The organism is Clostridium transplantifaecale, from assembly GCF_900626075.1.
GTDB classification, from domain to species: Bacteria; Bacillota; Clostridia; order Lachnospirales; family Lachnospiraceae; genus Otoolea; species Otoolea transplantifaecalis.
On record NZ_UYZY01000009.1, the window covers coordinates 57,672 to 107,392 of the forward strand.

General features: G+C 49.1%; 39 protein-coding genes and 1 tRNA gene (1 of these 40 only partly in view). 34 read left to right on the forward strand and 6 right to left on the reverse strand.

All coding sequences use genetic code 11. The features are described 5' to 3' along the window. The 12 genes from EJL91_RS23785 to aspS all read left to right on the forward strand — a co-directional run. A protein-coding gene (locus tag EJL91_RS23785; RefSeq protein WP_125144468.1) for an aspartate aminotransferase type Ic crosses the window boundary here: on the forward strand, window positions 1-963 show its 3' portion. The gene continues 327 nt to the left of window position 1, outside the view; only the last 963 of its 1,290 coding nucleotides appear in the window; its start codon lies beyond the left edge, outside the window; the stop codon is at window positions 961-963. A gap of 288 nt (window positions 964-1,251) precedes the next feature. Continuing rightward, window positions 1,252-1,686 (forward strand): GtrA family protein, encoded by a 435-nt coding sequence (locus EJL91_RS23790; protein WP_125144469.1) that lies wholly within the window; start codon window positions 1,252-1,254, stop codon window positions 1,684-1,686. A gap of 16 nt (window positions 1,687-1,702) precedes the next feature. Continuing rightward, the gene (locus EJL91_RS23795) at window positions 1,703-4,918 is read left to right on the forward strand and encodes a YfhO family protein (protein WP_125144470.1); all 3,216 of its coding nucleotides are present in this window, start codon (window positions 1,703-1,705) and stop codon (window positions 4,916-4,918) included. Window positions 4,919-4,979: 61 nt separating this feature from the next. Next, complete coding sequence (locus tag EJL91_RS23800; RefSeq protein WP_125144471.1) at window positions 4,980-5,504, forward strand: adenine phosphoribosyltransferase; 525 nt, start codon at window positions 4,980-4,982, stop codon at window positions 5,502-5,504. Between the two features lie 211 nt (window positions 5,505-5,715). Continuing rightward, entirely contained in the window at window positions 5,716-6,780 is a 1,065-nt protein-coding gene (locus tag EJL91_RS23805) for an ISL3 family transposase (protein ID WP_243125548.1), read from the forward strand. Next, window positions 6,728-7,528: a transposase gene (locus EJL91_RS23810; RefSeq protein WP_164516771.1), complete on the forward strand. Its 801-nt coding sequence runs from the start codon at window positions 6,728-6,730 to the stop codon at window positions 7,526-7,528. The genes EJL91_RS23805 and EJL91_RS23810 overlap by 53 nt, the downstream gene beginning before the upstream one ends. A 757-nt stretch (window positions 7,529-8,285) precedes the next feature. Beyond that, window positions 8,286-9,260 carry a D-2-hydroxyacid dehydrogenase gene (locus EJL91_RS23815; RefSeq protein WP_125144473.1) on the forward strand — a complete coding sequence of 325 codons (975 nt, stop codon included), beginning with the start codon at window positions 8,286-8,288 and terminating at the stop codon, window positions 9,258-9,260. Between the two features lie 497 nt (window positions 9,261-9,757). After that, a complete protein-coding gene (locus EJL91_RS23820) occupies window positions 9,758-12,043 on the forward strand; it encodes a RelA/SpoT family protein (protein WP_125144474.1) in 2,286 nt (761 codons plus the stop codon). Between the two features lie 86 nt (window positions 12,044-12,129). After that, window positions 12,130-12,780 (forward strand): MBL fold metallo-hydrolase, encoded by a 651-nt coding sequence (locus EJL91_RS23825; protein ID WP_341467055.1) that lies wholly within the window; start codon window positions 12,130-12,132, stop codon window positions 12,778-12,780. After that, window positions 12,777-14,240, forward strand: coding sequence for a coproporphyrinogen dehydrogenase HemZ (gene hemZ, locus EJL91_RS23830; protein WP_125144476.1), 1,464 nt, complete (start codon window positions 12,777-12,779; stop codon window positions 14,238-14,240). Before EJL91_RS23825 ends, hemZ begins: the two co-directional genes overlap by 4 nt. A 195-nt stretch (window positions 14,241-14,435) precedes the next feature. After that, window positions 14,436-15,695 carry a histidine--tRNA ligase gene (gene hisS, locus EJL91_RS23835; protein WP_125144477.1) on the forward strand — a complete coding sequence of 420 codons (1,260 nt, stop codon included), beginning with the start codon at window positions 14,436-14,438 and terminating at the stop codon, window positions 15,693-15,695. 216 nt (window positions 15,696-15,911) lie between these two features. Beyond that, on the forward strand, window positions 15,912-17,708 hold the full coding sequence (gene aspS, locus EJL91_RS23840) for an aspartate--tRNA ligase (RefSeq protein WP_125144478.1): 1,797 nt from the start codon (window positions 15,912-15,914) through the stop codon (window positions 17,706-17,708). Window positions 17,709-17,833: 125 nt separating this feature from the next. Here the strand turns inward: aspS and EJL91_RS23845 are convergent, their stop codons facing one another. After that, the gene (locus EJL91_RS23845; protein WP_125144479.1) at window positions 17,834-18,304 is read right to left on the reverse strand and encodes a hypothetical protein; all 471 of its coding nucleotides are present in this window, start codon (window positions 18,302-18,304) and stop codon (window positions 17,834-17,836) included. Between the two features lie 386 nt (window positions 18,305-18,690). Between EJL91_RS23845 and EJL91_RS23850 the strand changes: the two genes are divergently transcribed. The 6 genes from EJL91_RS23850 to EJL91_RS23875 all read left to right on the forward strand — a co-directional run bounded on the left by EJL91_RS23850 (window position 18,691) and on the right by EJL91_RS23875 (window position 25,611). Next, window positions 18,691-19,545, forward strand: coding sequence for a MurR/RpiR family transcriptional regulator (locus tag EJL91_RS23850; RefSeq protein ID WP_125144480.1), 855 nt, complete (start codon window positions 18,691-18,693; stop codon window positions 19,543-19,545). Between the two features lie 641 nt (window positions 19,546-20,186). Further along, entirely contained in the window at window positions 20,187-21,461 is a 1,275-nt protein-coding gene (hisD, locus tag EJL91_RS23855; protein WP_125144481.1) for a histidinol dehydrogenase, read from the forward strand. A 17-nt stretch (window positions 21,462-21,478) separates the two neighbouring features. Further along, complete coding sequence (locus EJL91_RS23860; protein ID WP_125144482.1) at window positions 21,479-22,255, forward strand: SDR family NAD(P)-dependent oxidoreductase; 777 nt, start codon at window positions 21,479-21,481, stop codon at window positions 22,253-22,255. Window positions 22,256-22,277: 22 nt separating this feature from the next. Next, window positions 22,278-23,267, forward strand: coding sequence for a zinc-dependent alcohol dehydrogenase (locus EJL91_RS23865; protein WP_125144483.1), 990 nt, complete (start codon window positions 22,278-22,280; stop codon window positions 23,265-23,267). Between the two features lie 151 nt (window positions 23,268-23,418). Beyond that, entirely contained in the window at window positions 23,419-25,020 is a 1,602-nt protein-coding gene (locus EJL91_RS23870) for a sodium/proline symporter (RefSeq protein WP_125144484.1), read from the forward strand. Between the two features lie 72 nt (window positions 25,021-25,092). Then, window positions 25,093-25,611 carry a hypothetical protein gene (locus EJL91_RS23875; protein ID WP_125144485.1) on the forward strand — a complete coding sequence of 173 codons (519 nt, stop codon included), beginning with the start codon at window positions 25,093-25,095 and terminating at the stop codon, window positions 25,609-25,611. Window positions 25,612-25,764: 153 nt separating this feature from the next. Here EJL91_RS23875 and EJL91_RS23880 read toward each other — a convergent pair whose 3' ends face one another. Further along, entirely contained in the window at window positions 25,765-26,673 is a 909-nt protein-coding gene (locus EJL91_RS23880) for a MerR family transcriptional regulator (protein ID WP_125144486.1), read from the reverse strand. Window positions 26,674-26,980: 307 nt separating this feature from the next. On the opposite strand from EJL91_RS23880, the gene mscL reads away from it, so the two are divergent. Further along, a complete protein-coding gene (gene mscL, locus EJL91_RS23885; protein WP_125144487.1) occupies window positions 26,981-27,460 on the forward strand; it encodes a large conductance mechanosensitive channel protein MscL in 480 nt (159 codons plus the stop codon). Between the two features lie 176 nt (window positions 27,461-27,636). Here the strand turns inward: mscL and EJL91_RS23890 are convergent, their stop codons facing one another. Both EJL91_RS23890 and EJL91_RS23895 read right to left on the reverse strand, forming a co-directional pair. Next, window positions 27,637-29,877, reverse strand: coding sequence for an ATP-binding cassette domain-containing protein (locus EJL91_RS23890; protein ID WP_125144488.1), 2,241 nt, complete (start codon window positions 29,875-29,877; stop codon window positions 27,637-27,639). Between the two features lie 4 nt (window positions 29,878-29,881). Further along, on the reverse strand, window positions 29,882-31,255 hold the full coding sequence (locus tag EJL91_RS23895) for an MATE family efflux transporter (protein ID WP_125144489.1): 1,374 nt from the start codon (window positions 31,253-31,255) through the stop codon (window positions 29,882-29,884). A gap of 235 nt (window positions 31,256-31,490) precedes the next feature. Between EJL91_RS23895 and EJL91_RS23900 the strand changes: the two genes are divergently transcribed. Together EJL91_RS23900 and EJL91_RS23905 are read left to right on the forward strand one after the other, a co-directional pair. Then, window positions 31,491-32,354 carry an AraC family transcriptional regulator gene (locus EJL91_RS23900; RefSeq protein ID WP_125144490.1) on the forward strand — a complete coding sequence of 288 codons (864 nt, stop codon included), beginning with the start codon at window positions 31,491-31,493 and terminating at the stop codon, window positions 32,352-32,354. Window positions 32,355-32,395: 41 nt separating this feature from the next. Further along, window positions 32,396-32,956: a YdeI/OmpD-associated family protein gene (locus tag EJL91_RS23905; protein ID WP_125144491.1), complete on the forward strand. Its 561-nt coding sequence runs from the start codon at window positions 32,396-32,398 to the stop codon at window positions 32,954-32,956. A gap of 160 nt (window positions 32,957-33,116) precedes the next feature. Here EJL91_RS23905 and EJL91_RS23910 read toward each other — a convergent pair whose 3' ends face one another. Then, window positions 33,117-33,311 (reverse strand): GNAT family N-acetyltransferase, encoded by a 195-nt coding sequence (locus tag EJL91_RS23910; protein WP_125144492.1) that lies wholly within the window; start codon window positions 33,309-33,311, stop codon window positions 33,117-33,119. Between the two features lie 289 nt (window positions 33,312-33,600). Further along, a complete protein-coding gene (locus tag EJL91_RS23915; RefSeq protein ID WP_125144493.1) occupies window positions 33,601-34,935 on the reverse strand; it encodes an IS110 family RNA-guided transposase in 1,335 nt (444 codons plus the stop codon). A 699-nt stretch (window positions 34,936-35,634) separates the two neighbouring features. Between EJL91_RS23915 and EJL91_RS23920 the strand changes: the two genes are divergently transcribed. From EJL91_RS23920 to EJL91_RS23980, 13 genes are all read left to right on the forward strand, one after another. After that, window positions 35,635-36,312, forward strand: coding sequence for a response regulator transcription factor (locus EJL91_RS23920; protein ID WP_125144494.1), 678 nt, complete (start codon window positions 35,635-35,637; stop codon window positions 36,310-36,312). Beyond that, window positions 36,309-38,000: a sensor histidine kinase gene (locus EJL91_RS23925; RefSeq protein WP_125144495.1), complete on the forward strand. Its 1,692-nt coding sequence runs from the start codon at window positions 36,309-36,311 to the stop codon at window positions 37,998-38,000. Before EJL91_RS23920 ends, EJL91_RS23925 begins: the two co-directional genes overlap by 4 nt. Before the next feature lie 280 nt (window positions 38,001-38,280). Beyond that, window positions 38,281-40,371, forward strand: coding sequence for a glycogen debranching protein (locus tag EJL91_RS23930; RefSeq protein ID WP_206429547.1), 2,091 nt, complete (start codon window positions 38,281-38,283; stop codon window positions 40,369-40,371). Between the two features lie 129 nt (window positions 40,372-40,500). Continuing rightward, window positions 40,501-40,998 (forward strand): hypothetical protein, encoded by a 498-nt coding sequence (locus EJL91_RS23935; RefSeq protein ID WP_125144496.1) that lies wholly within the window; start codon window positions 40,501-40,503, stop codon window positions 40,996-40,998. Between the two features lie 25 nt (window positions 40,999-41,023). Beyond that, complete coding sequence (secF, locus tag EJL91_RS23940) at window positions 41,024-43,180, forward strand: protein translocase subunit SecF (RefSeq protein ID WP_125144497.1); 2,157 nt, start codon at window positions 41,024-41,026, stop codon at window positions 43,178-43,180. Window positions 43,181-43,352: 172 nt separating this feature from the next. Beyond that, window positions 43,353-44,066, forward strand: coding sequence for a C40 family peptidase (locus tag EJL91_RS23945; RefSeq protein WP_125144498.1), 714 nt, complete (start codon window positions 43,353-43,355; stop codon window positions 44,064-44,066). A 252-nt stretch (window positions 44,067-44,318) separates the two neighbouring features. Next, window positions 44,319-44,546 carry a hypothetical protein gene (locus tag EJL91_RS23950; protein ID WP_125144499.1) on the forward strand — a complete coding sequence of 76 codons (228 nt, stop codon included), beginning with the start codon at window positions 44,319-44,321 and terminating at the stop codon, window positions 44,544-44,546. Window positions 44,547-44,717: 171 nt separating this feature from the next. Further along, window positions 44,718-45,026: a rhodanese-like domain-containing protein gene (locus EJL91_RS23955; protein ID WP_125144500.1), complete on the forward strand. Its 309-nt coding sequence runs from the start codon at window positions 44,718-44,720 to the stop codon at window positions 45,024-45,026. 135 nt (window positions 45,027-45,161) lie between these two features. Further along, window positions 45,162-46,328 (forward strand): THUMP domain-containing class I SAM-dependent RNA methyltransferase, encoded by a 1,167-nt coding sequence (locus EJL91_RS23960; protein WP_125144501.1) that lies wholly within the window; start codon window positions 45,162-45,164, stop codon window positions 46,326-46,328. Then, complete coding sequence (locus tag EJL91_RS23965; protein ID WP_243125549.1) at window positions 46,318-48,042, forward strand: lectin like domain-containing protein; 1,725 nt, start codon at window positions 46,318-46,320, stop codon at window positions 48,040-48,042. Before EJL91_RS23960 ends, EJL91_RS23965 begins: the two co-directional genes overlap by 11 nt. After that, window positions 48,032-48,655 carry an RdgB/HAM1 family non-canonical purine NTP pyrophosphatase gene (rdgB, locus tag EJL91_RS23970; RefSeq protein WP_125144502.1) on the forward strand — a complete coding sequence of 208 codons (624 nt, stop codon included), beginning with the start codon at window positions 48,032-48,034 and terminating at the stop codon, window positions 48,653-48,655. Before EJL91_RS23965 ends, rdgB begins: the two co-directional genes overlap by 11 nt. Beyond that, window positions 48,633-49,133 carry a metallophosphoesterase family protein gene (locus EJL91_RS23975; RefSeq protein ID WP_125144503.1) on the forward strand — a complete coding sequence of 167 codons (501 nt, stop codon included), beginning with the start codon at window positions 48,633-48,635 and terminating at the stop codon, window positions 49,131-49,133. Before rdgB ends, EJL91_RS23975 begins: the two co-directional genes overlap by 23 nt. Before the next feature lie 156 nt (window positions 49,134-49,289). Then, a tRNA-Pro gene (locus EJL91_RS23980) sits at window positions 49,290-49,364 on the forward strand. Window positions 49,365-49,721 lie beyond the last annotated feature (357 nt).

Below are 49,721 nucleotides of genomic sequence, written 5' to 3' on the forward strand. Positions count from 1 at the left end.
ACAATTTCACGTTCCATGACTCACGGCGTAATGGGGAACACTCCGTGGTGCAAGCTTGATAAAGTGAAATTCTTATGTCCCGTACCTGGTTATGACAGACATTTTGCCATTACCGAGTATTTTGGCATCGAGATGATTAATGTACCGATGACGGAAGACGGACCTGATATGGATATGGTTGAGAACCTCGTGTCCACTGATGAGACGATCAAAGGCATCTGGTGTGTCCCGAAGTATTCTAACCCAACCGGTAATTCCTACTCGGATCAGACGGTCCGCCGTTTTGCAAGATTGAAACCGGCTGCAGCCGATTTCAGAATTTACTGGGATAATGCATACAGCGTGCATCATTTATATGACGATGATCAGGATAACCTGATTGAAATTCTGGCTGAGTGCAAGAGAGCGGGAAATCCGGATCTGGCATACAAGTTTTCCTCCACATCCAAAATCAGCTTCCCGGGTTCCGGTATTGCGGCGATTGCAACATCCCACAATAACCTGGAAGATATCAAGAAACAGTTGAGAATGCAGACAATCGGCCATGACAAGGTGAACCAGCTCCGTCATGTCCGCTATTTCAAGAATATCCACGGCATGGTAGAGCATATGCGCAAACATGCCGAGATTTTAAGACCGAAGTTTGAGGCGGTGGAGAACATTCTCGCCCGCGAACTCGATGGACTTGGAATCGGTACCTGGACCAGTCCGAAAGGAGGATATTTTATTTCTTTCGATTCTCTGGACGGCTGTGCTAAAGATATCGTGGCAAAATGTAAGAAAGCAGGCGTTGTGATGACAGGGGCAGGCGCTACCTATCCTTACGGCAAGGATCCTCATGACAGCAATATCCGTATTGCACCGTCCTATCCGCCGCTTCAGGATCTTATCACTGCTACGGAACTGTTTGCTCTCTGTGTGAAGATTGTCAGCGTAAACAAATATCTCAATGGGACGAAATAAGCTGCTTCTGAGCAATATGTGATATGATGAGATTGTATGGGCATTGCCATGCCGGCGGCCCATACAATCTTTTTCGTTATCGGCACCCCATTAAATGATAAACCGTTCCTGTAACCGTAAATCTTACAAATTTCGTCAGGAAGCGGTGTAAACCTTTACAAGAGAGACAGGCTAATATAGAATAAAGATAATTGTCCGGAGGGCGGCATTTAGCTGCGAACCGCCTCGCAGAAAGGCAAAGCGGTTGCGTTAATTGGTATAAATAAGGGAAATTATGAGGAATCTGATATGTTAAATGGAAAACTGGGAAAACTGTGGGCAAGGTTTGTAAACCGTGAGACGGTCTCCTACTTTATTTTCGGCGTCCTTACGACGGCAGTGGACTGGCTTGTTTATCCGCTGATGAGATGGTTCGGCCATTCGGTTGCACTGTCTTCTATCGCATCCTGGGCGGCGGCAGTCATCTTTGCATTTGTGACAAACAAGCTTTTTGTATTTCAGAGTTATACATTCCGTCCGAAGGAGCTGGGCAAGGAATTTGTTTCCTTTGTCTCATGCCGTGCGCTGACCGGAGCATTTACCGTGGCTGCCATGGTGGTAATCGTGGATGTGATGGGATGGAATGAATGGATTGGAAAAGTCGCAGTGTCGGCATTATCGCTGGTACTGAATTATATATTCAGCAAGTTATTTATATTTAAAAAGACAGCGGAGAATAACTGACGTTTTGGAGGAACCTATGGACAGGGATGAAATATCCGGAATTTCCAAAGAATTTGATGAAGTGCTGGAGCAGGTGTCGGCGGGAAGGCAGACAGCGCGGGAGAAGACGGAACAGCCCGCGGCGAACCGGAATATAAATGGACAGAACACAGGAGAATTGAATATAAGGGATAGAAATGCGGGAAAACGGAACATAGGGGACCAGAATATGAACGACCGGAATAGGAGGGGACGGGAACAGCAGGAACCGTCTCAGCAGAGTTCTGCAAAAAAACAGGAAACAGGACGTCCCGGCACGGGCAGGGTAAAAGCCTGGAAACAGCCGCGTGAAACGTCGGAGGAGGAATTTCTCTATATGGAAGAAACACCGGAACAGAAAAACCTGCCGGAGTCTCAGCAGACGTTTAAAATAGAAGATGAACGCAGAAGGCAGGAAGAACCGGGAATACGGGAAGCAGCAGCCACCCGTGAAGAGATAGGAACACAGGAAGAAACCGGCTGCGAAGAGAACCCCGAATATACAGAAGGACCGAAAGAAGATCCGGAAGAAGGTCCGGATGAAGCGCCTTCTCAGGAGAGTTACCTGTTTGAGGAAGATCAGCAGGACGATTACCCGGATGGGGAGCAAGAGGATCAGGATGATTTTTCCGATGAATATTCCGACGGAAGGGATGAGGAGGAAGAGGAATTCCGTCCAGCCGTTTCCGGCGGGATTCTGCATCCTTCGGATGGACTGATTGCGGCATTTTTTATTCCGGTCATTATCCTGGTTGTCATCTTTGCCCAGAGAGGGATATTCCCGTTCGGGCAGGAGAGCTTTCTTCGGACGGATATGTATCATCAGTATGCGCCGTTCTTTTCGGAGTTCCATCATAAACTGAGAAGCGGCGGCAGCCTGCTTTACAGCTGGGATATCGGCATGGGCGTCAATTTTGCGGCCCTCTATGCCTACTATCTGGCAAGTCCTCTCAACTGGCTTGTGATTCTTTGTCCGAAAGAATATATTATAGAATTTATGACGTACATGATTGTGTTTAAGACCGGTTTATGCGGCCTCAGTTTTTCCTATTATTTGAAAAAACACAATCGGACCTCGGATTTCGGCGTGGGATTTTTTGGGATTTTCTATGCCCTCTCGGGATATATGGCGGCCTATAGCTGGAATATTATGTGGCTGGACTGCATCCTTCTGTTCCCGCTGATTATGCTGGGGCTGGAACGGCTGGTAAAGGAGAAGAAGGGCATGCTTTACTGTGTGACCCTGGGCCTTTCCATTTTGTCCAACTACTATATCTCCATCATGATCTGCCTGTTTATGGTGATTTACTTTATCTGTCTTTTGATTCTGGAGGGAAAGAGACGGGTAAAAGATTTCTTTATCAGTCTCGTCCAGTTTGGCGGCTATTCACTGATTGCCGGAGCGCTTGCGGCGTTTGTGCTGCTGCCCGAGATTGCAGCCCTTCAGACCACGGCCTCCGGGGATTTCAATTTCCCGAAGACGTATGAGATGTATTTCTCCATCATTGATATGCTGGCGCGCCATATCGGGAATGTGCAGACGGAGATCGGGCTGGACCACTGGCCTAATATCTACTGCGGCGTCGCCGTTTTTCTGTTCTTCCTTTTATACCTGGCGTGCAGAAAGATTCCGGTGAAGGAAAAGGCGGTCTACTGCGGGCTTTTGCTCTTGTTTTTTGCCAGCTTTTCCATCAATGTGCTGAATTTTATCTGGCATGGCTTCCACTATCCCAACAGCCTGCCGTGCCGTCAGTCCTTTATTTACATTTTCCTGATACTGTCCATGTGTTACCGGGCTTATATGTATCTTGACGAGACGCCGAAGAAACATGTTGCCATTGCCTTCTGGGGTTCGGTCGGTTACGTGCTGCTGGCACAGAAATTTGTAAAAGACGAAGCCTACCATTTCATCGTATTTTATGTGGCAATCCTGTTTTTGGCGGTGTATGCGGGACTGATTTACTTTTATAAGAATCCCCGGCGTTCCCGGACCACGGCAGCTCTCCTTACGCTGGCTGTCGTGGCTGTGGAATCAGCGGTCAATACAACGGTGACCAGTATTACGACGACGAGCCGTTCGGCTTATAAGTCGGACAATGAGGGCGTCATCGAACTGACGGAAGATCTTAAGACGGGAAATGGATTTTACCGCGTGGACAAGGTGGACGGAAAGACGAAGAATGACGGGGCGTGGATGAATTTTCCGTCCGTTTCGCTGTTTTCCTCCGTGGCCAGCGCCGATATGACTTCCTTCTTTAAGAACGTCGGCTGTGAGGGCTCGACTAATGCATACAGCATTGTCGGAAGCACCCCGCTGATCGACTCCCTGTTTTCGGTCCGATATGCGCTGTACAACAACAGACAGTTAAATCCCAGAATCCAGCTTAAGGATTTTTCAGGGGAGACTTTCCTCTATGAAAATCCGTATACGCTGCCGCTGGGCTTTATGATGCCCGATATCATGGAGACGGGATGGAAACTGGATCTTCCGAATCCCATCGACGTCCAGAACGACCTCTGTGACGCCCTGGATACGCCTCCTGTGTTTGAAACGGTGATGGGAGAGAATGACGGCGGCACGTTCAGTTTCACGCCTGAAAAAGACGGGGAATACTATATTTATGTTATGAACCATCAGGTAAAGTCCGTAAAAATGGCGGCCAGGGAGGATATTAAGACCTTTGACAGCCTGAACCGCGGATATCTGGTGGAGGTTGGCTACTGTAAAGCAGGAGAAACCGTCACGCTTGAAAATAAGGATAATTCGGACGGTCTGAATGCGGAGGCATACCTGTTTAAGGAAGAAGGGCTCAAGGCAATCTACGAGCGCCTGAATGCAAATCCGTTTATTCTCGGGGTATGGGACGACGATTACCTGGAGGGAAATATAGATGCCGGGGACGGCGGAACCATGTTCATGTCGATTCCATATGATAAAGGCTGGACAGCCCTGGTCGACGGCAATCCTGTGACAATAAAACAGATTTACGGAACCTTCTCGGGACTTGAACTTTCGGCCGGACGCCATACGGTGGTCCTTAAGTACATGCCGGAAGGGCTGAAGCTGGGAGCGGTTATCAGCGCCTCGGCTCTGCTGCTCCTGATTCTCCTGGCAGTGGGAGGTTGGATGTTCAGGAAGAAATGCAGGAAACCGACGCCGTATGACAGACTGGATGAAGAATGGCACGGCGAGTCATTTCCAAACCGGAGATAAAAAAACAGAAGAGAAAATAAAAGAAAAGATAGAAGAGTATATAAAGAAGAGAGGCAGACAGATGAAAAAGTTAGAAGAATATGTGAGAAGCATTCCGGACTTTCCGGAGCCGGGAATTATTTTCAGGGATATTACAACAATTCTCCAGGATCCGGACGGACTCCACATGTCGGTAGACAGGATTCTTAAAGATTTAGAAGGCGTTGACTTCGACGTCGTCGTGGGACCCGAGTCCAGAGGATTTATCTTCGGAGTTCCGGTTGCCTACGCGCTTCATAAGGGCTTTGTACCCGTAAGAAAAAAGGGAAAACTGCCATGCAAGACAGTTTCCATGGAATATGATTTGGAATACGGCAGCGCGGTGATTGAAATGCATGAAGATTCTATAAAACCGGGACAGAAGGTAGTTATCGTAGACGACCTGATTGCCACCGGGGGAACGACGGAAGCGATCATCAAACTGATCGAAAAACTGGGCGGTGAGGTTGTGAAAATCTGTTTTGTAATGGAACTGGCAGGTTTACACGGCAGGGACCGTTTGGAGAACTATCAGGTGGATGCGTTGATTACGTATGAAGGAAAATAGGGGATTTGATTGAGAAATGAGGACGCCGCCGTCAGGCCGGGGGCCGGGATGGTGAGAGGGATCGATGAGTCTTTCGTCCCGGGTGTCAGATTGTTGCGGGCGGGGAATCCGGGCAGAAAAAGTTCCTGCGGGAAACGCTTGCGCTCGTTGGAGGCTCTTCCGCAGCTATGGACAGCCGTGGTATAATGGTGGTAGAAAGAAGGGATCTTTTATGATGAAATATAAGGAACTGGAAAACTGCCCCCTAAAGTTTGACGAAAACCACTTTATCTATGAGTGGCACGACGATGGCTCCACCCTGCACCTCTACCTAAAATCCAGGTCCCACCCTTGTGCCTGCCCCGATTGCGGCGCCCTGTCGTCTACCCTAAATTCGGCTTATACCCGGACCCTTCAGGATACGCCCATCCGAGGCAAGCACACACTCCTTCATGTCAAATCTTATAAATATAAGTGTACTAATCCGGACTGTCAACGGAAGGTCTTTGTAGAACCCCTTCCCTTCGCAAGACATTCCCAAACCAGGACGGACGCCCTGAACGCAATGATCCTGGACGCCTTTCTTGCCGGAAATGCCGAAGGCAGCAGCCGCAGGCTGGCCCAAATCGGGGTAAAGGTCAGCGGGGATTCCATCTTGCGGCTTGGCAGCCGGTTTCAGCTGCCGGATGATCCGGAGGTGACTTCCATCGGAGTGGATGAGGTCGCGATCCGAAAAGGGCAGACCTATGCGACGGTTATTTATAACGCGCAGACCCATCTGCCGCTCGCTCTTTTTCCAGGGCGTGACGGAGCCTCTTTGAGGGAATGGCTTCTGGCCCATAAAAAAGTAAACAAGGTGGCCCGGGACCGGGCGAGCGCTTACTCGGAAGCAATCCGCCTGGCCCGCCCGAACTGTATCCAGATAGCCGACCGTTTTCATCTCTTGCAGAACCTGAGTACCGCTCTTTCGAAACTTGCTAAAGACGAAATACCGGACCATCTTTATCTAAAGGACGGAGAGATTCTGAAAAAACGGCCTGAAAAGATCTGGGTTGAACGGACCATCGATCCGGCTAAAATGGCCTCTCTGCACTATGATAACGCCTGCCCCTTAAAAACGTACGGGACGGAGCTTGTTTTCGACAGCCAATTCCATCGTCTGAGCGACGCGGTTCGGAAAAAACAGGATGAAGCCATTAAAAAAAAGCGAACGAATCCGTGCCGGACAGGAGAGGTGGGCCCAGATGGAAGAAAAGAAGATCCGCCCTCTGATGGACGAGTTCCACATGAAATATGAGACAGCAAACCGATATATCCATATGACAGAGGAAGAAATCATGCGCCTGGGCCGGAGAGAAATCCGGAAGGAAGGTTCGAAGGTAGCCGCCTATTCCAACCTGATTTACAAGATGATCCAAAACGGTGAAAGTGATCTCACGATTTATCAATACATCAGGTATCAAGGATACAGTGGGAGCCTGAACACGATATGGGATTACATTCACTGCCTAAAGGAAAATAACTTTCCCGGCTGGAAACAGAGCAACGCGATCTGTGCGTATCGCTCTTCTGAGGCAGAAGGGGTGATCCGTCTCAGCCGGGGACAGGTGGTAAGGTACTTGTTGACGGTCAATGCGAAAACCAAACGGGATAAAACAGTGCAGAAAAACAGTTCTGCCATCCAACAGGCCTATCCCATTACATCAGAAATCCATACCATGTACCAAGAATTCCATAAAATCCTGATGGGATCCAATGAGAAAGAATTAGCCCCGTTCATCCGGAAGTATGAGAAGAGCCGGATCCAGCCCTTTTGTGAAAGCATAAAAAAAGACATAGACTCAGTGAAAAATGCAATCAGGAATCCGGAAAGTTCCGGATTTGTGGAAGGGGGAAACAATCAATTCAAACTCACGAAACGGAATGAATATGGAAGAATGAAACTGGAAAGCCTGTTTAAAAAGTTTTGCCTGTCCTTTCTAGAAAAACGGCCCGGTTTCGATCTCAACCAGCTACTGCTGACTCGTTTTGGTTTTAAAGCTTAATGTCCATAGCTGCGGAAGAACCTCGTTGGAGTACATAGTGGTACTAACCTCGAAAAGACCTCGGTAAGTACCAATGGACTCCAGGTTCCCTCCGGAATCTTTTTCTCCCTTCTTCCCCGCAGGAAGGTTATGGCCGGGACGAAAGACTCAGCCAAGATAGTGGCCCGGCCCCCAGCCTGCGGCGGCTGATTTGTCCTTTTTCTTCAATGGGGGAGGCACTTGCCGCTGCCACTACGTTTCTCTGGATGCCTGAAAACTACATCCTGTTCACTATGACACTATGTAAGCTTATAAGCTTAAAGTGTTTATTCTGATACTCTTTTTATGCAGCCCAAGGTGTTATCAGAATGTAAAAGAATCACAACAATATAGTGGACGCAACAATACCACCTCCCCACTTGACGAAAGAGACAATCAGCCCCTGAAGCCGGCGGACGGGGCAACAACCTTCCCTGAGTCTTCAGTCCCGCCGACAACCTGCCTGGGGAAGGAAGGAGAAAACTTTCCGAAGGGAGACCTTGGAATCCGCCGGTGCTTGCTGAGGTTTCTCACGAAGCTAGCATCCGCTGCGCATTCCACAAGCGGAAGCGAGTCCCCGTAGGAATTTTTTCTCCTGGATTCCCCCTCATGACAACTTACAAACCGGGGCTGAAGACTCATATACAACCTCCCACCACCCCGTCCGCCATCTTACAGAGGCGTCCTCGCATCTCAACTAAACCCACATAATATCAGAAAGGCCCAAAGGTATACAAAGATGAAGAAAATCCTGGTAACGCTCCCGGTGACGGCGGAGCAGAAAAAACGGTATGCAGATACGGCTCCCGAAGCTGAATTTATCTTTTGCAGGAAAGAGGAAGTCACGGCAGAGACGGTGAGGAGCCTGACTGCGGTTATTGGAAATATTCCACCCTCTATGCTTGCGGAAAATCAGGCGATAGAGTGGGTTCAGTTAAACAGCGCCGGAACGGACGGTTACCTGGCGGAGGGGGTGCTGTCGGATACGGCTGTGCTCACCAATGCCACAGGGGCATATGGCGTGGGTATTGCGGAACATATGACCGGCCAGCTCCTGATGCTTTTCAAAAAGTTTCCGGTCTATCTGGAAAACCAGAAATTACATATCTGGAAGGATGCCGGAAGGGTTCGTTCGGTCTGCGGCTCCCGTATTCTGATTGTCGGAATGGGGGACATCGGAACGGAATTTGCCGTCAGAATGAAGGCGTTCGGGGCGTATGTGGCCGGACTTCGGCGCACCGTCAGGGAAAAACCGGACTGTGTGGATGAGATGGATACGATAGATAATCTGGAACGGCAGCTTGCTCTCGCCGATGTGGTTGCCGTCTGTCTGCCCGGGACAAAGGAGACATTTCACCTGTTTTCCGGCCGTCAGTTTGCGGCGATGAAAGAGGGGGCCGTATTTTTAAACGTGGGCCGCGGCAATGTTGTGGATACGGAGGCGCTTGTGGATGTGTTAAAGACGGGAAAACTGTCCGGGGCCTCCATTGATGTGTGCGAGAAGGAACCTCTGCCCGGGGATGAGGAACTGTGGGACTGTCCCAATCTTCTTCTCACGCCCCATGTATCGGGCGGTTTCCACCTCAAGTACACCGTAGACCGTATTGTGGATATCAGCCTGAAGAACCTGAATGCCTATATAAACGGCGGGGAATATCTAAGCGTCGTTGACAGGAGGACGGGGTATAAGATATCCGGGTCCGTATCCGGTTAAAAAGCAGGGGTCCCCGGATGCGGGTGTTTCGCATTCGGGAGGAAGTCCTGCATCCGGAGAGACTCCAGGGAAGAGACAGAGGAAACAGTCAGAGGAAACAGACAGAGGAAACAGTCAGAGGAGACAGACAGAGGAAACAGACAGAGGAAACAGAAGACGTGTATCTGAATAGAATAGACAGGTGAGGGAATAATCTAACTGTCATACGGTGCAAAAAGACTGGGTAAACGGCTGCGGCCGGAGAGTATAGCAGTTATTGTTCACAGCGCCGGTGTGAACAGTAACATACAAACACGGTTGAGAAAACGACAAAACCTTGAAAGTCTTGCATTTTTTGACAAAAATATTTATAATAGTGATTATTCTGTTGTAGCTGCACGGAAAAACGTATCATATAAAGTCGGTTTATGCGACTTCAGGATATCGGACAGTTACATATCTGTAAGGAATAGATAAACCGACGGGAAAAGCCGCCCGGAGGCCAGGAGGCATTGTATATGGGAAGTTTGGAAATAATTAAAAAACTGGATCAGGAGATAGAAGCGCCGGCCGACTTCACAAGTCCCGAGAAGCTCTATCAGGAACTGACAGCCAGCATTCGCAAGTATCATCCTTCGGATGACATCTCGATGGTGGAGAAAGCATACGATATTGCATATAACGCCCATAAAGAACAGAAGCGGAGATCAGGTGAACCGTATATCATTCACCCTCTTTGTGTTGCCATTATACTGGCCGACCTGGAGCTTGACAAGGAGACAATCGTTGCGGGCATCCTGCACGATGTCGTTGAAGATACGGTGATGACGGAGGAGGAACTGACATCCATTTTCGGAGAAGAGGTTGCCCTTCTGGTAGACGGCGTCACAAAGCTGACCCAGATTTCATGGTCCATGGATAAGGTGGAGATCCAGGCCGAGAACCTTCGTAAGATGTTTCTCGCTATGGCAAAGGATATCCGCGTTATCTTAATCAAACTTGCCGACCGCCTTCACAATATGCGGACGCTTCAGTATATGAAGCCGGAGAAGCAGAAGGAGAAGGCCAGGGAGACGATGGATATCTATGCGCCTATCGCCGACCGCCTCGGTATATCGAAAATCAAGACGGAGCTGGACGATTTGTCCTTAAAATACCTGGAGCCGGAAGTTTATTACGATCTGGCGGAGAAGGTGGCCCTTCGTAAGGATGCCAGAGAGGCATTCGTACAGGGCATCGTGAGTGAGGTGAAGAGCCATATCGACGATGCGGGCATCGAGGCGAAGGTGGACGGCCGCGTCAAACATTTTTTCAGTATTTATAAGAAGATGGTGAACCAGGATAAAACCCTGGAACAGATATATGATTTATTTGCAGTGAGAATTGTCGTGGAGACGGTGAAAGACTGTTACGCAGCCCTGGGCGTCATCCATGAGCTGTATAAGCCGATTCCGGGACGTTTCAAGGACTATATTGCGATGCCGAAGCCGAACATGTACCAATCTTTACATACGACGCTTATCAGCAGCAACGGCCAGCCCTTTGAGATACAGATCAGGACATTTGAGATGCACCGCACTGCAGAATACGGTATTGCGGCCCATTGGAAGTACAAGGAGAGCGGCAGCGGCCAGACCGCGTCGGACAGCGCGGAGGCAAAACTCGCATGGCTGCGCCAGATTCTGGAATGGCAGCGCGACATGTCGGATAATAAGGAATTCTTAAGTCTTTTAAAGAGCGACCTGGATCTTTTTACCGATAATGTATACTGTTTTACACCGACCGGTGATGTCAAGAACCTGCCGAGCGGTTCCACGCCGATTGACTTTGCCTACTCCATCCACAGCGCCGTCGGCAACAAGATGGTAGGAGCGAGAGTCAACGGAAGGCTGGTCAATATCGACTATGTGATCCAGAATGGTGACCGCGTCGAGATTATCACGTCCCAGAATTCCAAGGGACCGAGCCGGGACTGGCTGAAGCTAGTTAAGAGCACACAAGCGAAGAACAAGATCAACCAGTGGTTTAAAACCGAGTTAAAAGAAGACAACATCATGCGCGGACGCGACCTGATTGACAAGTATTGCCGTGCCAAGGGTGTTAACTTTTCAGATATCAATAAGCCGGAATACACGGAGAAAGTCATGAAGCGTTATGCTTTCAAAGACTGGGATTCCGTTCTCGCCTCCATCGGCCACGGCGGCCTGAAAGAGGGCCAGATCATCAACAAGATGCTGGAGGAGAGGAATAAGAAGCTTAAGAAGGAAGAGACGGATGCGACGATTCTGGACGGCATCAGCAGCGAGGGCAGCAAAGTGCCTGTGCTGGCGGCCGGTAAATCCCAGAGCGGTATCGTGGTAAAGGGAATCCACGACCTGGCTGTGCGTTTCTCCAAGTGCTGCAGCCCTGTGCCGGGAGATGAGATTGTCGGTTTCGTCACCCGCGGAAGAGGAATTTCTATCCACAGGACGGACTGTATCAACGTGATCAATCTTCCGGAGGAGGAGAGGGAACGTCTGATCGACGCCGAATGGCAGCAGCCGGAAGGTTCCACCGGCAAGGAGAAGTATTCAACGGAAATCAAGATATTTGCCAATAACCGTATCGGGATGTTTGTCGATATCTCAAAGGTATTTACGGAGCGGCAGATTGACATCACCTCGATGAACGTCAGAACCAGCAAACAGGGGAAAGCGACCATCATGATGGCATTCGACATCCATGGAATCGAGGAATTAAATAAGCTGACGGATAAGCTGAGACAAATTGAAGGAGTGCTGGATATAGAGAGAACTGCGGGGTAAACTGGCAGTTTTCTCTTTCTATTGATTGGCAATGAAAAGTTCGCGAAGCGTACTTATCGTTGTTAAAGAGACGGTGAAAGGCGGGCATGAAATTGGAAATTACAAGACTGGTAGTAGGAATGGTGGAAACCAACTGTTATATTGCAGTGAACCCTGAGAATAAGGAAGCGGTTATCGTAGATCCTGGGGATAACGCAGCGAAAATCGCCGATGCCTGTGGAAAACTCGGGGCGGCGGTAAAGGGGATTTTACTGACGCACGGCCACTTTGACCACGTGATGGCAATGGAGGAGCTGCGTTTGAAATATAAAGCGCCCGTTTACGCATCCGAAAAAGAGGCGGAGATTCTGGCGGATCCCGATAAAAACCTTTCCTGTCAGTTCATGGGCGGAGGCATTCAGCTAAAGGCGGACCGGCTTCTAAAGGATGGGGAAGAATTTGATCTGATCGGATACCGGTTCAGGGTGATACACACACCGGGCCATACCTGCGGCTCCTGCTGTTACTATGTGGAGTCGGAGCATGCGCTGTTTGCCGGAGACACCCTGTTTGAAGGATCTTACGGAAGAATCGATTTCCCGACCGGCAATTCCAGGGATATGGTGAATTCGGTAGCTAATATTCTGTTTGCGCTTCCGGACGAAACCGACGTTTATCCGGGCCATATGGGCTATACGACAATCAAAGATGAAAAGAAATATAATCCGCTGGCCGGATACAGAGGGAGAACATTATGATAGCAATTCTGCTGGATGATAATTCCTTCGAGCAGGATATCAGGGAGCTTCTGATGGCCTTTTACCCGGGTGAAGCGTTTACCCATAAAAGAGAGGAAGCAGACGCGGCAAAATTCCTTGTAAAAGGAGGAAGGAACGGCGTTACCTTTGACCTCTCCATTGAGGATAACGAGGGACCGATGGAGGAGAGAACCATCCATTTTGCCTCCGTCAGGCCGGATTTTACCAGCCGGTTTGAGGCGAAGAACCTGATTAAGCGGACACTTTACGGCTTACTGCGCACCCGCACGGGAAAAGAACTTCCCTGGGGAACGCTGACCGGAATCCGCCCCACCAAGATTGCGATGACAAAGCTTTTGGAAGGACATGACGAAGAGTGGGTCCGCGGCTACATGAAGGAAACATACTATACAAGTGATGAGAAGATTGAACTGGCTCTTGCTGTGGCAAAGAGGGAGATCGAACTTCTTGCGCCTGTGGATTATAAAAGGGGATACAGCCTCTATATCGGGATTCCGTTCTGTCCGACCACCTGCCTTTACTGTTCTTTTACCTCTTTCCCGATTGGAAAGTGGGAGGGAAAGACGGGGCTGTATCTGGATGCCCTGTTTAAGGAGATGGATTATGTTGCGGACAGAATGAAGGGACGCCCCCTGGATACCATCTATTTTGGCGGAGGAACGCCGACTTCCTTAAGTCCTGAAGATCTGGAAACGCTTCTTGGCAGACTGGAAGCCACCTTTGACACGGCCCATGTGCAGGAATTCACCGTGGAAGCGGGCAGGCCCGACAGCATTACAAAGGAAAAGCTGCAGGTACTGAGAAATCATGGAATTACAAGAATTTCCATCAATCCTCAGACCATGAACCAGAAGACGCTCGATCTCATTGGACGCCGCCATACGGTGGAGGATGTGAGGGAGAAGTTCCACCTGGCCCGGGGGCTGGGATTTGATAATATTAACATGGACCTCATCGTCGGTCTTCCGGAAGAGACCATCGATGATGTGAAAAATACAATGGAAGAAATAAAATCGCTGGCTCCGGACAGCGTCACCGTGCACTCCCTGGCAATCAAGAGAGCGGCCAGGTTAAATATGTTTAAAGAGCGGTACGGCGATTTGAAGATTGTGAATACACAGGAAATGATAGATATGACTGCCGACTTTGCCCACGGGATGGGGCTGTATCCCTACTATCTGTACCGCCAGAAAAATATGGCCGGTAATTTTGAGAACGTAGGTTATGCCGCCCCGGGAAAAGAATGTATTTACAATATCCTGATCATGGAAGAGAAGCAGACGATCATGGCCTGCGGCGCAGGCACCACGACCAAGGTGCTCTACCCGTCCGAGAACAGGCTCGAAAGGGCTGAGAATGTCAAGGATGTGGAGCAGTATATCGAGCGCATCGGCGAAATGTTCGGAAGAAAAGAAAAACTGATTGCAGTCATGGAATGAATGAGATGATATAAATGAGATGAAAAAGTGCTTGCAAAATTACCAATGTCTGCTACTATGGTTTTTAGACGGAAAACGGCCGCTTAAGAAAGCAGGGACAGGCGGTAAAATCAGCGGCTACTGTCCACGGAACGGACAGTGATGGCTGGCGGACAAAGAATTTTGGCGAACAACAAAGAATAAGGAGTGAAGACTATGGCATTAAAGAAAAAACCGGTAACCGGAATGAAGGATGTTCTTCCGGCAGAGATGGAACTCAGAGATTATGTGTTAAATATTATTAAAGACACTTACAGAGGATACGGCTTTTCCTCAATTGAAACTCCTTGCGTTGAACATATTGAGAACCTGACAAGCAAACAGGGCGGCGATAACGAGAAACTGATCTTTAAGATCTTAAAGCGCGGTGAGAAACTGAACCTTGAGACCGCAGAAACCGATGCGGATCTGGTGGAAGAGGGACTCCGCTACGATCTGACCGTACCGCTGTGCCGCTATTATTCCAACAATGCGGCTAATCTGACGACCCCATTTAAAGCGCTTCAGGTAGGAAGCGTATGGCGTGCCGACAAACCTCAGAAGGGCCGTTTCAGACAGTTCGTACAGTGCGATATCGACGTTCTCGGAGACGGAACAAACCTGGTGGAGATCGAGACGATCCTGGCTATCACTAAGACGCTTACCAGAATCTGCCCGGATAAGGCATTTACCGTGCGTGTCAATGACCGTGCCATCTTAAAAGGCATGGCTGATTACAGCGGTTTCCCGGAGGACGAGACAGACCGGGTATTTATCATCCTGGACAAGATGGACAAGATTGGTTTAAACGGCGTTGCAGAGGAACTTCTGGAGGCAGGATATGCCAAAGAATCCGTAGATAAATATACGGATCTCCTTGCCAATATAAGGAATGACGCAGACGGCGTGAGAGCGCTTGGTGAAAAGCTGGCTTCCGTTATGGATCCTGAGAAAGCGGAGAACCTGGCTTATATCATGGAAACCGTAAGAGAGATCAACGACGTTGAATGCGGCCTTGAATTCGATCCGACCCTGGTAAGGGGAATGGGATATTATACGGGAACTATCTTCGAGGTTTCCATGGAAGGATTCGGCGGCTCCGTAGCAGGCGGCGGCCGTTACGACAAGCTGATCGGAAAGTTTACGGGCGTGGATACACCGGCCTGCGGAATTTCAATCGGTTTTGAGCGTATTATCACCATCCTGATGGAGAGTGGATTCAAGATCCCGTCACTGGTGGGAAAGAAAGTATTCCTGTTTGAGAAAAACCTCAGCAAAGAGCAGTTTAAGAAGGTGCTTCAGGCGGCTCAGGAGGAGAGGGCAAAGGGCGTGCGCGTGGCCGTTGCCCAGATGAATAAAAACAAGAAATTCCAGAAAGAGCAGCTTATGAAGGAAGGATTTGAGGAGTTTGTAGAGTTCTACAAAGACTCCATCTAACTTCCAAGCCATATATCAAATGTAACTATTCAGTATCTTTATAGTTACCGCTTCGCGATGCACAGACACGGCTTAAGATGCCGTGTCGCGCTGGCAAAACTCGGTATTTTCATGCAAAAATACATGAAAATACCTCGCGGTATACTACCTTTTGAACAGTTACTATCAAATACTAAATCAAGATACAGTTACAAAAATCAGGAGGAAACAAACATCATGGCAGAATCAATGGCAGGGCTTAAACGTTCCCACCGCTGTACGGAATTATCCACCGCGAATATCGGTGAGACGGTGACGGTGATGGGCTGGGTTCAGAAGAGCAGAAATAAAGGCGGAATCATTTTCGTAGATTTAAGGGACCGTTCCGGCCTCTTACAGATCATTTTTGAGGAATCGGACTGTGGAGCGGAGAGCTTTGCGGGAGCGGAGAAGCTCAGAAGTGAATTTGTTATTGCCGTTACCGGTAAAGTGGAAGCACGTTCCGGCGCGGTTAATGAGAACCTGAAGACGGGTGAGATTGAAATCAGGGCCAATTCCCTGCGCGTGCTTGCCGAATCAGAGACGCCTCCTTTCCCAATTGAGGAGAATTCAAGAACAAAAGAAGAGCTTCGTCTTAAATACCGCTACCTGGATCTCAGAAGACCTGACCTTCAGAAAAACCTGATGATTCGAAGCCGGGTTGCCATCCTGACCAGAAAGTTCCTGGCCGAGGAAGGTTTTCTGGAGATAGAGACACCGACGCTCATCAAGAGCACACCGGAGGGAGCGCGCGACTACCTGGTGCCCAGCCGTGTTCATCCGGGGGAGTTTTATGCACTTCCGCAGTCCCCGCAGCTTTTAAAGCAGCTCTTAATGTGCTCCGGTTATGACCGCTATTTCCAGATTGCAAGATGCTACCGTGATGAGGACCTCCGCGCGGACAGACAGCCTGAATTCACACAGATCGATATGGAGCTTTCCTTCGTGGATGTGGAGGATGTGCTGGATGTCAACGAAAGGCTGTTAAAGACCTTATTTAAAGAGATCTGTAACTACGATCTGGAACTTCCAATCCAGAGGATGACATGGCGCGAAGCGATGGAGCGCTATGGTTCCGATAAACCGGATCTTCGTTTCGGAATGGAACTTAAAAACGTTTCGGCAGTGGTAAAGGATTGCCAGTTCGTCGTATTTAAGGGAGCGCTGGAAAACGGCGGTTCCGTCCGCGGTATCAACGCCGAAGGACAGGGAGCCATGCCGCGTAAGAAGATCGACGCCCTCGTAGAATATGCCAAAGGTTTTGGGGCAAAAGGCCTGGCTTACCTGGCTATTCAGGAAGACGGAAGCTACAAATCCTCTTTTGCAAAGTTCATGACCGAAGAGGAGTTAGATGCCCTTGTAAAAGCCATGGACGGAAAACCGGGAGATCTGCTTCTGTTTGCCGCCGACAAGGACAAGGTGGTATTCGATGTGCTCGGAAATCTCCGTCTGGAGCTGGCGAGACAGCTTGACCTTTTAAAGAAAGATGATTTTAAATTCCTCTGGGTAACGGAATTCCCGCTGTTTGAGTATTCCGAGGAGGATGAGAGATATGTTGCGGTACATCATCCATTTACGATGCCGATGGAGGAGGATCTTGCTCTGATCGACACCGATCCGGGTGCGGTGCGCGCCAAAGCGTACGATATCGTGCTGAATGGCACGGAGATGGGCGGCGGTTCCGTCCGTATCCATCAGGCGGATGTACAGTCTAAGATGCTGGAAGTTCTGGGCTTCACACCGGAACGCGCGAACGAACAGTTCGGTTTCCTCTTAGAGGCATTTAAATACGGTGTACCGCCTCACGCAGGACTGGCATACGGTTTTGACCGTATGGTTATGCTGATGGTGGGAGCGGACAGCATCCGTGACGTTATTGCATTCCCGAAGGTAAAAGATGCGTCCTGTCTGATGATGGAAGCGCCTGCGCCGGTCGATGATAAACAGCTTGAAGAACTGAGCATTGCAGTTGCGATTGACGGTACGGAAGAATAATGGAACAGTAATGGAAAGACCCCTGCTTTCTTATAAAGAAACCAGGGGCTTTTTTTAATGCTGCAGATATGCTTTAGATCGTAAGTGAAGGAGCCATACGGCGTGCTTTCCGCAGTTGGATCGCGCTACTTCCCGGACATAAGGTATTTCACAATGTAATGGTAGGCGAGAACCGTATAAATAGGTATAACCACAAGATAGGATGCAATATTGAATAATGTGAAATTGTAATAATTTGAAATTTCCCCATACTCCAGCAGATACCGGCACAGGATTCCAAGGAAGGTCAGTATCAGGGTGGAGGGATAGATCACTTTCTCTTTCTTAGGTCCGTAAACCGCGGCGAATCCCAGCCCTATTATGCCGTAGGACGCGATCAGAAGATATAATTTTGCACTGTCGAGCGGAAACAGGTCACTTCTGATTGGGAAGGTAAAACATCCGGCAAAGGCCACGTAAATAAACAGCACCGTTTTGACGACGGCAGGGTGTCTTTGCAAAAAGTTATCTGCATGTCCGGCCGTTCTGCGTCCGGCCCAAAAACAGATTGCAACGGTCAGCACGGCGATAAGGATAAAAAACAGAATGACGGCCATATAACACCTCCTTTAAAATTCGGGTTGTATAGAAGTATATCACAAATTAAATCAGAAATACAGAGACGATATGGAGCGGGGACTGCATTGATGAAATAACGTTACAGTTAAGCCCATTGTTGTGGATAAAAATGTTTTTTGTTTTATCCTAATTATTGAAAACTATTTTTTAGTATGATATAGTGGAAGCAGTAAAAACAGTGAATGTAATTACGAAGCTGCCTATTTCCAAATAGTGGGAAAAAGTTGGCTGTACAGTTGAATGATCCTTTGATTAAAGTTATAATAGATACATAAATAAGGGTGGTTGTACAGGGATCGGCCCGGTGGGATTTTCCAGGGAAAACTGTATTTCGGCAGATTATAAAAAACGGGATGGTACGCATATGAGCAAAGAATTTCTGACAAGAATAAGAGCTTCTTCAAATCAATTTACAAAGGCAGAAAAGAAGGTGGCAGATTTTGTGCTGCAGAATCCTAAGAAGGTTTTGTTCATGTCCATCACGGATTTGGCGGATGCATGTGATGTGGGAGACACCAGTGTTTTCCGCTTTTGTAAGACGATGGAGCTGAAGGGATACCAGGAATTTAAGATGATGCTTTCCCTGGATCTGGGAGATGAGGGGAAGAAGCACAACCAGTTTACCGGAGATGTGGAGCTTGACGATTCCTTTATGGAGCTGTCCCAGAAGGTTTTGAATACCAATATATCAGCCTTGCAGGAGACTTATTCCCTGCTGGACCGTGAGACTTTTGAGAGGGCGATCAAGATTCTGGACGAAGCCAGGAAGATCTATTTCTTCGGTGTCGGGGCCAGCGGCCTGACGGCCATGAAGGCGATGAACAAATTCCTGCGCATTGAACCGAAGGTATACTGTCTGCAGGATTCCCATATGCAGGCCATGGCGGCCTCCACTCTGGGACCGGGGGATGCGGCGGTCATGATATCTTATTCGGGAGCCACGAAGGACACAATCCAGGTGGCTGAGATTGCCAGAAAGGCAGGCGCCAGCACCATCTGCATCACCCGCTTTGTCAAATCCCCGCTGACCTCATTTTCCGACGTTACGCTCCTGTGCGGGGCAAACGAGGGTCCGCTGCAGGGCGGTTCCACTTCTGCCGAGATCAGTCAGTTATTTCTGATTGATTTGGTATACACGGAATACTACCGCAGGCATTTTGAAAACTGCCGTGATAATAACCAGAAGACTTCGGGAGCCGTTCTGGAAAAACTTTGTTAGGCGTTTTTTCCGGTTGGAAAGAATGAACAGTATTGAAAGAATAACAGAAACATGATAAACAGACAAGAGTCCGGGGCCTATGGCCGGCCGGACTCTTTTTCTGTGATGAAAAGTTCGGCGCCCCTCCACTGCGCTCCCCTCTGCCCGTTGAACTGCTGCAATTAGTCTTGCGGGATGAGCTGGAACTGATCGAGAAGCCCTATGATGAGCCGGGGCGGCTGGAATCGCCACCATAAAATCCTTTTTTATCACGAAAGACTGATGATAGTTAAAAAGACGATATAGTGAATAATAATCAGATAAAAAAACCTGACCTCTGGGGACAGGTTTAGAATTGCTGTAATTATCTAATAACATATATATTGTGTTTGAAAAGAATAAAAATATTGATTTTATATTGCATATATCAGATAATAATGAAGGATGTAGCTGGCAAAAATCAAAAATATTAAGCTTGACCTGTCCCCAAAGTACAAGGATATACTTTGATTAAAGGCGGTAAAACACTTTGGCCGGTGTTTTTAAATCACCGCTTGCAGAGATACGGACGGGAGCGCTCCGCCGATGCGTTAGAGTAAAAGTTAAGCAAGGACAGAGAAGTGATGAAGAAACGATAAAATGTGTAAGGAGGATATGAGAAGATGAGGATGTACAAAGAGGCAGCACGCAAGACTTATGAGCGCAGCCAGGAAGTGACGGAACTGGTGGGCAGTATTATCGAAAATGTCAGACACAGAGGGGATCAGGAAATTCTGGAACTGACGAAAAAGTTCGACGGGATAGAGATGGACTCTGTGAAAGTAGGAAGAGAGGAGATTGAAAAGGCCTATTCCCTCATTTCACAGGATACAGTTGAGGCCATCAGAAATGCCGCCGCACAGATTCGTTTCTTTGCAGAGAAGCAGTTGGAATGTATGACCCCGCTGACAACGGCGTCGCCGATAGCCGGAGTGACGCTGGGGCACCGCCTGATTCCGGTTGAAACGGTAGGCGCTTACGTACCGGCGGGACGCTATCCGCTTCCCAGTACCGCGCTGATGCTGGCGATTCCTGCAAAGGTAGCCGGTGTCAGGAAAGTAGTGGCCTGCAGCCCGGCGGCCAAAGGATATGGGACAATCCATCCGGCCGTTCTGGCGGCGATGGACATAGCCGGAATTGATGAGATTTACTGCACCGGAGGAGCGCAGGCGATTGCTGCCATGGCATACGGAACGGAGACCGTGCAGAAGGTCGATCTGATAGCAGGGCCGGGAAACAAGTTCGTGACCGAGGCCAAGAGGCAGGTTCTCGGAGATGTCGGAATCGACAGCCTGGCGGGACCTAGCGAGGTTCTTGTAATTGCAGATGAGCTGGCGAATCCGAGGTATACGGCTATTGACCTGCTGGCCCAGAGCGAGCACGATCCCAATGCAAGGGCAACACTCATCACCACATCGGAGCAATTTGCCGGAAAAGTGCTGGAACATCTATACAAATTTGCTGATGAACTGTCCACCGGAGAGACGGCAAAAAAATCGTGGGAGGATAATGGAACCATTATTATCGCGGACTCCCTGGAGGAGGCAATTGCAATCTCCGACGATATTGCGCCGGAGCATCTGGAAGTACATACGCACAACAGCGATGCGGTTGCCGCAAAGCTTCGGAATTTCGGTTCCCTCTTTATTGGAGAATATACGCCAGTTGCATTTGGTGATTACTGTTCAGGAACCAACCATACGCTCCCGACGATGGCCACGGCCAAGTATTCGGGTGGAGTCTGGGTCGGAACATTTTTAAAAACATCTTTCACCCAGCATATTTCCAGGGAAGGATGCTGCAACCTCTCTAAAACATGTGTGCAGCTTGCAGGGGAAGAAGGCCTGTTCGCCCATCAGAAATCGGTTCTGGTACGTGTGGAGCAGATGGTAAGCTGAATAAAAGGAGGACTTATATGAATATTCTTCAGGGAAAAAATATTTTTGACGTAGAGGGAAAGGTTGTTCTTGTAACCGGAGCGGCAACGGGACTGGGAGAGGGATATGCCCATATCTTCGCAGAATCGGGATGCAGGGTGGCATGCGCAGATATCAATGAGGAGCAGGTAAAACAGACGGCGGAGGATATCAGAAGCCAGGGCGGCGAGGCAGCGGCCTTTGTGGTGGATGTGACCAGGCAGGACAGCATTAAAGAAATGGTAAAAGCCATTCTTGAAACATACGGCAGGATAGACGTGCTTGTCAATAATGCCGGCGTGGAGCATATAGAGCCTTTTGTGGAGGTGAGTGAAAAACACTATGACTTTATCACAGGCGTCAATTTAAAGGGCGTGTTTTTTGTAGCGCAGGAAGTGGCAAAAGTAATGAAGGCAAACGGCGGCGGGAAGATCATCAATATCGGTTCACTAGGAAGCTATATCGGCCTTGCCGAATCCAGCGTATACTGCACCACCAAAGGAGGAGTCATCCAGATGTCAAAGACGCTCTCTATTGAACTGGGACCGGACCGTATCCAGGTCAACTGTATCGCGCCGGGATACTTTATCACACCGATGACAAAGCCGTTTTATGACGATCCGGAACACCGCGCCTGGATTGAGAGCCGAATTCCGCTCCATGAGTGGGGAACCGTAGCCGATCTGGCGGGACCGATGCTGTTCCTTGCTTCCTCGGCCAGCGACTACATAACAGGCATCACAATCAAGGTGGACGGCGGCTGGCTGGCAAGCTGATAAGAGAGAAGGGAGGAGTAAAATGAGGGCTCTCAGATTTTATGGGATTCATGATTTGAGGACGGAGGAAACGGAGATCCCGGAGTGCGGGGAGGATGAGGCGCTGGTCAAAATAGCCTACGCAGGTATCTGCGGTTCCGATCTTCACATCTATAACAAGGGTATGTTCATTCAGAACATACCCGAAACGATGGGGCATGAATTTGACGGGGTGATTGAAAAGACAGGCTCCGGGGTAAAAAATTTTAAACCAGGGGACAAGGTGACCGCCAACCCGATGGTCCCGTGCGGCACATGTAATAGCTGTCTGAAGGGAAGCTTCAATACATGTGCGGCGCTGGGCTTTATCGGGGAGGTTTCACAGGGATGCTTTGCGCAGTATATTGCGGTAAAAGAGGAAAAGCTGATCCGTGTTCCGGATTCCGCAGATTTGAAACAGATTGCCTTGTCAGAGCCGCTGGCAGTAGCCGTAAATATCTGCCGCAGGGCGTCATTTAGACCGGGTGACCGGATTGCCCTGATCGGGGCGGGGCCCATTGGTCTTTTAACGATTGCCCTGGCAAAGCAGGTATACGGGGTGGATGACATTACAGCCGTGGATCTGTCGGAGAGCCGACTCAAACTGGCGGTAAAGCTCGGAGCATCAAAGGCTGTGCAAAAATTGGATGAAAATGACCGGTTTAACAAGGTGGTTGAGGCCGCCGGAGTGCCTGCCACCTTTGCTATGGCTGCGGAGCACGTGGAGGCCAACGGGTTTCTCTATGTGGTCAGCATTTTTGAAAAAGATTTCATATTTGACATTAACGCCCTGGTGGCCGGACAGGTTACGCTGGTGGGCTGCAATGTGTACACCGATGAAGCTTTAAAGGAGGCGGTTACCCTTATTGCAGAAAAACGTGTGGATATCAGTCCCGTCATTACCGGTGAATACACACTGGAAGAGGGCAAAAAGGCGTTTGAACTTCTGAGTTCTGTGGATAAGAGCGCGGCAAAAATCCTGTTCAGGATGTGAGAGAGGAGAAAACAGATGGAAGGCACATTATTTTTGGGATATCCGGCCAGCACCGGTATTTTGATTCTTGGAACAATCGTGATTGCTGCAATTGCCACATTTACATTTTATAAGGGCTGGTGGAAGCTGTAGGTTAAAAAGGAGGTAAAGTATGAAAATTCAGAATCTCGGACAGGCAATGGGAATCGAAATTCCGATCATTGTACCTGTAGTCCTTATTGTTTATATGCTTGCTATTCTGGCAATCGGGCTCTGGTCGGCGAGAAAGGTCAAAAACTCGGAAGACTGGTTTGTGGGAGGACGTTCCATGGGCCCCTGGATTACGGCCCTTGCCCACGGCTCCAGTTCTCTCGGAGGCGGCATGTACATAGCGGGCCCGCAGTACGGCTGGGAAGCGGGAGCGTCGGCATTGTGGGCGGCGCCGGGCGATGTGTTTGGGCCTTTACTGAACTTCGGCATCCTGGCGCGCAGAATGCGCCGCTATACGGAGAAGGCTAAGACACTGACCATATCGGAATTTTTCGGACACCGCTATTACAGCAAAGGAGTGAGAAACTTTTCCGTGCTTATCCTGGTCATTGCAATGCTCATCAGCCTCGTTGTGGAATATATGGCGATGGGAGTCCTTGTTTCGGCGGTAACGGGCTGGTCCTTTATCATTTCCCTGATCTTCGGCTGTGCGGTTATCCTGATTTATACCGGCGCAGGCGGATACCTGGCCGTGGCATACACGGACTTTGCACAGTCAATCCTGATGGTAATCGGAATGCTGATCTTAATCCCCGTCTGTATCGCAAGTGTAGGCGGTCTGGAAGGAATGAACGCGGGCCTGTATGCAATCAATGAAGGACTTCCCACCCTGTGGGGCGAGGATTATTACCTGAAAGGAGCTCCCCTCCTGATAGCGGGTATGGCGCTTGTCTACTTTATCGGTTATATGGGACAGCCCCATCTGATTCTGAAAACGGTTGCAATCAAGGATGACAAATCCATCCGTCTCGTTCCGATGATCGGCGCCGTGTTTGGATTCATGCTGGCTTTCGGCGTTTACACGCTCGGCTGTGTGGGAAGAGTCGTATATCCCGATATTTCCATGCTCCCGGGAGGAAATGCAGAGTATGTGCTGCCGATGCTGGCGCTGACAAAACTTCCGGCTCCTCTGGCCGGGTTATTGCTGGCCGGAGCCTGCTCCGCTGTCATGTCGACGGCGAGCGGCCTGCTGCTGGTCATCGGCTCCGCTATTGGCAATGACCTGTACCGTAACTCCGCATCCGGAAAAACAGCGTCGGAGGATCAGGTCATGAAGGTGACGAGAATGTCCACCTACCTTTTAGGAATTGTTTCAGTGGCAATGTGCTTTATCCCCGTTTTCCAGCTCGGCGTATACCAGCTCACCTGGATCGCCTGGTCCGTGCTTTCCCCGGCTTTTATTCCGTGTATCGTCGGCGGGCTTTACTGGAAGAGAGGGACTAGAGAGGGAGCTTATGCGGCAATGATTTCAGGTTCCCTGGTAGGGGCATTCTGGTATTATCTGCTCCAGGAATCGACCAACATCCATACCTTCTTCGCAGCCCTTGTCATCGCAGTCATAGCCTATATTGTGGTGAGCCTGAGGACGCAGAAGCCGCCGAAGGAGATTGAAGATTATGTCGATTATGCGGCGGCCTTTGAGGATGCCGAACCGGTCAATGTGGTCAAATCGGGCATTGTTATGAGCTCCGGACAGCTTGCCATGGTGATCGCCGGACAATAACGGATAAGGTAAAAAGTGATAAAACATCCTGGTGCATTTATAAAAGAATACGGCTGAGGAGGAAGGGGCGTCATGAAGAAAATCAATGTGATGACGGGAATCCGGTTTAAACCGGAGCATTTAATTGAACGGCTGGGAAGAAAGAAAAGGTATCAAAATCTCTGCTGCCGTCATGTATCCACGGTCTACAGCCCATGCTGGGTATTTGAATTCCGGGTTCTTCTTCAGGCGTCGAAACATACCAGCCGGTATGCCGGATATTACGCCGGGGTGGACGAGGTTAATATGGTTCCGGGTAAGATACAGCTGCTGCCCGGGACCAATGAAATGGAAGTTCCTGAATATACGGTTCTGAAAAATAAAGGCGACGAAAAACAGGCGGTGGCTATGGCCTGGAATTACAATAAAAATTGGATCACAATCAAATACAAGAACCTGTACGCTCCCCCGGTACTGGAAGAATACAGGACACATCTGTATTACAAAATATTGTATGTCATGGAGTTCTGTAATCAAGAATGCGGAGAAAAGAAATACATGGTACTGGATTCCCTGACCGGGGATCTGGAAAAAATCGCAATCGAACAATAGGAGCGTCTAAAGTACATTCCGTGGCCTTTTCAATGCCGGACAATAAAAGGAAATCGGAAATAGGAAATTAAAACAGGGAATGGGACCGTGGGAACTATATTTTACTGCGGTCCCATCACTGTGGACGGCTGAGACGGAAACTGCCGCAGAATATCAAACAGATTTTAAAGTGTCTCCCGGGGAAGACAGCTTGTCATATTCTTTAAATGGAATGATAACCCGGAGAATCCAGAAATCTTTGTTATTCGTAATCATTGGGCTGATCAGCCACTCCTCGACGGACCAATCGGCCAGCTCATATCCCTGGTCTTTGGCCCAGCGCAGCAGGCCGGTATAAGTGTTATAGAGCTTTTTATCCTTCGGTGTCCCGACGTGCACGGCACAGACACCGCGGAAGGCCGGAATCCTATCATAGTGAAGACACGGCTTTTTCGTGTCCACTACGGGAACCGCTATTTTATAATCGTGTATCTGGTTGTCAAAACAGCCGGTATTGCTGTCGAAATGGTTATACAGAACGTAGAGAAGCGCGCCCAGGGAGGCTACATTCACTTCCTGGGATATTTTCTGGATTTTAGCCATGTATTCAATATCGTAACATTCTTCATCTTCAAAGTCAGTCTGATAGGACAGTGATATCATATTCTGCTCGGGAAAATCGACCACCTCATATCCCAAATCCGCATCAATTTTGCGCTCGTGAAGTTTCAGGACGGAAATTGCTTCGATCAATTTTGTATATACAATCATGCTCTGCTCATAGCGCAGCAGGCTCTCCTGCAGTGCATCCCGGGCTCCTACCATCTTTTTTTCGATGGACTTCTGGATACTTCCGATATTCCTGCCGTAAATAATATCTTTGATCTCACTCAGAGACATATCAATATTCTTAAGCGCCTTGGCGGCCACGATTTCGCAAATATGCTGGTGCGTATAGTACCGGTAGTTATTATCTTTAAACCGGGGAACCGGGCTCAGCATGCCGCGTTCTTCATAATAGCGAAGCTGTTTTCTGCTTACATCGCATAGCTGGCAGATTTCATTAGTATTAAAAGTTTTCAAATAATCCCCCTCCGTTCTTCTTCCGGTGTACAGCCGTGTCCGTAAAAATCAGTGTCACGATAAAGTATGCCTCACAGTAAAGTCTGTGTAAAATGACAGATATATTCCAAGTATAGGTTTGGAAAAGCGCTTTGTCAACAGCGGGAGAACCGACCGGTTTTATTGAAAATAGTAATGAAACATTTAAAGGTTTTGTAAGATGAGCGCAAATCAGGCAGAAAGATTGAGAAAAATGTCATTTCATGGTAGTATAAAGGATAACGGCGAAGAAACATCCGCAGCAATAACATTTTTAAGGAGGAAAGATATGGGAAAAGGAAAAGGCTTTATTCATGAATTCGAACAGTTCATCAGCCGTGGAAACGTGATGGATATGGCAGTCGGCGTTATCATTGGAGGCGCGTTCTCCTCCATTATCACATCTCTGGTTGAAGATATCCTGTCTCCGATACTCGGTATATTCGGAGGATTAAATTTTGATGAACTTTCGGTTAACATTCTGGGAGAGGTTACATTAAAATATGGAAAGTTCCTGACAGCAGTCATTAACTTCCTGATTATGGCATTAGTCATCTTCTGTCTTGTAAAAGCGATGAATACGCTTTCTTCGAAAGTGATGCATAAGGAAGAGGAAGCTCCGGCTGCTCCGACCACAAAGGTTTGTCCGTTCTGCAAGAGCGAGATTCCGATTGGAGCTACAAAGTGTGCGCACTGTACTTCCGTACTTCCGGTTGAAGCTGAGTCTGAAAGCGGGGGCGTAAAGGAAGCGGCAGCAGCGGTAGAGTAGCCAGCAGTTTAAGAGTGTAAAATGGACTATAGAAAGAATAAAAAAAAGAGAGCTTGTAACTGAAGAGAGCTTGTAACCGTCAGGCAGACGGTATCCTGGACAGTTACAGGCTATATCATAAAACAGGGAAGAATTCCGCAACGGAAATTTTCCCTGTTTTTCTATTCGGTTGATTTTTATTTAAGCGACGCCCGCAGGCTGTCTGCCGTAAGCGTTTCTGCAGTCATCGCCATGTCGGAAGGGGTTCCTGTAAATACTACCTCACCTCCGTTTTTGCCTCCGTCGGGGCCGATATCAATAATCCAGTCCGCCTGTTTAATTACATCGAGATTGTGCTCGATTACAACCAGGGTATTTCCGCGGGAGACAATGGTGTCAAACAGCTTTAACAGATTCTCGATATCCGACATGTGCAGTCCGGTGGTTGGTTCGTCCATGACAAAGATGCCGCCCTTTTTTCCTAGGTGCTTTGCCAGTTTGATTCTCTGGCGCTCTCCTCCGGACAGGGTGCTGAGCGGCTGCCCGAGCGTCAGGTAGGATAAGCCGACCTGCTGCATCACCTTCAGGTGCTTTTGGATTTTCGCGTTTTCAAACACTTCCATAGCCTGTGATGCGGTCATGCGGAGCAGCTCCACGATATTTTTCCCTTTGTAGGTGCAGGCAAGGGCCTTCTCATTATACCGCAGTCCGCCGCAGGCCTCGCATTCCGTTACGATGGGGTCCATGAACGCAAGCTCAGTCACAATGACGCCCCTGCCTCCGCAGACCGGGCAGGCTCCGGTGGAGTTGAAACTGAACAGTCCCTCCGGCTGGCCGTTTTCCGTTGCCAGCAGCTTCCTGATTTCATCAAAAAAACCGAGGTAGGAGGCGGGCGTGGAGCGGTTTGTAGCCGTGATGGGGCCCTGATCGACCATCACGATATCATCTTCATACAGACTGGCAAATACCCGGGAGATCAGGGTGCTTTTTCCGGAACCGGCAACTCCTGTTACAACGGTCATAATTCCCAGCGGAATATCCACGTTGACATGCTTTAAATTGTGCAGGCAGGCGTCCCGGATTGGGAGGCGCCCTGTCTGCGGACGGGGGTTCTGTTTGATAGGCAGGGAGTGGAGCATGGCCCGGCCCGTCAGGGTATCGGAGCGGAGTAATTCCTGATAGCTGCCGGCAAATACGATTTCACCGCCGTTTTGTCCTGCCAGAGGGCCCACATCGATAACATAATCTGCGATCGAAATTACATCCCTGTCGTGTTCAACCACAAGCACCGTGTTACCCTTATCACGAAGCTGCCGGAGCAGATTGTTCATGCGGTAGACGTCGCGGGGATGCATCCCTGCGCTTGGCTCATCAAAAATATAGGTCAGTCCGGTCAGGCTGCTGCCCATATACCGGACCAGTTTAAGCCGCTGCGCCTCCCCGCCGGAGAGGGACGGGGTTTCACGGTTCAGATGAAGATAAGGCAGGCCGATTTCTATCATTCGGTCCAGTCCTTCTATGAGGGCCTGTACCAGCAAAGCTGCGGCCGGTTCGGTGATTTGAGAGAGAACAAAACGAAGCTGTGTCAGTTCCATTTCACACATATCCGCAATAGAGTATCCGTTTATCTTGCAGCTCAGGGCGGTTTCATTCAACCGCTTTCCGTGGCATTCGCCGCACTCTGTCCAGACAGTCAGATTCTGTGATTTTATTTTTGTATGCCTGCTTTTATCACTGATGTCGCGGTTCAGGAGCGTCTTCGTGTATTTATGGAATATCCCGGTTATCTTCGGGTTTTCCGGTTTTCCCTTGCCGTCGCGGGAACCGTACAGGAGGAGATTATATTCCTCTTTTGAATATTCTTTAACGGGCTTGTCGAGATCAAACAGGCCGGACTCGGCGTACTGCCGCCAGTACCATGAGCCGGGAGAATACAGAGAATCACGAACACAACCCTGATTCCAGGACTTATCGGGATCGAGGATGGCCCCGACATCCACCCGGGTGATTTTTCCAAGGCCGGAACACGTTTTGCACATCCCGGACGGATCGTTAAAGGAGAAGCAGGAGGCCGTGCCCGCATAGGGAGTCCCTATTCTTGAAAACAGCAGACGCAGGCTGGAATAGAGGCCGCTTATAGTTCCCGCCGTTGAGCGGGCGTTACCGCTCAGCGGTGACTGATCCACCACAACGGAAGCGGTCAGATTGCCGATCCGCTCCACGGCCGGTTTCGGATACTTCGGCAGCCTCGACCGCACAAATGCCGGATAGGTAGCGCTCATCTGACGCTGCGATTCGGCTGCAATGGTATCAAAAACAATACTGGATTTGCCGGAACCGGACACTCCGGTAAACACGGTGATTTTTTCTTTGGGAATCGTAAAGGAAACATGTTTCAGATTATTTTGGGTAAGTCCCTGTATCATGATGTCATTCATTTGATCACACCTCTTTCTGTTTGTTTTTTATATCGCTTAAGAGCATAAGCGCAGCGGCCAGCGAGGAAAGCAGGTCGGCTGCCGGACTTGCGAAAAGAATCCCGTTAAGCCCCAGGAAACGGGATAAAATATGAATCAGGGGTATCATCAGAAGGAGCGGGCGGAGGACGGAGAGCAGCATTGCTTTCATTGCCTGTCCGGATGCCAGATAATACTGGGAGGTCACGATCTGAAAACCGGCCGCAGCCATGCCGAACAAGAAGATACGCATGCACCGGATGCCAAATTCCATATACGCCGGGGCGTTTATCCCGAATAACCGCAGGAGACTTGACGGAAAAACTTCACAGCCAATCCACCCAATCAGGGAAATAACGGTTGCTGCGCCCAACGCTTTTTGGAATGTTTCTTTCACACGTTTTTCCAGACCAGCTCCCCTGTTGAAACCGATGATGGGCTGCATCCCAAGCGCAATCCCGACACAGACGGCAACTACAACCGAATTCACTCTGAGCACGATGCCGACGGCGCTGAGTATTTCTTCACTGCTCAGACTCTGCGTGCCGTACTGCACAAGGGCCTTGTTAAGTTCAATCTGAAGGAGAGCTGAGGCGGCCTGTATCATACAGGCCGGCAGTCCAAGAGCGGTAATCTGCCCGCAAATCGGCAATGAGGGGAGGAGATTCCTCCGTTTTAAGCGGATGCGCCCCTTTCTCAAAAAGTGAATCACCAGAATGACTGCCGATAGGATTTGTGAAGTTACGGTAGCGATAGCAGCCCCTTTGACACCCCAGCCCAGAATGAAGATATAGACCGGATCCAGAATCAGGTTCAGTGACACCCCGGCGAGGAGACAGCCCATGGCGAGGACGGGACTTCCATCGGCTCTTGCCATGCTCGATAGTACGATTGCCGTCATGCTGAAGGGAGCGCCGATTAAGATGATGGGGGCGTAATCCAGTACATAGGGCAGTGAGGCGTCCGTCGCGCCGAAGGACAGGACAAGAGGTTCAAAAAAAGTCAGGCAGACCGCCGTGAACAGTACCCCAATGACGGCAGACAGCGTAAATACGGTGCCTAGTGTTTTTTCGGCTTCCTCATTTTTTCCTGCCCCCATGCTGATGGAGGTGTAGACACAGCCGCCGATACCGAGCAGGGTGGCGGCAGCCAGCAGGATGGTAATGAACGGGAATGTTACCGTAGTGGCGGCAATGCCGAGATAGCCGACTCCCCGTGCAATAAAAATTTGATCTGCCAGATTATACAGCGCGTCGATCAGCATAGATAAAACGGATGGAACGGCAAATCTTAAGAGCAGTCTGCCGATCGGCGCGTCGGCGAGAGGATTGCCCTCCCTGGTTCTAAAAGTTTCTTCCATAGTATTCCTCCTCTGAATGACAGGTAGAGATATCTGCGTATTCATTCACAGTTAACTATACCTGCATTACAGCGTATCAGATTTGCGGCCTGCATTCATGACATTTTTTGCTTATATTTGGTAATAGAGAGGTAAACTGGAATATGATATAATGTCCCCATAGTGCATCAATTGTACAAAGCAAAATACAGGCGCAAAGTTACGGCAAAGGTCTTATTTACATGGAGGTGGCGGCGTGAAAGAACTATCCCCCTTAGAGAGGGCGGTCGAATATATCGAAACACATCTGGACGAGCATATCGGTTTAAACGATGTGTCGAGGGAAACAGGATATTCCTACTATTATATGACGCGGCTGTTTTCTTCCGTATTAGGCGAGTCGGCCGGCCGCTATATCAGCAGGCGCAGGCTGTACAGGGCATCCGAAAAACTTCTCCACACCGATAAGAGGGTCATCGACATTGCGCTTGAAAGCGGATTTGAATCGGCGGAGGCATTCAGCAGGGCGTTTAAAGCCGTTTTTGCGAGCAGTCCGGTGGAATACAGGAGAGCGGGCGTTGATTTGGTAATGAATGCCAAGAGAGAACTGGAGCCTGGGGATGTCTGTCATATTGCAAATAACATATCACGGGAACCTGAAATAATTTGGATGGAAGAGATGAAAACCGCAGGCATCAGGGGGACTACCTCTCTTTTCGACAACCGGCTGCCGGAACTGTGGGAGCGCTTTTTGGCACTGGATAAAAAGAATTCCGGTTCCGGGGAAATCAGGTATTGCATCTGCGAAACACAAAAGACCTCATATACAAAAAACGGGGACGTATTATTTTCGGTAATGGTGGGCCGCCGGGAAGCGGATTATAATAATCTTCCGCCGGGCATGGCCGGAAAAACACTGCACGCCGGTAAGTATGCAGTGTTTACCCATCGGGGGGATTTTGGAAATCTATATAAAACGTATCAGTATATTTTCGGGACATGGCTGCCTGCGGCGAAAGAGGAACTGGACGACAGGGAGGATTTTGAACAATATGAAAGGGCGGTAATATCACCTGATGATCCGGACAATGAGGTGAAAATATATATTCCGGTAAAATAGATATTGCAGTAAAACAAACAGGGAGAAAGAGGGGATTTACGATGAGTGAGATGTTGGAGTTTTCAAACAGAGAGGACTTTAGAAAATGGCTGAATGTCAACTGCCTGACGGATAAAGGCTACTGGCTGCTGCTCGGCAAGGCAGGCGGCCCGAAAACGGTAAAGGCGGGGGAGGCGTTGGAGGAGGCTCTCTGCTTTGGCTGGATTGACGGGCAGATGCAGAGCATTGACGACATAAGCTATAAAAAATATTTTGCAAAACGCAGAGAAAATAGCAAGTGGTCGGAAAAAAATAAGGCGCTGGCAGAAAAGCTGGAGAAGCAGGGCATTATGACCGATTACGGCAGGAAGAAAATAGAAGAAGCCAAAAAGAACGGCCAATGGGATGCTCCCAAAGCGCCCGTGATTGGGGAGGAGGAGATTATGGCTCTTTCCGGCGTGTTGAAAGAATATGAACCTGCATACAGCAACTTTCTCGCGATGTCACTATCGGTAAAGAGGACCTACACCCGTGCATTTCTCGACGCAAAAACAGACGCAGGGCGGGAAAAACGCATTGCATGGATGGTTGACCGGCTGAATAAAAACTTAAAGCCGATGTAGCAACTTAATGCCAAACGGCTGGAAATCGGGGAATTTCCAGCCTACAATCTTTTCCTCAGAATCCTTAAAATTCTCCCTTTCATAAAATCTTAAAGCATTCAAATTCTGGCTCAATACATCTACTCTATATACTCGGAGCCCCTGTTCCTCCCCCAGTTTTTCACGCCTTCCAACCTTCCAACAGCTTTTTCCCTATCCCGTTTCCGCGTAACGATTCCTGAACGATAAAATCCATCAGACAGGTATAACGGTGGGGAATAATACTTTTATAGACGGGAGTCTGTTTAAACTCCCGATTCAGATCACGGTAAAGCGCCAGAATTGTCGCTATATCATTGATTGTTGCCGGCCTCACTTTCTCATGGTACGCACTCCTTTCACAACCGTATGGTACGGTGATAGAAAGACCGCGACAATACCTGCCCCGTGCTTGCTTGACGAAAGAGAGAATCAGCCCCTGAAGACGACGGACGGGGCAGCACCCTTCGCTGAGTCTTCAGTCCCGTCGACAACCTGCCCGGGGAAGTCCAGCTAAGAAATGTCAAGTAGGAACTTAAATAAATTAAATATTTTTCGCTTCCTACAAAAGGGTAAATTTAATAAGCCCATCTACATGGGAACCTATCAACTTGTTTCGTGATTCATTAGGCAGCTCCCTCAATCGATGCAGGGTGCTCTGCCGTATAGCGGCTGCAATGTTCCTGTGGTGTGATGATCTCAAACGGCTTGTTATCCCGGAGCATCGCAAAAATAATATTACAGATTTTATGCATGACAGCCCCAACCGCAACATTCTTTTTCTTTCCCACACATTTACGGATATAGTAATCGTAAATGACCGGGTTTACCGGTGATTTTGTACCTTTATCCATCTTCAGGTTGTTTACGGCAACCATATGCAGGACGCGCCGTGCGAGGCTTGAACCCCGTTTTGACATATGGACATTATCCCCATGAAACTTGCCGGACTGCTTCACGGCAGGATCCAGGCCAAAGTAGGCGTACAGCTTTTTTGGCGAAGTAAACAGGTCAAAATCACCCATTTCCGCAATCAGGACCACAGCACTCAGGAAACCGACCCCGTGCAGGGACTGCAGAAGGCAGAACCGGTCATAGGCAGGCTTTCCCTTCAGCTTATCCATCGCTTTGTGGAGCTCCTCCAGTAGGGAATCCAGATGCTTCTGGTACTCCAGATAGGTTTGTATGTACAGCCTGATCCGGAGGGCGTTGCTGGGAAGGGCCCGTCCAAAGACAGCTGCATCCCTGGCCGCCGCGCAGATAGCATCATATTTGGAAAGGGCATATGCATCCCCAAAACGGGATATACCCTTAATCATTTCTATGATCTTCTCTTTTGGGGCGGCAAGCATGTCTGAGGCGAGTGGGTATTCAGCAAGCAGCTTAAGTGAAGTCAGCGTGGTAATCTTGCTGAATACATGCAGATATGCCGGGAACGATACCCGAAGCTCTGCATGCAGCTTTAGGACAACTGCGGATTGCAGATCTTTGAAGTAATAGTAGTCACGGGCAAGGTTCCGGAGGTCAATGATGTCATCATCCGGGACAATCGAGGTCTTCAGGGAAGGATCCAGACCGATTTTTGCAGTCTTTCTTGTATCGAATTTGTCACTATGCAGTTTCCTTATGTTCAGATTTGTGCTATTCTTAGTGATGATAGGATTAATGACCGAGCAGTCAAACCCCTTATCACGAAGGAAGTACAGGAGTGGGATGTGGTAGATCCCAGTGGACTCGAGGAAGCATTTGCTTTCAAGGGAATACAGCTCTTGTGCTTCCTTTATTTTTGCGACAGCAAGTTCCCTGGAAATCGAGTCCGTATGCAGGATCTTAGAAGGTTTTCCGCTCAGAGTGGCGTTTGGGAGCATGATGGACATCCAGGAAAAATCAGCGCCAACATCAAACCCGACGGAGAGATAGGAAATGCCTTTAGGCATCGGAAGTGTTTTTTGAACATGCATGGTCTTCTCCTTTCTGGCAGGATTCCATTTCCAAAAGGTGGATACACAACCTAGCGGCTTATACGGGTATGGCCTGAGGCTTCCCAACCAGCCAAAGCATAAATCACCACCGAATGGACAGACAGACTTCCTAAGAGGTTTTGCCGGCGAACTACCGCTGGTTCCCAAGGAGGGAACGTCGATCATCCTGCTCAGAATGATTATACCTCAATGCTAAGCCTGGTGCATCATGGAAACCTCAGACATAATAAAAAAATCGAACTGTAACGATTCATTTAGCAGTCATTCTTGACTACACCATTATTATACTAGGAGGGAGAAAACTTTCCGGAGGGGACCTTGGAATCCGCCGGTGCTTGCTGAGGTTTCTCACGAAGCTAGCATCCGTTGCGCATTCCACAAGCGGGAGCGAGTCCCCGTAGGAATTTTTTCTCCCGGATTCCCCCTCACCACACCCTAAAAACCGGGACAGAAGACTCACCTAACCCATCCCACCACCCCGTCCGCCATCTTACAGAGGCGTCCTCGCATCTCAACTAACTCCCCCACACTGTGAAATCTCTGTGAAACTATAGAAACTCCCTTTACAATCTGCTAAAATACAGGTAAAACAAAGATAAACAGCGGCTATCCGGCAAGACTCTATAAGAAAGGGCCGGATCAGCCCCTGATAATTCTGATAACACAGAGGTGAATAAGATGGAGATATTAAAAGTACTGGTAGTGGATGACGAGCCCAGAATGAGAAAACTGGTCAAAGATTTCCTTACGGTAAAGGGATTCCAGGTTGTGGAAGCCGGTGATGGGGAGGAAGCAATAGATGTGTTTTTTGAGCAAAAGGACATTGCCCTGATCCTTTTGGATGTTATGATGCCGAAGATGGACGGCTGGGAAGTGTGCAGGACGATCAGAAAATATTCCCAGGTTCCGATTATCATGCTGACAGCGAGAGGGGAGGAACAGGATGAACTCCAGGGATTCAGTCTGGGCGTGGACGAGTATATTTCCAAACCGTTCAGTCCGAAGATTTTAGTAGCCAGGGTGGAAGCAATTCTCCGAAGGAGCAGCACCATGTCCCAGGAAGTGATCGATGTAGGCGGAATACACATTGATAAGTCAGCCCATCAAGTGATGGTGGATGGGAAGAATGTGGATTTGAGCTACAAAGAATTCGAGTTAATCACATATTTTGCGGAAAATCAGGGAATTGCCCTTTCCAGGGAGAAAATTCTCAATAATGTATGGAATTACGATTATTTCGGTGATGCCAGGACAATCGACACCCATGTTAAGAAGCTGCGCAGCAAGCTGGGAGAGAAAGGCGAATACATTAAAACCATCTGGGGTATGGGATATAAATTTGAGGTGGATGGATGAGACATACGACGCTGAAATGGAAGTTTACAGTGACGTTTATCAGCATGATGGCCCTGTCCGTGGCGGCGACATGGTGCATTAACAACTGGTTTCTGGAGAGCTATTACCAGAATTATAAGATTGGCGTGTTGGAAAAAGCCTACTATGCAATTGATACCATCGTTCTGGAGGAAAAAGCAAAAGGCGGCAGCGCCCTGGAAGGGGCGGAGGACGAGCTGAGCAGCAGCGATCTATTTTCTGCGGACAAGACGGAGATTGAAAAGGGGTACGGCAGAGACAGAAATTCTTCAAAAAGAGACAGTGATGATTATGATATAAAGTCAGAAGAACCATCGGTTTCTTCAGAGGACGCCGGGACGAACGGGGACGATTCGGAGAGCGGCGTCGTCAAACTGGCGCAGCTGGTGCGCTATCTGAGGGATACGTCCAATATCACGCTGCTTATCTGCGACAGCATGAATGGCAACATTCTTGTGTCCTCGGTGAAAGATATTCAAATCATGAAGGACAGGGTCAGCCAGTATATTGTAGGAAAGAACGCGCCTCACAGGGAGATTATGGAGGAGCATGAAAACTACATGATCCAGAAGACCTATGACCCCAGAACCAAAACATTCTATCTGGAAAGCTGGGGATTCTTCTCCGACAACGGAACCATTTTTATTATGACAACCCCGTTAGACAGCATCCGGGAAAGTGCGGCCATATCCAATCGCTTCCTGATGTACGTGGGAATTGCCGTGATTCTGGTCGGCAGCATCATTCTCTACTTAATTACAAGCAGAGTTACATCCCCAATCCACGAGCTGTCACGGCTTTCTGAAAAGATGTCCAATCTGGACTTTGAGGCAAAATACAGGGAGACGAGACATTCAACCGAGGAGATCAGCACGTTGGGGAACAGCATGAACGTGCTGTCGGATAAGCTGAAGGAGACGATTGGAGAACTGAAGTCGGCTAATATCCGGCTGCAGAAGGACATTGAGGAAAAGACGCAGATTGACGAGATGAGAAAAGAATTTATTGCCAATGTCTCCCATGAGCTGAAAACGCCAATTGCCCTGATACAGGGATATGCCGAAGGACTGACGGAAGGAATGGCGGAGGAAAAAGAGAGCCGCGATTACTACTGCGAGGTTATCATGGATGAGGCCGGCAAGATGAACAAGATGGTAAAACAGCTTCTGACCCTGACCGCCCTGGAATTCGGCAATGAGCATACGGCCATGGAGCGGTTTAATCTGACGGAACTGATCCAGGGAGTCATATCGGCCGTAGGCCTGATACTCCAGCAGAAGGAAATTACCGTTGACTTTAGCTATACGGAACCGGTCTATGTCTGGGGCGACGAATTCAAGATAGAGGAGGTAGTGACCAACTATCTGAACAATGCCGTTAACCATGCAGAGGGTGAGAAAAAGATTGTCATCCGCATGGAACCGGACGGCAAAGAAGTGATGGTATCCGTATTCAATACGGGCCAGCCTATCCCGGAGGCGGATATTCCGAATCTGTGGACCAAGTTCTTTAAGGTAGACAAGGCGAGAACGAGAGAATATGGAGGAAGCGGAATTGGGCTTTCGATTGTGAAGGCAATTATAGAGTCCCATCATAAACAATATGGAGTCAGAAATCTGGAGGACGGAGTGGAATTCTGGTTCACACTGGACTGCGGCAAGGATGCCTGACGGCAGAGAATAAAAAAGGAGAAGGAGATGCAGGTGTTTTTGGAAGGAGAATGGGGCCGTCCGGAAACACCTGCCTCCGCGTGAGGCTATGTATGAAAAAGAGGGAAAGACAAAACAGCCGAAAGAGGAAATTATGATTGCGGGAGCAGCGGCAGGACAGGAAAGAGCAGCGCAGGAAATAGAAGGACAGGAAATAGAAGGACAAGAAACAGCAGGCCGGGACACGGAAGAACCGGCGGACTGCGCGGGCATAATCGCGCCCGATGGGGAATGTGAGCAGATGGAACCTTTAGATGAGGTGAATGGTTTCAGGATACGTCCGGGACTATATGGGAGCAATGGGTCCACCGCTCTTCCGGGAGCCGTCAATTTTACCGTTCATTCCCACGGAGCTTATTCCTGTGAGCTGCTTTTATATCACAGGATGGAGAACAGCCCCTATGCCGTCATCCCGTTTCCTGAGAAATACAGGGTGGGGAATGTCTACTCCATGATTGTGTTCGGCCTGAAAATCACGGAATTTGAGTATGCCTACCGTCTTGACGGTCCCTGGGATCCGGCAAAGGGGCTGCTCTTTGACAGGACCAAACCTCTTTTAGACCCGTATGCCAGGGCGATAACGGGACAGAGCGTCTGGGGCGTGAAGCGCGGTGACGAGGACCAGTACCATGCGAGAGTTGTGAGAAATAACTTTGACTGGAAGGATGTGTTCCGCCCAAAGCTTTCGATGTCCGATTCCATTATCTACGAGATGCATGTGAGAGGGTTTACGCACCATGCTTCATCGGGGGTGGAAAATCCCGGGACATTTGCCGGCCTGATGGAGAAAATTCCATATCTGAAGGAGCTGGGAGTGACAACGGTGGAACTGATGCCTATCTTTGAATTTGATGAAACGCAGGACAGAAGAGCCGTTGGCGGTAAGACGCTCTGTGACTTCTGGGGATATAATACGGTGAGCTTTTTTGCGCCAAACACCAGTTATACGGCCGCGGATGAATACAACCGGGAGGGTGAGGAGCTGAAAACCCTGATCAAGGAACTGCATGAGAACGGCATGGAGATTATTTTGGACGTGGTTTTCAACCACACCGCCGAAGGCAATGAACACGGGCCGGTGATTTCTTTTAAAGGGTTTGACAACAACATCTACTACATGCTCACCCCGGAGGGCTATTACTATAATTTCAGCGGCTGCGGCAACACATTAAACTGTAACCACCCTATTGTGCAGGAGATGATAGTGGAATGTCTGCGTTACTGGGTGACATCCTATCATGTGGACGGGTTCCGGTTTGATTTGGCCAGTATCCTGGGCAGAAATGAGGATGGGACGCCGATGTCCAACCCGCCCCTTTTAAAAAGGCTGGCCTTTGACCCACTGCTCGGCGATACGAAGCTGATTGCGGAGGCCTGGGATGCGGGAGGCCTCTACCAGGTCGGAAGTTTCCCGGCGTTCTGCCACTGGGCTGAGTGGAACGGGAAATACAGGGATGAGCTGAGGAGTTATTTAAAAGGAGAGTACTGGCTGGCGCCGCAGGCGGTGAAGAGAATTATAGGTTCCCCTGATCTGTACCGCTCGGATAAGGAGTACCAGGGATATAATTCATCCGTCAATTTCATTACCTGCCATGACGGATTCACCCTGTGCGATCTGTACTCTTACAACCAGAAGCACAACGAGGCTAACGGATGGAATAATACGGACGGAAGTGACGACAACAGAAGCTGGAACTGCGGGACCGAAGGGCCGACGGATGATGAGACGGTCAACCGCCTGAGGATGAAGCTGATGAAGAATGCCTGTGCCGTCCTGATGTGCAGCAGGGGTACGCCGATGCTGCTTGCGGGAGATGAGTTCGGCTTTTCCAAGCAGGGTAATAACAATACATACTGCCAGGATAATGAGCTGTCCTGGCTGGACTGGGGACTGATTGAGAAAAATCGGGAATTATTTTTATTTTTCAAACAAATGATATATTTTAGAAAAAAACACCGCTCCATACGCTGTGAACTGGGGGCGGCCAAATGTGGTTTCCCCTCTGTCGGCACGTATACATCCGAGGCCTGGGATGCATCGGTCACCAACGACACAAAAACCGTAGGCATCCTGTTTGCAGGGTACGACGAAGAGCAGGAGGCCGACGATATCGTCTTCCTGGCCGTAAATCCCTACTGGGAGGAACAGGTCATAAGACTTCCCAAACTGCCGGCCCATTATGCCTGGAGTGTCGAGGCGGACACATCGGACGAAGGCGTCTCCGATGGCGCTCTTCATGCCGCCTCTTATGCCGCGGCGGGAAACGAACCGTGCCGGATTGGAGCGCGTTCCGTCCTGGTTCTGGCCGCCTCCGAGCGAAGGCCGGATTAGACGGTGTCTCTGTAAACAAAACGATAAGAAAAGAATAAGACAGCCGCACGGAATTGACATGTTCCGTGCCCTGTGCTATATTTCGCATATCAAAATTATGTTTAATACGGCAGACAGGGGGCGACGCGAATGAAGGAGAAATCTTGTACCAGGATTCTATCACTTCTTTATCCGTTCATCCTCTGTCTGCTCTTTTTATCTTTCGGGCCGGGCGTCTCTCATTCCTTCCCTGTTTTAAGCTTCGCGCATTTTGCCTGCGGAGCGGCGGGGGGAAACGGCGCCGGGCCCGAAGGCATTTCCGGGGCAGGCTGGCGTTCACCTGACGACGGATATGCCTTCATACCGGCAGCAGGCCCCGTCTCATGGAACCAGAAGAACGGCCAGAAAACGGGTCTGTACTTAAATGATGAAGAAGAACTTGAGGAGGATGGCCGGTGGCCGTTCGAGGGCGGTGACGGCGCCCCGCTTTTTCCGGTACCTTTTTCCCATACTTTTACCGGTCTCGGAGGAAATCTCTGCTATTATCTTTACACCGCGCTCCTGCACATGGGCAGCGCTCTTTGTATTGTCTGCATTCTCCATAAAATGGATGGAAAGAAACGGATTGCTCCTGTAGTGAGACTGTAAATTAATACGACACAGGAGGAATAACGTGAAAAATAAAAAAAATCATATCTGGATAGTGTGTGCCATCATCGCTGTCTTTGTTTATGCTGCGGTTTTTGGCTGCGGAAACGATATTAAAGGAATCGGACAGATGCGTTTCGGTATCGATATCCGGGGCGGAGTAGAGGCCGTGTTTGAACCGGCCGGGGATTATGAGCCTTCAGAAAGTGAACTGGAATCCGCCAGGGATGTAATTGAAGGAAGGCTGGACGCTAAAAACATATTGGACCGCGAGGTGACGGTGGATAGAAAAGCCGGACACGTCATCGTCCGTTTCCCATGGAAATCGGATGAAAAGAACTTTAACCCTGAAGAGGCGATAGCAGAACTTGGAGAGACGGCCAGGCTGACGTTCCGGGATGAGCAGGGTAATATCCTGGTGGAGGGAAAAGACGTGAACGGCAGTGAAGCCGTCCGCGATCCGAATACCGGGGAGAGCGTCGTGAGCCTTTCCTTTGACCGCGCGGGAGCCGAGGCATTTGCAGAGGCCACGAAAAAACTGACCGGGAAACGGATTGGGATTTATATGGACGAGACCCTGATTTCCGCCCCGGTTGTTAAGCAGGTTATTACCGAGGGAACGGCCATGATAAACGGCATGGATTCCCCGGAGGAGGCCAAGGCCCTGTCCGAAAAGATACGTGCCGGAGCGCTGCCGTTTTCGATGGAGACGACTAATTATAATACGATAAGCCCTACGCTGGGAAACCAGGCGCTGAAATCCATGGCCACGGCCGGAGCGCTTTCCATGGTCCTTATCTGCCTGTTTATGATGATTTATTACAGGCTGCCGGGAGCCGTAAGCTGTCTGACCCTGCTCTTCCAGATGTCGCTTCAGGTGCTCGCAATATCGATTCCCCAATATACAATCACGCTGCCCGGTATCGCAGGCCTGATCCTGTCGGCCGGAATGGCGGTGGACGCCAACATAATCATCAGCGAGCGCATCAGTGAAGAACTGAGAAATGGAATGACGGTCAAACAGGCGGTGAGAAGAGGATATAAAAATGCTTTTTCCTCCGTTCTGGACGGAAATATCACGACGGCAGCCGTGGCGGCAATCCTGATGTTTTTCGGATCGGGAACGATGTTGAGTTTTGGCTATACGCTGCTTACCGGCGTTCTCATCAACCTGTTTGCAGGCGTCTGGATGTCCAGGACGATCCTCAATTCCCTGACCGAGTATCCGTTCTTCGGCCGGATTACAATGTTCCGGAAGAAAAAACAGAAAAAAGTGCTGGGATTTTCGAAGAAGAGAAAATGGATTCTCCTTTTTACCTGTTTTGTGCTCCTTTCGGGAACGGCCATCAGCGCGGTAAACGGAATGAAGCTGGACACACAGTTTACGGGAGGCGTTATCCTCAAATATACATACGATCAGGAGACCGATACGGAGGCCGTCCGATCGGGAGTGGAGCGTGAACTGGGCCGTCCGGCCAGTGTGCAGACTTCGGAAGATCCGCTTACGGGAGAGAAAAAGCTGGTGCTGACGCTGGCGGGCAATAAGGGAATCTCGCCGGAGGAACAGGGACGCGTGACGGCCCTGCTGAATCATCAGGAGGGAGACTTTGCCCTGTCCGAGACATTTGCCGTAGAACCTTATATCGGGGCAAAGGCGCTGAAAAATTCGGTGACGGCGGTTGTGCTGTCCGCTCTTTTCATTATTATTTACATCAGACTGCGCTTCTCGTCTCTCTCCGGGCTGGCGGCGGGAGTGTCAGCCGTATTGGCGCTGATTCATGATATCCTGATCGTTGTCTTCATTTTCGGCATTTTCAGGATTCCGGTCAACGATGCCTTTGTAGCGGTGACGCTGACGATCATCGGTTATTCTATCAACGACACGATCGTGCTTTATGACAGGATAAGAGAGAATATGAAGGAGGCGGGCAAAAGGACCAGCCTGTCGGAACTGGTGGACCGGAGCATCACGGAGACACTGGGGCGTTCCGTCAACACGGCGCTCACGGTTGTAATGAGTATTTTTATCGTGTATATTTTCTCGGTCATTTACAGAATTGAATCAATCCAGGTGTTTGCACTGCCTCTTTTGGCAGGACTAATCAGCGGATGCTACTCATCCGTCTGCATTGCAGGTCCGCTGTGGGCGTACTGGGAGGAGAGGAAAAAGGCGAAATTATAAAATAAGTATAAAACATCCGAAACGAACTTGACAAAGATGAGAAAAGAAAATATAATAACAACGTAACATGATTTAACAATTGTGTAACATTTAGAAAGGAAACCTTAATAAATAGCAAGGTTTTCGTGAGAATTTAACTGAATATAGCAAATAACAATCAAGGGGTTTTTGGATGAATTTAAATAAGAGTATCAAATTTGTTGGAATGATGTGTATCTGCGGAATGTTTACGGTAGCCGGACCGCAGGCGGCATTTGCAGGACCGGCCGACGGCCTGGATGGAGATATGGTGGCAAAGATTGAAGCAGCCAATGCCTCCGTCTATGCAGAGGAGAATGAGAGTTCGGCAGTCGTTGCCACGGCACAGAAGGGCGGAATTTTCGAGGTAGTTGAGAACGGTTCCGACGGCTGGGTCCGAGTTGCGGCAGGAGATCAGGAAGGATACTTAAAGACAGACGGTATCACACTTGAAGATGCCGCCGATGCGGCGGAAGCAGCAGCGCAGGCACAGACGGCGCAGACCAACACCAGACAGCAGGTTGTGGATTACGCACTTCAGTTCGTAGGCGGCCGTTACAGATACGGCGGCAGCGATCCGCGTACGGGAGTTGACTGTTCAGGATTTACAAGATATGTGATGCAGAACGGAGCCGGAGTCAGCTTAAACCGTTCCTCAGGTTCCCAGGCCGTACAGGGAAGAGCGATCAGCGCAGCGGAGATGCAGCCGGGAGATCTGATTTTTTACAGTAACGGAAAAAGAATCAACCATGTGGCGCTTTACATAGGAAACGGACAGATTGTACATGCGTCCACAGAACGTACCGGAATCAAAACGTCAAACTGGAATTACCGTACACCTGTCAAAATTGTCAGTGTACTTGGTTAAAGGATGATATAGGAAGGGCACAGATACAGCGTTAAAGCTGCAGTCTGTGCCTTTTGTCTTTGATTAAAAATATTTAAATAAAATCTGACAGTACAAAAACAATCTTATAAATAAGCTTGACGCCTGCTTTTACATTGTTTTTCACATCGGCCCGAATTGTTACAAAAAATTGTAAATTGCCTTCATGAATATTTTGAAACAGCGGCAGCCATACTAACGGTGTAACAAAAAACAGCCTTGGAGGTAATGAATATGTCAAGCAAAAACAGCTACAACGATATGGACAACAACAGCAGCAAGAACAGTTCTCAGAACAACAGCCAGAACAACAGCCAGAACAAATCTCAGAACAGTTCTAAAAACAGCAGCCAGAACAGCTCTAACAACAGCAGCAAAAACAGCAGCCAGAACAACAGCCAGAACAGCAGCCAGAATTACAGCCAGAACAATTCCAGCAACTGTGACAGAAATAACTACTAAGTAAGTTAGGCTGGCAGATTCTGAGCCATTAGAGAGTATTCCTCTGCAGGGATTTATGTCCCGGGAGAGGAATACTCTCTTTTTCTTTGACAGAAGACATTCTCTCCTGCTTCGCAGGAACAAGTCTGTCCGGCAGGAATATAATATAGTAAAAGGGACAGGAGGTCTATTATGTATGAGACAATTCCGATCCAGCATCTGGACAGATGGCTGGAACAGGGATACGAGGGCAGGATTATAGATTTGAGAAGTCCATCCTCTTACTGTCAGTCCCACTTATGCGGTGCAGAAAATTATCCGTTTGACGAACTGATGGAGCAGCCGGAACTGCTTGACAACAGCCAGCCGCTGCTGTTTTACTGTGCGAGAGGAAGCGAAAGCCTGTTAGCCTGCAATTTATTTTACAGAAAAGGGTACCAGGTTGTAAATGTTGCAAATGGGCTTAGATTTTATAGGGGAAAGTACCTCACAGACCAGTAAAAGGGTTATTGACAGGAGCGATCTGGTAAACTAAAATAGTAATATTAATGGTAACTATGAAGGTGCTGAATGGTTGCTGCTAATGGTGATGAATAAACAACAAAATACGGATATGGAAAGAGAAGAGGACACATTTTGGTGCGATATGAACTGATAGCCCCCTGCCACTTTGGCCTGGAGGCTGTTTTGAAAAAGGAAATAATTGATTTGGGATATGAGATCACGGAGGTTGAGAACGGACGCGTCAGTTTTGAAGGTGACGCGGAGGCAATCTGCCGGGCTAATATTTTCTTAAGAACAGCCGAGAGGGTCTTGTTAAAAGTGGGCGGCTTTCAGGCTCTTACCTTTGATGAACTGTTTGAGAGAACCAGGGAGATTCCCTGGGAGAATTATCTTCCCAAGGATGCGAAATGCTGGGTGAAGAAAGCATCCTCCATCAACAGTAAACTTTTCAGCCCTTCGGATATTCAGAGAATCATGAAGAAAGCCGTTGTCCGCCGCATGCAGGCCGAATACGATCTGGAGCAGATGCCGGAGACGGGAAGTGAATATCCATTGAGGGTTTTCTTCTATAAAGACCAGGTTACGGTAGCCATTGACACGAGCGGCGATTCCCTTCACAAGAGGGGGTACCGGCAGCTTACGAGCAAGGCTCCGATCACGGAAACCCTGGCTGCCGCCCTCATCATGCTGACTCCATGGAAGAAAGACAGGATCCTGGTAGACCCGTTTTGCGGCAGCGGAACCTTTCCAATTGAAGCCGCGATGATTGCGGCGGGGATTGCACCGGGACTGAACCGTTCTTTCCTCTCCGAGGACTGGAAGAACCTGATTCCGAGAAAATGCTGGTATGACGCTATTGACGAGGCATCCGAAATGGTGGATGATACGGTAGAAGTGGATATACAGGGATACGATATAGACGGAGAAGTGATTAAGGCCGCCAGGGAGAATGCAAAACGGGCCGGAGTCGATCATCTGATCCATTTCCAGCAGAGACCGATCGCCGAACTGAGCCATCCGAAAAAATACGGCTTTATCATTTCTAATCCTCCTTACGGCGAGAGGCTGGAAGAGAAGAAAGACCTCCCTGCGCTGTACCGTCAGATTGGGGAGCGGTACAAGGCCCTGGATTCCTGGTCTATGTATCTGATTACCGCGTATGAGGATGCGGAGAGGGATATCGGCAGGAAAGCGGATAAAAACAGGAAGATTTACAACGGTATGATGAAGACGTACTATTACCAGTTTATGGGACCGAGGCCACCGAAAAGAAAAACAGGAGATACAGTTGAGGCGTAAACGATTATATATCGTTCTGCTGGTTCTGCTGCTCTTTTGCATTGCGGCGAAGAACCAGGCTTTTTTCACCCGTGAACAGGTAAAAAGGGGAGAGAAGCCGGGAAGCTGGAACAGCGGATGGTATTCCATTATATCGAAGGAAGTAAATGATAAAACCATTAAACTGAAGATTGACGGCCGCACGGTCAAGAGAAAAGGTCCTTCCGTAATTATGACGGAGGAAGGAAATTTTTTGGTTCCGGTGAGTATTCTGCAGGACTGCCTTTCCTGTTCGGCCAGGCTGTATGACAATTCCAGGCTGGTTATGGAGAAAAACACAATCCGGGCGGAGATGGTGGAGGGGACGCCCGAGATGGTTTTAAACGGCGTTACCGTAGCCCTGGAAGCCGGGATTGAAAAGAGGGACGGTGTTCTGTACGTTCCGCTGGAAGCGGTGGAAAAAGCGCTTTCCTACAAAAAAGAGTGGGACGTTAATGAAAACATCCTGGAACTTTCTTTTGAGGGAAAGGATGAGAGAAGTCTTCCTTATGCCTATGATTACCGCGAAACCGGGCGGGCGCCCAGGGTCAAGAATCAGGGCAGTTTTGGCACATGCTGGGCTTTTGCCTCTGTTATGGCGCTGGAGAGCAGGCTCCTTCCGGAAGCAGATTTGAGTTTTTCAGAGGATCATATGTCCATCAGGAACAGTTTCCATATGCGGCAGAACGACGGCGGCGAGTATACGATGTCCATGGCTTATCTGCTTGCATGGCAGGGACCTGTATATGAGGAAGACGACGAATACGGAGACGAGTATTCGCCTCCTGGGCTGAAGCCCGTGTGCCATGTCCAGGATATACAGATTATACCGAGCAAGGATTACGAGGCTATCAAGCGTGCCGTATATCTCTACGGCGGAGTTCAGAGCTCCCTGTACACCTCCATGGTGACCGGCCAGAGCGACTCGCGTTATTATAATAAGGAGCAGGGGGCATACTGCTATATAGGAACAGCAAAGCCGAACCACGACATTGTAATCATCGGATGGGACGACAATTATTCTAAAGAAAACTTTAATCTGGACCTGGAGGGTGACGGAGCCTTTATCTGCGCCAACAGCTGGGGCGGTGAATTTGGTGATGAGGGATATTTTTACGTATCCTACTATGACACCAATATTGGAATTCATAATATCCTGTATTCCAGAGTGGACGGCACGGATAATTACGACAATATTTACCAGACGGATCTCTGCGGCTGGGTAGGCCAGCTGGGCTATGGCAAGGAAAACGCCTACTTTGCTAATATCTATACGGCCGAAGAGGAAGAAGAGCTGTCCGCGGTCGGTTTTTATGCCACGGGGCAGGATACATCCTATGAAGTATATACGGTCACCGATGTGGAAGGAAGTGCACAGTTTGGCAGGCGGATGCTGGCAGCGTCGGGAACACTTAAAAACGCCGGATTTTATACCGTTGATTTAGACAGGCCGGTGGAACTTGCGGCCGGAAAGAAATTTGCCGTCATCGTCAGTATCAGCACACCGGGTTCTGTTCACCCGGTGGCGATAGAATACAATTCACCCGATAAAAACCTCCGCGTCGATTTAAGCGACGGCGAGGGGTACATCAGCTTTAAGGGAACGTCCTGGGAGCGGGTGGAAGAAGAACAGAAATGCAATGTGTGCCTGAAAGCATACACGAGAAAAAAAGAGGTTATGGAGAATGAAGAATAAAATTATATTTGCGACAGGCAACGAGGGCAAAATGAAAGAAATCCGCCTGATTCTTAGGGATTTGGGCAGAGAGATCCTTTCGATGGAGGAAGCCGGATTCAAAGGGAATATTGTGGAGAGCGGGACCACCTTTGCCGAAAATGCAGAGATCAAAGCCCGCGCAGTCTGGGAGCAGACCGGAGGAACTGTCCTTGCGGATGATTCAGGCCTGGTTATTGATTACCTGGGCGGGGAGCCAGGCGTATATTCGGCTAGATATCTGGAGACGGAACCATATTCGGTTAAGAACCGGGTTCTGATTCAGAGGCTGGAAGGTGCGGAAGGTGAGAAAAGAGCCGCCCGTTTCGTGTGCAATATTGCTGCGGTCCTTCCCGACGGCCGTGTCCTTCACACGCAGGCGGCAATGGAAGGGCTTATAGCCAGGGAGCCGGCCGGAGAAGGGGGGTTCGGCTACGATCCGATTCTCTACCTGCCGGAGTATGGAAAAACATCCGCCGAGCTTGCGATCGATGAAAAGAATAAAATCAGCCATCGCGGCAAGGCTTTGGAAATGATGAAAGAGGCGCTTAAGGCGGCCTTGGAGGGGAACGATGAAGATATTAATCGTAAGTGATACGCATCGCAGGGATGGTAATCTGCAGACTGTAATTGAAAAAACGGCGCCCTTTGACATGCTGATTCATCTGGGGGACGCGGAGGGCAGCGAGGATCGGATTGAATCCTGGTGCCGCGAACAGAACGAAAACTGCCAGGTCTATATGATATTGGGAAATAACGATTTCTTTTCCAATCTGGACAGAGAGAAAGAGATTGCAATAGGAGACTACCGTGTATTCCTGACCCACGGGCACTTTTACAGTGTTTCGGTGGGCACGGAGCGTCTGGCAGATGAGGCGAGGGACCGCAAGGTTCAGATTGCGATGTTCGGCCATACCCACAAACCATACCTGGACATCCGGGAGGATTTGACGATCCTGAATCCCGGCAGTCTCTCTTTCCCGCGCCAGGACGGAAGAAAGCCGAGCTACATGCTGATGGAGCTGGATCGGGAAGGAAAAGCGCATTATACAATCAATTACCTGGAGAACTGACACTGAAGGCCGTCCCGGTGAGGGCGGCAGAAAATTGTATTAATTACATGAAAAATATCTTTTTGAAAGACACAATTTATTATATAAAACGGTTGACAACCGGGACGGCATAGTATATAATAATTCATGCATTGCAGATGTTCTGCTATGCATATCCGGGGTGTGGCTCAGCTTGGCTAGAGCGCCTGGTTTGGGACCAGGAGGTCGCAGGTTCGAATCCTGTCACCCCGATTTTTGTTTTTCTAGGATATTATATTTTTCACGGTAAGACCTTCTAGCCAAATATCTGGCTTTCTCCCATTATTAGTATTTGAATACTGGTTAAGTAAGTACATGTAAGTGCAACCAATTAACAACACATGGCGTCGCTTCGGCTCCCTGACGTCTACAACTAATATAGAACGGTTTTTAATAATATAGAATGATTAAGTATGGAACTATGTTGCAATGACATAGTTCCTTTTTTATTTTACGGAGGATAATGATATGACTAAATTAGTAGAGAAAGAAAACATCTTAAAAACGAGGGTTACTGTATCAGCGGACGGAAAGAACACTTATGCCATCTCAAAAGCGGTTGAAGGATTA

Excerpts from the sequence above, each read along its gene's own strand:
- EJL91_RS23905 (WP_125144491.1), top strand. The coding sequence starts at position 32,396 with ATGAGTGAGATGTTGGAGTTTTCAAACAGAGAGGACTTTAGAAAATGG.
- EJL91_RS23790 (WP_125144469.1), top strand. The coding sequence starts at position 1,252 with ATGTTAAATGGAAAACTGGGAAAACTGTGGGCAAGGTTTGTAAACCGT.
- EJL91_RS23825 (WP_341467055.1), top strand. The coding sequence starts at position 12,130 with ATGAAATTGGAAATTACAAGACTGGTAGTAGGAATGGTGGAAACCAAC.
- EJL91_RS23875 (WP_125144485.1), top strand. The coding sequence starts at position 25,093 with ATGAAGAAAATCAATGTGATGACGGGAATCCGGTTTAAACCGGAGCAT.
- EJL91_RS23795 (WP_125144470.1), top strand. The coding sequence starts at position 1,703 with ATGGACAGGGATGAAATATCCGGAATTTCCAAAGAATTTGATGAAGTG.
- EJL91_RS23845 (WP_125144479.1), bottom strand. The coding sequence starts at position 18,304 with ATGGCCGTCATTCTGTTTTTTATCCTTATCGCCGTGCTGACCGTTGCA.
- EJL91_RS23815 (WP_125144473.1), top strand. The coding sequence starts at position 8,286 with ATGAAGAAAATCCTGGTAACGCTCCCGGTGACGGCGGAGCAGAAAAAA.
- hisD (WP_125144481.1), top strand. The coding sequence starts at position 20,187 with ATGAGGATGTACAAAGAGGCAGCACGCAAGACTTATGAGCGCAGCCAG.
- EJL91_RS23870 (WP_125144484.1), top strand. The coding sequence starts at position 23,419 with ATGAAAATTCAGAATCTCGGACAGGCAATGGGAATCGAAATTCCGATC.
- rdgB (WP_125144502.1), top strand. The coding sequence starts at position 48,032 with ATGAAGAATAAAATTATATTTGCGACAGGCAACGAGGGCAAAATGAAA.
- EJL91_RS23950 (WP_125144499.1), top strand. The coding sequence starts at position 44,319 with ATGTCAAGCAAAAACAGCTACAACGATATGGACAACAACAGCAGCAAG.
- EJL91_RS23930 (WP_206429547.1), top strand. The coding sequence starts at position 38,281 with ATGGAACCTTTAGATGAGGTGAATGGTTTCAGGATACGTCCGGGACTA.
- EJL91_RS23945 (WP_125144498.1), top strand. The coding sequence starts at position 43,353 with ATGAATTTAAATAAGAGTATCAAATTTGTTGGAATGATGTGTATCTGC.
- EJL91_RS23805 (WP_243125548.1), top strand. The coding sequence starts at position 5,716 with ATGATGAAATATAAGGAACTGGAAAACTGCCCCCTAAAGTTTGACGAA.
- EJL91_RS23925 (WP_125144495.1), top strand. The coding sequence starts at position 36,309 with ATGAGACATACGACGCTGAAATGGAAGTTTACAGTGACGTTTATCAGC.
- hisS (WP_125144477.1), top strand. The coding sequence starts at position 14,436 with ATGGCATTAAAGAAAAAACCGGTAACCGGAATGAAGGATGTTCTTCCG.
- EJL91_RS23915 (WP_125144493.1), bottom strand. The coding sequence starts at position 34,935 with ATGCATGTTCAAAAAACACTTCCGATGCCTAAAGGCATTTCCTATCTC.
- aspS (WP_125144478.1), top strand. The coding sequence starts at position 15,912 with ATGGCAGAATCAATGGCAGGGCTTAAACGTTCCCACCGCTGTACGGAA.
- mscL (WP_125144487.1), top strand. The coding sequence starts at position 26,981 with ATGGGAAAAGGAAAAGGCTTTATTCATGAATTCGAACAGTTCATCAGC.
- EJL91_RS23890 (WP_125144488.1), bottom strand. The coding sequence starts at position 29,877 with ATGAATGACATCATGATACAGGGACTTACCCAAAATAATCTGAAACAT.
- EJL91_RS23935 (WP_125144496.1), top strand. The coding sequence starts at position 40,501 with ATGAAGGAGAAATCTTGTACCAGGATTCTATCACTTCTTTATCCGTTC.
- hemZ (WP_125144476.1), top strand. The coding sequence starts at position 12,777 with ATGATAGCAATTCTGCTGGATGATAATTCCTTCGAGCAGGATATCAGG.
- EJL91_RS23860 (WP_125144482.1), top strand. The coding sequence starts at position 21,479 with ATGAATATTCTTCAGGGAAAAAATATTTTTGACGTAGAGGGAAAGGTT.
- EJL91_RS23850 (WP_125144480.1), top strand. The coding sequence starts at position 18,691 with ATGAGCAAAGAATTTCTGACAAGAATAAGAGCTTCTTCAAATCAATTT.
- EJL91_RS23865 (WP_125144483.1), top strand. The coding sequence starts at position 22,278 with ATGAGGGCTCTCAGATTTTATGGGATTCATGATTTGAGGACGGAGGAA.
- EJL91_RS23895 (WP_125144489.1), bottom strand. The coding sequence starts at position 31,255 with ATGGAAGAAACTTTTAGAACCAGGGAGGGCAATCCTCTCGCCGACGCG.
- EJL91_RS23820 (WP_125144474.1), top strand. The coding sequence starts at position 9,758 with ATGGGAAGTTTGGAAATAATTAAAAAACTGGATCAGGAGATAGAAGCG.
- EJL91_RS23800 (WP_125144471.1), top strand. The coding sequence starts at position 4,980 with ATGAAAAAGTTAGAAGAATATGTGAGAAGCATTCCGGACTTTCCGGAG.
- EJL91_RS23920 (WP_125144494.1), top strand. The coding sequence starts at position 35,635 with ATGGAGATATTAAAAGTACTGGTAGTGGATGACGAGCCCAGAATGAGA.
- EJL91_RS23975 (WP_125144503.1), top strand. The coding sequence starts at position 48,633 with ATGAAGATATTAATCGTAAGTGATACGCATCGCAGGGATGGTAATCTG.
- EJL91_RS23955 (WP_125144500.1), top strand. The coding sequence starts at position 44,718 with ATGTATGAGACAATTCCGATCCAGCATCTGGACAGATGGCTGGAACAG.
- EJL91_RS23810 (WP_164516771.1), top strand. The coding sequence starts at position 6,728 with ATGGAAGAAAAGAAGATCCGCCCTCTGATGGACGAGTTCCACATGAAA.